This is a genomic window from Streptomyces sp. NPDC032161 (assembly GCF_040636995.1).
In the GTDB taxonomy this organism is placed as follows: domain Bacteria; phylum Actinomycetota; class Actinomycetes; order Streptomycetales; family Streptomycetaceae; genus Streptomyces.
Genome location: NZ_JBEZVN010000029.1, coordinates 1 through 57240 on the forward strand (window position 1 = coordinate 1; position 57240 = coordinate 57240).

Annotated in this window: 47 protein-coding genes and 2 pseudogenes; 23 read left to right on the forward strand and 26 right to left on the reverse strand. The window is 71.9% G+C overall.

The genetic code is table 11. From position 1 onward, the window contains the following. Nucleotides 1–94 precede the first annotated feature (94 nt). Nucleotides 95–478 (reverse strand): annotated as a pseudogene (locus AB0E67_RS29340) (adenosine deaminase); the annotation flags it as partial. Between the two features lie 175 nt (nucleotides 479–653). Between AB0E67_RS29340 and AB0E67_RS29345 the strand changes: the two are divergent. Beyond that, nucleotides 654–1490, forward strand: a complete 837-nt coding sequence (locus AB0E67_RS29345) for a nucleotidyltransferase domain-containing protein (protein WP_362032124.1) — start codon at nucleotides 654–656, stop codon at nucleotides 1488–1490. Between the two features lie 371 nt (nucleotides 1491–1861). After that, nucleotides 1862–2107 carry a hypothetical protein gene (locus AB0E67_RS29350; protein ID WP_362032126.1) on the forward strand — a complete coding sequence of 82 codons (246 nt, stop codon included), beginning with the start codon at nucleotides 1862–1864 and terminating at the stop codon, nucleotides 2105–2107. Between the two features lie 656 nt (nucleotides 2108–2763). Here the strand turns inward: AB0E67_RS29350 and AB0E67_RS29355 are convergent. From AB0E67_RS29355 to AB0E67_RS29365, 3 genes are all read right to left on the reverse strand, one after another. Next, nucleotides 2764–4365 (reverse strand): PTS transporter subunit EIIC, encoded by a 1602-nt coding sequence (locus AB0E67_RS29355; RefSeq protein ID WP_362032127.1) that lies wholly within the window; start codon nucleotides 4363–4365, stop codon nucleotides 2764–2766. 40 nt (nucleotides 4366–4405) lie between these two features. Beyond that, the gene (gene murQ / locus AB0E67_RS29360) at nucleotides 4406–5467 is read right to left on the reverse strand and encodes an N-acetylmuramic acid 6-phosphate etherase (RefSeq protein ID WP_362032129.1); all 1062 of its coding nucleotides are present in this window, start codon (nucleotides 5465–5467) and stop codon (nucleotides 4406–4408) included. A gap of 143 nt (nucleotides 5468–5610) precedes the next feature. Further along, nucleotides 5611–6528 (reverse strand): MurR/RpiR family transcriptional regulator, encoded by a 918-nt coding sequence (locus AB0E67_RS29365; protein WP_362032131.1) that lies wholly within the window; start codon nucleotides 6526–6528, stop codon nucleotides 5611–5613. Nucleotides 6529–6699: 171 nt separating this feature from the next. Here AB0E67_RS29365 and AB0E67_RS29370 point away from each other — a divergent pair, with 171 nt between their 5' ends. Continuing rightward, nucleotides 6700–7068 carry a hypothetical protein gene (locus tag AB0E67_RS29370; RefSeq protein WP_073789203.1) on the forward strand — a complete coding sequence of 123 codons (369 nt, stop codon included), beginning with the start codon at nucleotides 6700–6702 and terminating at the stop codon, nucleotides 7066–7068. After that, complete coding sequence (locus AB0E67_RS29375) at nucleotides 7065–7397, forward strand: DUF4031 domain-containing protein (RefSeq protein ID WP_362032133.1); 333 nt, start codon at nucleotides 7065–7067, stop codon at nucleotides 7395–7397. The genes AB0E67_RS29370 and AB0E67_RS29375 overlap by 4 nt, the downstream gene beginning before the upstream one ends. A gap of 66 nt (nucleotides 7398–7463) precedes the next feature. Here AB0E67_RS29375 and AB0E67_RS29380 read toward each other — a convergent pair whose 3' ends face one another. Both AB0E67_RS29380 and AB0E67_RS29385 read right to left on the reverse strand, forming a co-directional pair. Further along, nucleotides 7464–8756, reverse strand: coding sequence for a Cmx/CmrA family chloramphenicol efflux MFS transporter (locus tag AB0E67_RS29380; RefSeq protein ID WP_362032134.1), 1293 nt, complete (start codon nucleotides 8754–8756; stop codon nucleotides 7464–7466). A gap of 121 nt (nucleotides 8757–8877) precedes the next feature. Beyond that, entirely contained in the window at nucleotides 8878–9087 is a 210-nt protein-coding gene (locus AB0E67_RS29385; protein ID WP_362032136.1) for an Arc family DNA-binding protein, read from the reverse strand. Between the two features lie 90 nt (nucleotides 9088–9177). Here AB0E67_RS29385 and AB0E67_RS29390 point away from each other — a divergent pair, with 90 nt between their 5' ends. Then, entirely contained in the window at nucleotides 9178–10338 is a 1161-nt protein-coding gene (locus AB0E67_RS29390) for a transposase (protein WP_362032137.1), read from the forward strand. Between the two features lie 126 nt (nucleotides 10339–10464). Here the strand turns inward: AB0E67_RS29390 and AB0E67_RS29395 are convergent, their stop codons facing one another. Together AB0E67_RS29395 and AB0E67_RS29400 are read right to left on the reverse strand one after the other, a co-directional pair. Then, nucleotides 10465–11148 (reverse strand): hypothetical protein, encoded by a 684-nt coding sequence (locus tag AB0E67_RS29395; protein WP_362032139.1) that lies wholly within the window; start codon nucleotides 11146–11148, stop codon nucleotides 10465–10467. A 238-nt stretch (nucleotides 11149–11386) separates the two neighbouring features. Then, complete coding sequence (locus AB0E67_RS29400; RefSeq protein ID WP_362032141.1) at nucleotides 11387–13675, reverse strand: heavy metal translocating P-type ATPase; 2289 nt, start codon at nucleotides 13673–13675, stop codon at nucleotides 11387–11389. 253 nt (nucleotides 13676–13928) lie between these two features. Between AB0E67_RS29400 and AB0E67_RS29405 the strand changes: the two genes are divergently transcribed. Next, complete coding sequence (locus AB0E67_RS29405; RefSeq protein ID WP_362032143.1) at nucleotides 13929–14618, forward strand: copper homeostasis protein CutC; 690 nt, start codon at nucleotides 13929–13931, stop codon at nucleotides 14616–14618. A gap of 337 nt (nucleotides 14619–14955) precedes the next feature. Here the strand turns inward: AB0E67_RS29405 and AB0E67_RS29410 are convergent, their stop codons facing one another. Then, nucleotides 14956–17064 carry a UvrD-helicase domain-containing protein gene (locus tag AB0E67_RS29410; protein WP_362032145.1) on the reverse strand — a complete coding sequence of 703 codons (2109 nt, stop codon included), beginning with the start codon at nucleotides 17062–17064 and terminating at the stop codon, nucleotides 14956–14958. Nucleotides 17065–17581: 517 nt separating this feature from the next. On the opposite strand from AB0E67_RS29410, the gene AB0E67_RS29415 reads away from it, so the two are divergent. Then, nucleotides 17582–17773 (forward strand): hypothetical protein, encoded by a 192-nt coding sequence (locus tag AB0E67_RS29415; protein ID WP_362032147.1) that lies wholly within the window; start codon nucleotides 17582–17584, stop codon nucleotides 17771–17773. Between the two features lie 96 nt (nucleotides 17774–17869). On the opposite strand, the gene AB0E67_RS29420 is transcribed toward AB0E67_RS29415, so the two are convergent. Then, a complete protein-coding gene (locus tag AB0E67_RS29420; RefSeq protein ID WP_362032149.1) occupies nucleotides 17870–19513 on the reverse strand; it encodes a DNA repair helicase XPB in 1644 nt (547 codons plus the stop codon). Nucleotides 19514–19776: 263 nt separating this feature from the next. On the opposite strand from AB0E67_RS29420, the gene AB0E67_RS29425 reads away from it, so the two are divergent. Next, entirely contained in the window at nucleotides 19777–20298 is a 522-nt protein-coding gene (locus AB0E67_RS29425) for an ATP-binding protein (protein ID WP_362032151.1), read from the forward strand. On the opposite strand, the gene AB0E67_RS29430 is transcribed toward AB0E67_RS29425, so the two are convergent. After that, nucleotides 20211–22856 carry a helicase-associated domain-containing protein gene (locus AB0E67_RS29430; RefSeq protein ID WP_362032152.1) on the reverse strand — a complete coding sequence of 882 codons (2646 nt, stop codon included), beginning with the start codon at nucleotides 22854–22856 and terminating at the stop codon, nucleotides 20211–20213. The two genes, AB0E67_RS29425 and AB0E67_RS29430, sit on opposite strands and share 88 nt — an antisense overlap. A 134-nt stretch (nucleotides 22857–22990) precedes the next feature. On the opposite strand from AB0E67_RS29430, the gene AB0E67_RS29435 reads away from it, so the two are divergent. Then, entirely contained in the window at nucleotides 22991–24268 is a 1278-nt protein-coding gene (locus AB0E67_RS29435; protein ID WP_362032154.1) for a hypothetical protein, read from the forward strand. 214 nt (nucleotides 24269–24482) lie between these two features. Here AB0E67_RS29435 and AB0E67_RS29440 read toward each other — a convergent pair whose 3' ends face one another. From AB0E67_RS29440 to AB0E67_RS29455, 4 genes are all read right to left on the reverse strand, one after another. Next, entirely contained in the window at nucleotides 24483–25466 is a 984-nt protein-coding gene (locus AB0E67_RS29440; RefSeq protein ID WP_362032156.1) for an iron-siderophore ABC transporter substrate-binding protein, read from the reverse strand. Nucleotides 25467–25769: 303 nt separating this feature from the next. Continuing rightward, entirely contained in the window at nucleotides 25770–26726 is a 957-nt protein-coding gene (locus AB0E67_RS29445; RefSeq protein WP_362032158.1) for an ABC transporter ATP-binding protein, read from the reverse strand. Then, nucleotides 26723–27826: an iron chelate uptake ABC transporter family permease subunit gene (locus AB0E67_RS29450; RefSeq protein WP_362032160.1), complete on the reverse strand. Its 1104-nt coding sequence runs from the start codon at nucleotides 27824–27826 to the stop codon at nucleotides 26723–26725. The genes AB0E67_RS29445 and AB0E67_RS29450 overlap by 4 nt, the downstream gene beginning before the upstream one ends. Then, nucleotides 27823–28833: an iron ABC transporter permease gene (locus AB0E67_RS29455; protein ID WP_362032162.1), complete on the reverse strand. Its 1011-nt coding sequence runs from the start codon at nucleotides 28831–28833 to the stop codon at nucleotides 27823–27825. The genes AB0E67_RS29450 and AB0E67_RS29455 overlap by 4 nt, the downstream gene beginning before the upstream one ends. Before the next feature lie 198 nt (nucleotides 28834–29031). Between AB0E67_RS29455 and AB0E67_RS29460 the strand changes: the two genes are divergently transcribed. Further along, nucleotides 29032–29661 (forward strand): HAD family hydrolase, encoded by a 630-nt coding sequence (locus tag AB0E67_RS29460; protein WP_362032164.1) that lies wholly within the window; start codon nucleotides 29032–29034, stop codon nucleotides 29659–29661. Between the two features lie 71 nt (nucleotides 29662–29732). Here AB0E67_RS29460 and AB0E67_RS29465 read toward each other — a convergent pair whose 3' ends face one another. Continuing rightward, nucleotides 29733–30194, reverse strand: a complete 462-nt coding sequence (locus tag AB0E67_RS29465) for an ATP-binding protein (RefSeq protein ID WP_362032166.1) — start codon at nucleotides 30192–30194, stop codon at nucleotides 29733–29735. Between the two features lie 204 nt (nucleotides 30195–30398). On the opposite strand from AB0E67_RS29465, the gene AB0E67_RS29470 reads away from it, so the two are divergent. Beyond that, entirely contained in the window at nucleotides 30399–31244 is an 846-nt protein-coding gene (locus AB0E67_RS29470; RefSeq protein WP_362032236.1) for a helix-turn-helix transcriptional regulator, read from the forward strand. Nucleotides 31245–31255: 11 nt separating this feature from the next. Beyond that, a complete protein-coding gene (locus tag AB0E67_RS29475) occupies nucleotides 31256–31447 on the forward strand; it encodes a DUF397 domain-containing protein (protein WP_362032168.1) in 192 nt (63 codons plus the stop codon). Nucleotides 31448–31580: 133 nt separating this feature from the next. On the opposite strand, the pseudogene AB0E67_RS29480 reads toward AB0E67_RS29475, so the two are convergent. Then, nucleotides 31581–31934: pseudogene (locus tag AB0E67_RS29480) on the reverse strand (transposase); the annotation flags it as partial. Nucleotides 31935–32183: 249 nt separating this feature from the next. Between AB0E67_RS29480 and AB0E67_RS29485 the strand changes: the two are divergent. Next, on the forward strand, nucleotides 32184–33368 hold the full coding sequence (locus AB0E67_RS29485; protein WP_362032170.1) for an amidase domain-containing protein: 1185 nt from the start codon (nucleotides 32184–32186) through the stop codon (nucleotides 33366–33368). 40 nt (nucleotides 33369–33408) lie between these two features. Beyond that, entirely contained in the window at nucleotides 33409–33864 is a 456-nt protein-coding gene (locus AB0E67_RS29490; protein ID WP_360108630.1) for a hypothetical protein, read from the forward strand. Nucleotides 33865–34380: 516 nt separating this feature from the next. On the opposite strand, the gene AB0E67_RS29495 is transcribed toward AB0E67_RS29490, so the two are convergent. Continuing rightward, the gene (locus AB0E67_RS29495; RefSeq protein WP_362032172.1) at nucleotides 34381–34605 is read right to left on the reverse strand and encodes a hypothetical protein; all 225 of its coding nucleotides are present in this window, start codon (nucleotides 34603–34605) and stop codon (nucleotides 34381–34383) included. Nucleotides 34606–34815: 210 nt separating this feature from the next. Between AB0E67_RS29495 and AB0E67_RS29500 the strand changes: the two genes are divergently transcribed. Beyond that, nucleotides 34816–35199 (forward strand): cold-shock protein, encoded by a 384-nt coding sequence (locus tag AB0E67_RS29500; RefSeq protein ID WP_030749636.1) that lies wholly within the window; start codon nucleotides 34816–34818, stop codon nucleotides 35197–35199. Nucleotides 35200–35332: 133 nt separating this feature from the next. Here the strand turns inward: AB0E67_RS29500 and AB0E67_RS29505 are convergent, their stop codons facing one another. The 4 genes from AB0E67_RS29505 to AB0E67_RS29520 are packed head-to-tail and all read right to left on the reverse strand — an operon-like array spanning nucleotide 35333 to nucleotide 39055. Next, nucleotides 35333–36211: a 1,4-dihydroxy-6-naphthoate synthase gene (locus tag AB0E67_RS29505; protein ID WP_362032174.1), complete on the reverse strand. Its 879-nt coding sequence runs from the start codon at nucleotides 36209–36211 to the stop codon at nucleotides 35333–35335. After that, the gene (locus AB0E67_RS29510) at nucleotides 36192–37019 is read right to left on the reverse strand and encodes a futalosine hydrolase (protein WP_362032175.1); all 828 of its coding nucleotides are present in this window, start codon (nucleotides 37017–37019) and stop codon (nucleotides 36192–36194) included. Before AB0E67_RS29510 ends, AB0E67_RS29505 begins: the two co-directional genes overlap by 20 nt. A 38-nt stretch (nucleotides 37020–37057) precedes the next feature. Then, nucleotides 37058–37537, reverse strand: a complete 480-nt coding sequence (locus AB0E67_RS29515) for a DUF2771 domain-containing protein (RefSeq protein WP_073785637.1) — start codon at nucleotides 37535–37537, stop codon at nucleotides 37058–37060. A 27-nt stretch (nucleotides 37538–37564) separates the two neighbouring features. Beyond that, on the reverse strand, nucleotides 37565–39055 hold the full coding sequence (locus AB0E67_RS29520) for an MFS transporter (RefSeq protein WP_362032178.1): 1491 nt from the start codon (nucleotides 39053–39055) through the stop codon (nucleotides 37565–37567). Nucleotides 39056–39435: 380 nt separating this feature from the next. Here AB0E67_RS29520 and AB0E67_RS29525 point away from each other — a divergent pair, with 380 nt between their 5' ends. The 3 genes from AB0E67_RS29525 (at nucleotide 39436) to AB0E67_RS29535 (ending at nucleotide 45434) form a co-directional block, all read left to right on the forward strand. Continuing rightward, nucleotides 39436–40371 (forward strand): DUF3027 domain-containing protein, encoded by a 936-nt coding sequence (locus AB0E67_RS29525; protein WP_362032180.1) that lies wholly within the window; start codon nucleotides 39436–39438, stop codon nucleotides 40369–40371. Between the two features lie 588 nt (nucleotides 40372–40959). Further along, entirely contained in the window at nucleotides 40960–44205 is a 3246-nt protein-coding gene (locus tag AB0E67_RS29530) for a molecular chaperone Hsp90 (protein WP_362032239.1), read from the forward strand. 350 nt (nucleotides 44206–44555) lie between these two features. Then, nucleotides 44556–45434 carry a DUF5707 domain-containing protein gene (locus tag AB0E67_RS29535; RefSeq protein ID WP_362032182.1) on the forward strand — a complete coding sequence of 293 codons (879 nt, stop codon included), beginning with the start codon at nucleotides 44556–44558 and terminating at the stop codon, nucleotides 45432–45434. 122 nt (nucleotides 45435–45556) lie between these two features. Here the strand turns inward: AB0E67_RS29535 and AB0E67_RS29540 are convergent, their stop codons facing one another. Beyond that, a complete protein-coding gene (locus AB0E67_RS29540; protein ID WP_362032186.1) occupies nucleotides 45557–48037 on the reverse strand; it encodes an HAD-IC family P-type ATPase in 2481 nt (826 codons plus the stop codon). Nucleotides 48038–48290: 253 nt separating this feature from the next. Further along, on the reverse strand, nucleotides 48291–48632 hold the full coding sequence (locus AB0E67_RS29545) for a DUF2530 domain-containing protein (RefSeq protein ID WP_362032188.1): 342 nt from the start codon (nucleotides 48630–48632) through the stop codon (nucleotides 48291–48293). A 241-nt stretch (nucleotides 48633–48873) separates the two neighbouring features. On the opposite strand from AB0E67_RS29545, the gene AB0E67_RS29550 reads away from it, so the two are divergent. Further along, a complete protein-coding gene (locus AB0E67_RS29550) occupies nucleotides 48874–50328 on the forward strand; it encodes an NCS2 family permease (protein ID WP_362032191.1) in 1455 nt (484 codons plus the stop codon). 60 nt (nucleotides 50329–50388) lie between these two features. Here AB0E67_RS29550 and AB0E67_RS29555 read toward each other — a convergent pair whose 3' ends face one another. After that, complete coding sequence (locus AB0E67_RS29555; protein ID WP_362032193.1) at nucleotides 50389–50646, reverse strand: ribbon-helix-helix protein, CopG family; 258 nt, start codon at nucleotides 50644–50646, stop codon at nucleotides 50389–50391. A 144-nt stretch (nucleotides 50647–50790) separates the two neighbouring features. Here AB0E67_RS29555 and AB0E67_RS29560 point away from each other — a divergent pair, with 144 nt between their 5' ends. The 4 genes from AB0E67_RS29560 to thpR all read left to right on the forward strand — a co-directional run bounded on the left by AB0E67_RS29560 (nucleotide 50791) and on the right by thpR (nucleotide 54457). After that, nucleotides 50791–51231, forward strand: a complete 441-nt coding sequence (locus AB0E67_RS29560) for a MarR family transcriptional regulator (RefSeq protein ID WP_073785628.1) — start codon at nucleotides 50791–50793, stop codon at nucleotides 51229–51231. Nucleotides 51232–51319: 88 nt separating this feature from the next. After that, a complete protein-coding gene (locus tag AB0E67_RS29565; protein WP_362032196.1) occupies nucleotides 51320–52663 on the forward strand; it encodes an MFS transporter in 1344 nt (447 codons plus the stop codon). 82 nt (nucleotides 52664–52745) lie between these two features. Next, a complete protein-coding gene (locus AB0E67_RS29570) occupies nucleotides 52746–53630 on the forward strand; it encodes an IS5 family transposase (protein WP_362032198.1) in 885 nt (294 codons plus the stop codon). A gap of 251 nt (nucleotides 53631–53881) precedes the next feature. Next, nucleotides 53882–54457 (forward strand): RNA 2',3'-cyclic phosphodiesterase, encoded by a 576-nt coding sequence (gene thpR / locus AB0E67_RS29575; RefSeq protein WP_362032201.1) that lies wholly within the window; start codon nucleotides 53882–53884, stop codon nucleotides 54455–54457. A gap of 259 nt (nucleotides 54458–54716) precedes the next feature. Here thpR and AB0E67_RS29580 read toward each other — a convergent pair whose 3' ends face one another. Next, a complete protein-coding gene (locus AB0E67_RS29580) occupies nucleotides 54717–57002 on the reverse strand; it encodes an N-acetylmuramoyl-L-alanine amidase (RefSeq protein ID WP_362032202.1) in 2286 nt (761 codons plus the stop codon). Nucleotides 57003–57240 lie beyond the last annotated feature (238 nt).

Below are 57240 nucleotides of genomic sequence, written 5' to 3' on the forward strand. Positions count from 1 at the left end.
CGCACCGCAGTCATCTCGTCCGGAGTCACACTCACTCAACGCGATATCGAACCCGAAAGACACGCACCACGGCCAACCTGACCAAGCACTACTAGCCCCGGTCCCAGGTGGCCATCCCGAACTTGTCGAACGTGGCGAAGAAGCGGTCGTGCCCGGACTGGCCGGCCGGGAAGTCCTGCATCGACCAGGCCCGTATGATCTCCCGCCGGAACGCCGCGTCGGTGCGCGCGTCGGCGGCCGGCCGGGTACCAGGACCGCACGGCGGCGCCACGGCCGTCATCGTGGCGTCGATGCACAGGCCCTTCTCGCCCGCGAGCTTGATCAGGAACTCGGTCGTGGCCGCGCCCGATAAGTGATTGTGCAGATCACCTCCCTTGGGCAGCGCTTTGAAGAACGCGCTCAGCCGCTCCGGCCGGTTCCGCAGCGAGTCGAGGTGGGCGGAGGTCCGCTGCTCGGCCGGGGTCACCGCACGGGGTGAGAACTGGGCGACGGAACGCGGCGACGCGTTCCCGGCGGGGGCTCTGCGAAGATGGCGGCCATGGGCTGCAACTTCTCCTGAGCGGACGGCGGTATCCGCACCGATCCGCCCGGCGGATGCCGGGCTTCGTCAGCGTGCCTGCCCGGCGCGCGTGATTCAGGAGACACGACCAGTCATGTCCGTTCGTTCCGCATGCCCCGCCCTCGACGACCGCATCGCCCGGTTGCGGCGGATCGCCCACGCCGACGACCGTCTCGAAGGCGTCCTGCTCTACGGGTCCTGGACCCTGGGAGAGGCCGACGCCCACTCCGACATCGAGGCGTACCTCTACGTCCACGACGACCGGCTCCCCGATTTCGACGGTCCCGCCTTCCTCGGGCAGCTCGCTCCGCTCAAGCTGGCGTACACCAACATGTACGGAATCCTCGCCGTGGTCTTCGACGACCTGATGCGCGGTGAGTTCCACCTGACCGCCGCGGGTGCCGGGATCGAGGAAGTGCCCACGTGGCGGGGGATGGTGCACCTGCCCCGCCCCGAGGACGCCGTCCTGCTCGACCGGACCGGCCGCCTGACCCGGGCGGCACGGCAGCTGGCCGAGTTCCGCCCGCCCGAGCCGGCCGTCACCGCCCAGCAGCTCACCGACGAGTCGGTGAACTGGACACTCATGCTCGCCCACGTCCTGGCCCGTGGTGAGATCGCCCGAGCCCATGCCCTGCTGCACACCGTCGTGGCGCCGCAGCAGCTCCAGCTCTGCCGCCTGCTGCGTGGCAGCACCGCCCACTGGCTCACCCCGAGCCGGGCGCTGGAACACGACCTGCCCGCCGCCGACCGTGATCGTTACACGGCGACCACCTCCGCCGCCCGGGAGGCGGAGGTGTGCAGGGCGGCACGCGAAAGCTGGCGCTGGAGCCGGGAGCTGGCCGCCGAGGCGGCCGACCGCTGGGCCGTCCGTCTGCCGTACGGACTCCACGACGAGATCAGCGGCCTTCTGGACGGCCCGCGCCGAAGTTGACGGCCCGCGCCGAAGTTGACGGCCCGCGCCGAAGTTGACGGTTCACACCGAAGTCGGTGGCCCGGGCCGAAGTTGACGGTCCGGGCCCGAGCTCGACGGCCCGGGCGCCGGTCCTCAGCGGTTCACCCGGCGGCTCGGCCCAGGAGAGGGCGTGCAGCGGCTCGCCCAGTGGTTCATGCAGCGGTTCATCCATTGGATCATTCAGTGGTTCGTCCGGCTTCCGTGCCGGTCCGGCCTCGCGCCCTGGGCCCCGGCATGACAACTCCCTGTGACACACGTGCGGTTGTAGCTTCTGCGCCTCTTCCTGGTTCGTCGCGCGTTGGACACTCTGGGTATGCATTGTCATTACGCAGAGTGGAAAGGTATAGATCATGACGACGATGGAACGGCGCGAAGCGGCGGAGGGGAAAGTGCGGGCGGCGGAGGATGCGGTGGCACGGTTGAAAGAAGGTTTCTCGGGGGTGGGGATCACGCTGCCGTCGTTGCGGGTCGATCCGGTGTCGTGCGCCGGGAGTGATCCCACGCCGCTGGTGGAGCTCGGCCGGTGCAACCTCGACACGGCGCTGCGGCTGAGCGTGGTGCTGGAGGCAGAGGGGAGGGCCGGACATGACCGGTGAGGACGTCGAGCCGGGCGCCCAGGATTCGGGGGGTGCGCAGGAGACGCACGGTGCGCAGGTTTTGCCGGGGGCGTCGGTGTCACCGGGGGTGCCTGAGCCCGGGACGTTCGCGGTGGACGCGCGGGACGGACGGGTGGGGCGTGTGATGGGGAGCGTCGGGCCGTACGTACAACTTCGGGCGCCGGGCGGCGGGGCGGAGTGGGACTGCCCGCCACACCTCGTGCGGGCGGCGCCTCCGGGGCTGGTGCTGCGGGCGCGGGTGACGGAGGTCAACCGGGAGGGGCGGCTCCCGCGCTGAACGCGGGACACGCCGATGGCCCAGGCCGACACCGTGCGGCGACCGACCTGGGCCCTTGCGGGGATGCACGGTGGATGTGCGGGGTGCGGGCGGTCTGGCGGCCGGATCGGTCAGGGGGCCTGGTGCCCGGGAGGCCAGGTGGCCGGGCGCGGTCCTGTGGCTCCCCGAGCCCTTCGGCACGACGCTGCTCAGGGGTGATTTCCCTGTGTGACGGGACGGGACGGGACGGGGCCGGGCAGCGACCCGACGCGCGCCGGACAAAGACCGGAGGGCGATCGGACGAAGACCGCGGGGTGACCGGACGGTGGAGAGGGCGGCACCCGGAACGGGTGCCGCCCTCTCCGTGTCGTTCACCTGGTCACAGGCCCGCGGGTTCCTTTGCCTGGTCCGGCCCCGGACCAGGGGCCGGGGCCGGTGCCGTGCCCGTGGCGGTGCCGGGGGCACCGGAGGCCGTGGCACCCGCCGGTTCCTGCGAGACGTTGAACTCGGCCAGCAGTTCCTTGCCGAAGCCGAAGAAGTACGTGGCGAGGAAGCCGGCCAGGTAGCCGACCAGCAGCCCGCCGCCGTAGATCGCGACCGTGGTGCCCAGACCGCGGTTGCCGTCGAGGAGCGGGAACAGGGCCCAGCCGGAGGGGCCGATGGCCGTGGAGCCGACCTTGTCCCCGAGCTGGTTGAACAGGCCGATGAAGCCGCCGCCGAACGCGCCGCCCACGCACGCCGTGATGAACGGGCGGCCCAGCGGGAGGCTGACACCGTAGATCAGCGGCTCACCGACGCCGAGCAGACCGGCAGGGAGGGCGGACTTGATCGTGCGGCGGACCGAGCCGTTGCGGGGCAGCCGGAAGTAGACCGCCACGGCCGCACCGACCTGGCCGGCGCCCGCCATCGCGAGGATCGGGAGCAGGACCGTGTAGCCCTGCTGCTCGATCAGGGTGGTGTGGATCGGGATGAGCGCCTGGTGCAGGCCCAGCATCACCAGGGGCAGGAACAGGCCGCCGAGCACGAAGCCCGCGCCCGCGCCGCCGTTGGCGAGCAGCCAGTCGGCGAACGAACCGATCGCGGTGGAGACCTCGCCGGCCACGAACATCAGGCCGAAGATCGTCACCAGGCCGGAGACCAGGACCGTGAGTGTCGGGGTGACCAGGACGTCCAGCGCCTCGGGCACCCAGCGGCGGCACCACTTCTCCACGTACACCGCGAGCACCGCCGCGCCGAGCGCGCCCAGCACACCGCCCTGTCCGGGGGAGAGCTTCTGGCCGAACGCCTCGATGTTCGCGACGCCCGGGAAGACGATGATCGCCGCGACCGCGCCGCCCAGGACCGGCGTACCACCGAACTCCTTCGCCGCGTTGAACCCCACGAACACGGCGATCAGCGCCATGAACCCGGACGCCATCGCGGCGAGCGCGGGCGTGACCGAGGTCAGCCAGCCCAGGTTCACCAGCAGGCCGTTGAGACCCGCGATGATGCCGCAGCCGATGAGTGCCGGGATCAGCGGGACGAAGATGTTCGCGATCCGGCGCAGGAAGAGCTTGAACGGGGTGGCGTTCTTCGCCTTGCGCGCCGCCTTCATCGCCGCGCCCTGAGAGGCCAGTTCCTCCGCGGAGGCGGCCTCCGAAGCGGACGCGGAGGCGGGATCGGGTGCGGGGGCGGGCCCGGTGGTGGGGGCGGACGCGGGCGCCGGGGTGGCGGCCTCCTTGCCCTCCTCCACCAGCCGTTCGAATTCCGGTGTGACCCGGGCGACGGTGCCCGGGCCGAGGACGATCTGGTACGTGTCGTCCTCGACCACGCCCATGACGGCGGGTATCGCCTTCAGGGCCTCGTCGTCGACGAGCGAGCGGTCGTGCAGACCCAGCCGGAGCCGGGTCATGCAGTGGGCGATGGAGTCGACGTTCGCGGCGCCACCGACGAGCGGAAGGATCGCGGCGGCGGTGGCGCGGTTCTTGTCTTCTGGTGCCATGGTGCGGGGTGCCTTGCTGTGCGGGGGTGGTGCCGATGGTTCAGGTGGTGCTGGTGGTTCGGCTGGTTTCGGTTGTGCTGGTCGTGCTGGTCGTGCTGGTTGTGCCAGCGGTGCCGGCGGTTTCGGTGGTTCGTGGGGCGGCGGCGAGGGCGGCCCGGAGATGGCCGCCGGACGCGGCCAGCAGGCTCTCGGCCGTGGGGCCGTCGACCTGGCCGAGGATGGCGAGGATGGCGTTCTTCACCTCGCCGTCGGTCGCGGTGAGCGCGGCCTCGATCTCGGTGTCGGACGCGCCGGTGGCGAGGGAGACGATCCGGCGGGAGCGTGCGCGCAGCTTGTCGTTGGAGGCGCGGACGTCGACCATCAGGTTCCCGTACGTCTTGCCGAGCCGGATCATCGTGATCGTCGAGATCATGTTGAGGACGAGCTTCTGGGCCGTACCGGCCTTGAGCCGGGTGGAGCCGGTGATCAGTTCGGGGCCGACGACGACCTCGATGCCGTGCTCGGCCGCGGCGGCCAGCGCCGAGCCCGCGTTGCAGGACAGCCCGATGGTCAGCGCGCCCTTGGTGCGGGCGTGCTCGACGGCGCCGATCGCGTACGGCGTGCGGCCGGAGGCGGAGATGCCGACCACCGTGTCGTCGGCGGTGAGCCCCAGGGCCTCCAGATCGGCGGCGGCCAGCTCCTTGCTGTCCTCGGCGCCCTCGACGGCCTTGACCATGGCGGACGGGCCGCCCGCGATCAGGCCGACGACCTGGGACGGGTCGGTGTTGAAGGTGGGCGGGCACTCGCTGGCGTCCAGCACACCGAGCCGGCCCGCGGTGCCCGCGCCCGCGTAGATCAGCCGACCGCCCCGGGCCATGCGCTCCGCCGTGCCGTCGATCGCCGCGGCGATCTCGGGCAGCCGGGCGCCGACGGCGGCCGGGACCGACTGGTCCTCGCCGTTCATGATCCGGGCGATTTCGAGCGTGCCCAGCCGGTCGATCTCGGCCAGCTCAGGGCGGAACGCCTCGGTGGTGAGCGTGTCGAGCTGGGCGCGGAGTTCTCCGTACCCGGCGGGGGAGGTGGCTTCGGCGCCCGTACGGTCGGCGTCGGTCGTGGAGGTCATGGAGGAAGGCTCTGCTTTCTCTTTCTCGGTCTCGTACGGTTTCGCGGGTGCGGGTGCGGGTGCGGGTGCGGGTGCGGGTGCGGGGCCTGGGGCGGGTGGTCGCGGTACGGATGTGCTGCGAGGCGCCCGGGCCGGCCCGGGCGTCAGCGCGGGCGTGGGGTGTGGCGGTGGGCCAGTGCCTCGTAGGAGGCGGCGAGGGCGGGGGCGGCCGTTTCGTAGGTGCGCTGCGCGACTCCCACGAACAGGCAGTCGACGACGAGCAGTTGACTCGTGCGGCTCGACATCGCGGCGGGTCTCAGCTCGGTCTCGCGGGCGGTGGACGTGGTCAGCACGTGATCGGCGTACTGCGTCACGGGGCCGTCGGGGCGGCCGGTGATCGCGATCGTCGTCGCGCCGTGGTCGAAGGCGACCCGCAGCGGCTCGATGACATCGACGGTGGAACCGGAGTGCGTGATCGCTATGGCGACATCGCCGGAACGCAGCTGCACGGCGTTGGTCACCGCAAGGTGCGGGTCCGTGTGGGAGTGCGCGATCAGGCCGATACGGGCCAGCTTCTGCGCCAGGTCCTGGCCGACGAGGGAGGAGGCGCCCACGCCGTAGATGTCGATGCGGCGCGCGGCGGAGGCGGCGGCCACGGCGGCACCGAGCTGGACCGTGTCGAGCCCGGCGGCCGTGTCGGCGAGGGTCTGCTGCTCGTCGTAGGCCAGCTTCGCGACCACGTCGGCGATGGGGTCGTCGACCGCTATGTCGGCGGTGACGGACGGCGCCCGGCCCGACTGCTGGTGCGCCGCGAGGCCGGCGAGGGCGAGGCGCAGATCGCGGTAGCCGGGGTAGCCGAGGAGGCGGGCCGTACGGACCACCGTCGCCTCGCTGGTGCCGGTGAGCTCGGCGAGACCGGTGACCGTCAGGGCGGCGCAACCGGCGGGATCACCCGCGACGGCTTCGGCGACACGCTGCATGGAGCGGGTCATCGACGGCGCGAGCGTACGCACCTTGGCCGCGAGGGCCGCAGGGGCGGGCGGGGAGTCGGCGCTGAAACTTTCCTTCAGGTCGTTGGTCACATTTGAAAGATATTTTCAACCCGAGGGTCCGTCAACCCCCTCTTCGGCGGTCCCGTGCCCGGGAGTCGCTTTTCGGCCCCTGCCCGGAAGCTGGTTTCCGGGCAGGGGACCGCCGAAGAGGGGAGTCCGCTCGCGAGCCGACGGCCTCGCGGGTCGGGTGACAATGGGCGTATGGAGATGAATCCCTTGGAACAGGCGTTGCATACGGCCCGCGCACTGGTGATGGCCGATCTCGCCGCGGGCGGCGTCGCCGAGGCCGGGATCGTCTCGCTGGTCGAGGACGCGGTGACGCATCGCCGCTGGTGGGTCGAGCAGTGGCCCGAGGGCGTCGCGTTCGTCGTCGGTCTGGTCGCTCAGGACGTGCAGGACGCGCTGCTCGAACGGTACGGGCGCTGGCCGCTCTGCCCGGTCTGCGACGCGGGCGACCCGCATGCCCTGGACGTCGAGCCGGAGCTGGGCCCGGACCCGCACTGGGTGTGCACGAAGGCGGCCGTCGCCGTGGCGCCGGTCGGTTCGCTGGGCGGGATAGCGCGCCGGTGACGGTCTACATCGACCCGCCGCAGTGGCCGGGGCACGGGCGGCTCTGGTCGCACCTGGTCAGTGACGTGTCCTTCGAGGAACTGCACGCCTTCGCGGAGTCCATCGGCTGCCCGGGGGGCGCGTTCGACCGGGACCACTACGACGTACCGGAGTCGCGTTACGAGGACGCGGTGCGTGCCGGGGCGAAGGAGATCGACTCGAAGGAACTCGTCCGGCGGCTCACGGCCGCCGGGCTGAGACGGCCCAAGGGGCGTCCGGCCCCGATCCCGGCCCTGGTCCCGGCTCCGGTCCCGGTCCCGGCTCCGGTTCCGGTCCCCCGGGCCCACTGAGTGGGACGGGCCCACTGACGGGGACGTAGCCGCCGGACCGTGCCCGTCCCAGGGCATCCAGGGCGCTCAGGCCCCGGTGGTGCCCGTCTCCGCGCCCACCTCCGAGGCCGAGGCCGAGACCGAAGGCGAAGCCGTGGACGTGGTCGAAGCCGTGGACGTCGTCGATGCCGACGCCTTCGCGGCGGGTGAGCCGGTCACCCGCAGGGACCTGCCCCCACGACCGTGCAGCCTCAGCGAGAACACCACGGCCACCAGCGCCAGCACGGTCATGGCCGCTCCCGCCCACGCGGTCGCCGCGAAACCGAGGTCGGCGTCGATCACGGCACCGCCCAGCCAGGGGCCGCCCGTGTTGCCCAGGTTGAACGCGGCGGTCGTGGTCGCGCCGGCCAGCGTCGGCGCGGCGCCCGCGACGTTGAACATCCGGGCGTTGAGCGCCGGGGCCGTGTAGAACGCGGACACGCCCAGCAGGAACGAGAGCCCGATCGCGGCCACCTGGTACGACGCGAGCAGCGCCAGCGCGACCAGGAACACCGTCGAGGCCGCGATGCCGCTCATCAGCACCCCGAAGAGATGCGCGTCCGCGACCCGGCCGCCGATCGCCGTACCGACCAGCGCACCGATCCCGAACAGCGCGAGCACCGTCGGCACCCACCCGGAGTCCAGCCCGGCCACATCCGTGAGCAGCGGGGCCAGGTAGCTGAACGCGCAGAAGACACCGCCTGCGGCAAGGGCCGTGATCACGATCGACAGCCACACCTGACGGTCCCGGTAGATGACCAACTCCTCCCTGAGCCGCGGCTTGCGCTCCGGCAGCGGAATGCGGGGGATCAGCGTCACCACGCCGACCAGCGCCACGGCGGACGCCGCGCCCACGGCCCAGAACGCCGAACGCCAGCCGAGGTTCTCGCCGAGCAGGGCCCCCAGGGGCACGCCCAGCACGTTGGCGATCGACAGGCCGCCGATCATCACGGCCATCGCGCGGGCCCGCGCGTTCATCGGCACCATCGCGATGGCGACCGCCGCACCCACCGCCCAGAATCCGGCGCAGGCGAAGGCGCTCACGATCCGCGACGCGAACAGCACCTCGTACGTCGGCGCCAGTGCGCCCACGACCTGTCCGAGGCCGAAGACGGAGATGAGGGAGATGAGTGTGGTGCGGCGCGGCAGTCGCAGGGTGGCCACGGCGAGCAGCGGGGCGCCGATCACCATGCCGATCGCGAAGGCGGATATGAGCAGTCCGGCACGGGGGATGGACACGTTCATGTCGTCGGCGATCGGCGGCAGCAGACCGGAGAGCATGAACTCGCTGGTGCCCAGGGCGAAGACGGAGAGACCGAGGATGTAGACGGCCAGGGGCATACGGGAAGGACGAGCGGCGGAGTCGAGCATGACTGCTGACAACCGCCCTCGCCGTCGAGTCATTCCCTCCGACGGCGCTTTTACGCAGGTGTCACCTGAAAACCGGAGGATGCCCCGGCCTTCAGGCCGGGGAGGAATCCGGCTTCCCGCGCAGCGGGGCATGGGCGGCCGGATCGCCGTCAGGGCGATCCGGCGTCTCGGGAGCAATGGCGGCGAGGCCGACCTCGATCAGGTGCAGGATCTCGGAGTTGAGGGACCGCCGGTCCGCGGTGGCCTGGGCGGTCAGCTGCGCGTGAAGGTCGTCGGGGATTCTGAGATTCAACTTGACCATGGCCCTATTATAGGGCCATCATGGGGCCTGTGGCGACACTGAAAGACTGCCGAGGATGCCGGGTACGCCCGGTACACCTACCGGCTCCGCGTGTCGTCGACCGCCGTGCGCCTGCTCGAAGCCGAATGGGGCCGGTGCAGGTGGATCTGGAACGAGTGCGTCGCCAAGTCCAAACAAGTGCACCAGTACAGCAAGGCCACCGGCGAGGAGCAGACCTGCGGCTCGGCGCAGCTCGACAAGATGCTGACCGGGGCCCGCAAGAAATCACCGTGGCTGGCCGAGGGCTCCTCGGTGCCGCAGCAGCAGATCATCCGGCACTTCGGCAAGTCCCGGGCAAAGGCGCTGAAGGACATCAAGGACCGGCTGCCGGTGCGGCAGCGTGCCGGGATGCCCAAGTGGAAGAAGAAGCGTGAAGCTGATCCGTCGCTGAACTACACCAAGCGCGGCTTCCGTCTGAAGGACGGCCGCTTGCACCTGGCCGGCGGGATCGTGCTGACCGTGGTGTGGTCGCGAGACCTGCCCGCCAACCCTTCGAGTGTGCGCGTGTACCGCGAGAGCCTCGGCCACTGGTATGCGTCCTTTGTCGTACCCGCGCGGGCCGAACCGCTGCCGGAGGCCGGCCGCGCGATCGGTGTCGACTGGGGCGTGAAGGAGACCGCCACCACCACTTCGGACGACCATGACCTTCCGCATGCCGAGCACGGGAAGAAGGCGCAGCAGCGTCTGGCGCACTATCAGCGGTTGCTGGCCCGCCGTCAGCCGAAACGCGGCCAGGCCGGATCGAGGGGGCACAGGGCGGCGAAGCGGCAGGTCGCGAAGCTCCACAAGAAGGTTGCCCGTCAGCGTCAGGACACGGCCCGCAAGTGGGCGAAGAAGGTTGTCCGCGACCACGACGTGATTGCCGTGGAGGACTTCAAGCCGAAGTTCCTCGCGAAGTCGACGATGGCACGCAAGGCTGCGGATGCTGCCATCGGCGCCACGAAGGCGGCCCTGGTGGAGATGGGCCGCAAGCACGGGTGGGATGTCCGTCTCGTGAACCCCAAACACACCACGATGGACTGCGCGCAGTGCGGTGCGAGAGCCAAGCAGGCACTTCCGCTGTCGGAACGAACGTACACCTGCACCGCGTGCGGAGCCGAGTCCCCGAGGGACAAGAACTCCGCACGCGTGATGCTGGTCCGGGCTGGTCTCAACCCGGCTGATGCTGAGGGTGCAAGCCCGCCCGGGGCGCTGCTCCGGGCGGCAGCCTGAGTCAGGAATCCCCTCCCTCCGGGGAGGGGAGGATGGCAAACACCCGCCATGTACGGTGCGGTGCGTGCGCCGGCCGTGCCCCGGCCCGTCATCCGGTGCTCCTGCCCGTCGTCGGGCGAACGTGCCTCAGCGGTCGAGCAACTCCAGCTCGGTCAGCAGGTTCTGCCGCGCGCGGGGCTCCCAGTGCTCCGTCCCGTACGGCGTGCGGAACAGGCAGGGCAGGCTGAGCAGTTGACGCAGTACGGTCGTCCGCCCCTCCCGGAACGCGTCGTCGGGCACGAAGTCGTACTCCTCGCGCACCTGTGCCGCGTAGGCGGCGTACTCCTTCGGGGGCGCCGCCAGGATCGCGAGGTCGGCGTCGCACAGCACTTCGCCGTCGGCGTCGCCGTCCGCCGGATCGTGGGTGACGGTGAGCCGGACGAGCCGGGCCACCTCCGCGGTGACGTCGTCGGGTACGCCCGCCTCGGGCAGGGCGCGTTCGGCGAGGGCGGCGCTGCGTTCCTCGTTCTCGGACCGGTCGGGCCGGTACACCGCGTCGTGGAACCAGGCGGCCAGACGCACGGCGTCCGCGTCGGCCGCGTACGCGGCGAGCGTGTCGACGTGGTCGAGCACCGCGATCAGGTGCGCGGTGGTGTGGTAACGCCGCTGAGGCTCGGCCCATCGGGACAGCAGATTGTCCGCGTACGGCCCCGGATCGGGTCCGGGAGCCCCGCGCCGGGCGGCGACGAGCGTCTCCCGCCAGCGGTCGCGGAGCCGGGCCTCGGCGTCGTCCTCCTCGTGGGCGCTGTGTCCGCGTGAACTCTCGGTCATGGCCCGACCCTAAGGGCTGTCCCGCAATCCCTGGCGGGCGCACGGCGCTGATTGCCGCCACTGCTGCCGTCGCCGCCGCCGTCACCACCGACGGCCTCCGCCGATGACCATCGCTGCCGCCGCCGCTGCCGTGTGGCTGTTGCCGTTGTCGTCGGCCGGGATTCGCGGACACGCGCGACGGGGCCCGCCGGGCCTGGAAGCGGCCGGGCGGGCCCCGTCGGGGCGGGAGGGGAAGGGCCTACGACGCGGCCCGGAACCCCCGCAGCCGCAGCGAGTTGCCGACCACGAAGACCGAAGAGAACGCCATCGCAGCGCCCGCGATCATCGGGTTGAGCAGTCCGGCCGCGGCGAGCGGCAGGGCGGCCACGTTGTAGGCGAAGGCCCAGAACAGGTTGGTTCGGATGGTGCCCAGCGTCCGGCGGGCGAGCCGGATGGCGTCCGCCGCGGCCCGCAGGTCCCCGCGCACCAGGGTCAGGTCACCGGCCTCGATCGCGGCGTCCGTTCCCGTACCCATCGCCAGGCCCAGGTCGGCCTGGGCGAGCGCCGCCGCGTCGTTCACGCCGTCGCCGACCATGGCGACGGAGCGCCCCTGGGACTGGAGTTCCTTGACGACGTCGACCTTGTCCTCGGGCATGACCTCCGCGTACACCGTGTCGATCCCGACCTCGGCCGCGACGGCCTCGGCCACCGCCCGGTTGTCGCCCGTCAGCAGGATCGGGGTCAGGCCGAGGGCCCGCAGCCGCTCGATGGCCTCCGCGCTGGTGTCCTTCACCGCGTCGGCGACCTCCAGGACCGCACGCGCCTCGCCGTCCCAGGCGACCGCGATGGCCGTCCGGCCCGCCGCCTCCGCCTCGGCCTTCTGCCGGGCCAGCTCGACCGGCAGGTGGATCTCCCACTCCGCGAGCAGTTGTTCGCGGCCGACGAGGACGGCGTGGCCGTCGACGATGCCCTGGACGCCGAGTCCGGGGACGTTGGTGAAGTCCTCGGGGGTGGGGAGGGGGGTGCCGGTGCGTTCGGTGGCGCCGGTGGCGACGGCCTGGGCGATGGGGTGTTCGGAGGAGTGTTCCAGGGCGCCGGCGAGGCGCAGGACTTCGGTCTCGGTGGTGTCCGTGGTGGTGTGGACGTCGAGGAGGGTCATGCGGCCGGTGGTGACGGTGCCGGTCTTGTCCAGGACGATGGTGTCGACGCGGCGGGTGGTCTCCAGGACTTCGGGGCCCTTGATCAGGATGCCGAGCTGGGCGCCGCGGCCGGTGCCGACCATGAGGGCGGTCGGGGTGGCCAGGCCCAGGGCGCACGGGCAGGCAATGATCAGTACGGCCACGGCGGCCGTGAACGCCGCGGTCAGCCCCGCCCCGTTGCCGAGCCAGAAACCGAGCGTGCCGAGCGCGAGCGCGATGACGACCGGGACGAAGACGGCCGAGATCCGGTCCGCGAGGCGCTGTGCCGCCGCCTTGCCGTTCTGCGCGTCCTCGACGAGCCTGGCCATCCGGGCCAGCTGCGTGTCGGCGCCGATCCGGGTCGCCTCGACGACCAGCCGGCCGCCCGCGTTGAGCGTGGCCCCCGTGACCGAGTCGCCGACCCCGACCTCCACCGGCACCGACTCACCCGTGAGCATCGACGCGTCCACGGCCGAGGCGCCCTCCACGACGATGCCGTCGGTGGCGATCTTCTCGCCGGGACGGACCAGGAAGCGGTCGCCGACCTGGAGTTCGGCCGTCGGCACGGTCACCTCACGGCCGCCGCGCAGCACGGTGACCTCCTTGGCGCCCAGTTCGAGGAGCGCCTTGAGGGCCGCGCCCGCCTTCCGCTTGGAGCGGGCCTCGAAGTAGCGCCCGGCGAGGATGAAGGCGGTGACCCCGGCGGCGGCCTCCAGGTAGATGTTCCCGGCGCCGTCGCTGCGGCCGATCGTCAGCTCGAAGGGGTGGGTCATGCCGGTCATCCCGGCCGTACCGAAGAACAGCGCCCACACCGACCACAGGAACGCGGCCGAGGTGCCGACCGAGATCAGCGTGTCCATCGTCGCCGCCCCGTGCCGGGCGTTGGTCCAGGCGGCCCGGTGGAACGGCCAGGCGGCGTACGTGACGACCGGAGCCGTCAGCGTCAGCGCGAGCCACTGCCAGTAGTCGAACTGGAGCGCCGGAACCATCGACAGGGCGATCACCGGCACGGCGAGGGCGACGGCGGTGACCAGCCGCTGCCGCAGCGGCCGCAGCTCGTCGTCCTCCGCACCCTCGGCGGGGGAGTCCTCGGTGCGTACCGGGGGAGCGGGTTCGTGTGCCGTGTAACCGGTCTTCTCGACGGTGGCGATCAGGTCCTGTACGGAGATGTCCTCGCCCCGGTAGCTGACCTTGGCCTTCTCGGTGGCGTAGTTGACCGTGGCCTCGACCCCGTCCATCCGGTTGAGCTTCTTCTCGATGCGGGCCGCGCAGGAGGCGCAGGTCATCCCGCCGATCGCGAGCTCGACCTCTGCGGTGGCGCCGGCGGCCGTGCCGGAACCGGTGGCGGTGGTGGCGGTATGCGCGGACACGATGTCCTCCCTGGCGGAGACCTCATACCCCTGGGGGGTATGCCTACTCCTTCAGGTATACCCCCCTCCCCTATTAAACGCAAGACGGAAATGCCCGGGCCGCCCGGGAGTGCGTGCGTCCGGAGGCAGGATGCGTCCGAGCTCACGGCCCTTCGGCTCGCATTCGGGCTGTGTCCGTGGGTGATCTCCCCGTAGGCTGGCCATTGGACTAGACCTGTTGACCTATTGCCGCTTCCTGGAGGATTGGGTTCCGATGAGCAACCGTGCAGTCCTGGAGGTGATCGCTCTCGACGCGGAGGACGCGGTCGCCGCCCAGGCGGGTGGTGCGGACCGGCTTGAGCTGGTCACCGACATGGCGGCGGACGGCCTGACCCCGTCCTGTGCGACCTTCGTGGAGATCCGGGCGGCGGTGGACATCCCGCTGCGGGTGATGATCAGGCTGGCGGACGGCTTCGCCGCCGGTGATCCCGACGTCCTCGTGGCCAGGGCACGTGAGCTGCGCGAGGCGGGCGCCGAGGAGTTCGTCCTCGGCTTCCTCGACGCCGAGGGCGGCCCGGACCTGGTCGCCGTCGAGCGGCTCGTCGCCGAACTGGAGGGCTGCCGCTGGACGTTCCACCGGGCGATCGACCGCGCCGCCGACCGGGACGCGCTGCGCAAGCAGCTGGCGGACCTGCCCGGCCTGGACACCTACCTCACGGCGGGCTCCCCGAAGGGCGTCGACGACGGCATCCCGACCCTGGTCGCCGAGGCGGCGCGCAAGGACGAACCCGGCTACGAGCCGCGGATCCTGGTGGGCGGCGGACTCCGCCTGGACCATCTGCCGGAGCTGCTGGCGGCGGGCATCGACGCGGTGCACATCGGTGGAGCGGCCCGCCCGCAGGGCTGGTCGGGCCCGGTGGACGCGGCGGCGGTACGGGAGTGGCGGACGGTCCTCGACGCGTGACGGTCCTCGACGCGTGAGGGTCCCCGAGGCGTGAGGGTCCTCGACGCGTGAGCGGGGAGGGGCACCGCCGGCCGGGTGCCCCGATGGGCGGATGCCTTCGACGGGGTACGGGCCACGGGCCGTCCCGCCCGCACCCGGTCCGGTACCGGCCCCGTCCCGGACCCGGGCTCCGTCCGGTCCGGCACCGGCTTCTGTCCCCGTGCCGCCAGGTCTGTATCTGGTCCGGTACCGGCCCCTGCCCCCGTGCCCGGGTCCGTATCCGGACCGGCACCGGCCCCCGTCCCGCACCCAGCCCCGTATCCGGTCCCGTGCCGTACCGGCCTCCGTACCCCGGCCGTTACGCCAACTCGGCCGGCAGCGCCGTCGCGTGCACGACCGTCAGTCCGGACACCGCGCGGGTCAGCGCCACGTACAGCCGCCGCAGCCCCGTGCGCGTGTCCGGTTCGCCGTCCACCACCGCCGCGGGCTCGTCCAGCACGACGTAGTCGTACTCCAGACCCTTCGCCAGCGACGCCGGAACGAGGGTCAGCCGGGCCTCGGCCGACGTCTCCTCACCGGGCGAGAGATACGCGTGGCCCGCGGCCGTCAGCGCCTCGGCCAGCGCCGGAACGCGTGCGTCGGCCGCGATCAGCCCGATCGAGCCCTCCCGGGTCAGCGACTCCTCGCAGGCCGCCAGCACCGCCGCGTCCAGCTCCGCCGGACCGGCCACCGCCCGTACCTCCAGCGAACCCGGCGACTCCCGCACCGACTCCACCTCCGCGAGCCCCGGCGAGATCACCGGCAGCAGCCGGGACGCGTACGCGATCACCTCGCGCGGCACACGGAAGCCTGCCGTCAGCTCCTCCACCACCGCGTCCGGCTTGCCCAGATGGCGCAGGGCCTGCGTCCAGCTCTCCGTGGACCACGGCGTCGTGCCCTGCGCCAGGTCGCCGAGGACCGTCGCCGAACCCGTCGAACAGCGGCGGCCCACCGCCCGGTACTGCATCGGGGACAGGTCCTGCGCCTCGTCGAGCACCACATGGCCCAGCGAGTGCGTCCGCGTCACCAGGTCACGCGCCTCGTCGATCAGGACCGCGTCCGCGGTTGACCACTTCGCCAACCGCACGCTCCGGGCGGGCTTCACCCACAGGATCGCCTTCCGCTCGTCCTCGGTGAGCAGCCCGTCCGCGTGCGCGGCCAGGAACTCCGCGTCCGAGAGCAGCCGCAGCACCAGCTTGGCCGGGTCGACGGCCGGCCAGATCGCCTTCACGGCCGCCTTCACCGCCGGGTTGCGGGCCACCGCGTTCTGCACCCGGTCGTCGGGCGCCTCGCCCGCCTCCTCCATCCGGACGAGCACGGCGTGCGCGATGCGCTGGGGGAGCGCCTCGTGGGCGGCCCCGTACCGCATGTCCCGGGCCAGCAGTTCGGCGACGATCTCCTCCAGTTCGTACGCGGGCACCCGCCAGCGGCGCGAACCGCGCACCACCACGACCGGCTCGGTCGGCATCGTCACGTGCGAACGGATGGCCCGCCGCAGCACTTCGGCCATCCTGGCGTCGCCCTTGACGACGGCGGCCTCCGCCGCGTCCGTACCGCGTACCTCGATGCCCGCGGCGCCCGGCGCGCCCGCCACCGCGCCCGCCGCGCCCGCGGTCACCAGGTCGTCGACGGTCGCCTGCTTCACCTCCAGCTCGCCCAGGGCCGGGAGCACCTGCTCGATGTAGTGGAGGAACGACCGGTTCGGCCCGATGACCAGCGTCCCGGTCCGGGCCAGCCGCTCGCGGTGCGCGTAGAGCAGGTATGCGACCCGGTGCAGGCCGACGGCGGTCTTGCCGGTCCCCGGACCTCCCTGGACGCACACCGTCCCGCCCAGGCCGCTGCGGACGATCTCGTCCTGCTCGGGCTGGATCGTCGCGACGATGTCCCGCATTGGACCGACACGGGGCCGCTCGATCTCCGCCTGGAGGAGCCTGCTGGTCCGCTCGGCCTCCGCCGGATCGGTGAGGTCCTCGTCCTCGTACGCGGTCAGTTCACCGCCGGTGTACCCGAAGCGGCGGCGTCGGCCGACGTCCTGCGGATCCTTCTTCGACGCCCGGTAGAACGGCTGCGAGACGGGTGCGCGCCAGTCGATGACCATCGGGTCGCCGTCGGCGTCGTGGACGTGACGGCGACCGATGTAGAACCGCTCTCCCCCGGCCCCCTCGGCCTGATCGGCGCCCACCTCGTGCAGGTAGTCCAGACGCCCGAAGAAGAGCGGGGTGTGGGCGAGATCGGCGAGGGACTTGATGCGCTCGTCGATCTGGGACTGGAGAACGGCCGCGTTGACCCAGTTCGCGGTGACATCGCGGATGTCGAGGGCCTGGACGTCCTCGCGCATGGCGCGCAACGCGGAGCGGGACGCGGCGAGATGGGCGCGCTCCCGGACCAGCGGATCGGTGGTGACGCTTTCGTGTTCGTGCGCGGGCACGGTGTTGCCTCCGGCTGTTCAACGCAGGACGGCGGACCGCGGATCACCCCTCGCGCGGTACGGGTCCGGCACGGCTCGGCACGGCACGGCCGGGCCGGGGTGGGGCGATGCGGTCCGCTCGGGGATCGATCACGGGGTACGTACACGGTGGTGCGCGCGTACGTACGGATGTCGGCCGGTTTCCGTCCGGTCGGCGGCGCTCCCCCGGCTGCCGGCGCGGGCCGGTACCACGGTGCGGGAGGCGGGCAGACCGGCGATTGTATCGGCCGTTCCGGTCGGGGGCGAACGGTTTTCGCCAGGGCCGCCGACGGGACCATTCCGGGGTCCCCGCGTCGCCCCGGGCCGTCTCCCGGTACCCGGGCCGTCTCCGGGACGGCGGGCCGCGTCCCGTAGGGGACGGGGGCGCGCGGGTCCGTCGTGGAGACGACCGCGTACGACCCCAGGGCTACGCGTTCCGCCCGCCGGTTCCGCCCGCGGGCCGATGTCCGCGGGCATCGGGCGCAGGACCATGGAACACATGAGCACCGTTACCTTGAACCCCCGCAGGACCGGCCCCGCGCACGGCACGGCGGCGGCCACCGGTCACCCGCACACCCACCGCTTCGGCGACGCCCTGCGCGCCGTCAAGGTCTACGCCCGCGCCGCTTTCGGAGTGGTCGTCATGGGCGAGTACGCCGAGGAGGCGGGCATCCGCACCCGCACCCGCTGAGCGGCGCGCCGAGCCACCACCCGGTCGCCTCCCCGCAGCGAGGAGAGGACCAGCCGCTCCCGTAACGAGGAGGACCCGCCGCTCCCCGGACGGGAATCAGCCGCCGCTCAGCAGCTCGTCGGCGTCGACGATCCGGTACGCGTACCCCTGTTCGGCCAGAAAACGCTGGCGGTGCGCCGCGAAGTCCTGGTCGATCGTGTCGCGGGCCACCACCGAGTAGAACCGGGCCTCGTGCCCGTCCGCCTTCGGCCGCAGCACCCGGCCGAGCCGCTGCGCCTCCTCCTGCCGCGAGCCGAACGTCCCCGACACCTGGATGGCGACCGTCGCCTCCGGGAGGTCGATCGAGAAGTTCGCGACCTTCGACACCACCAGGACGCTGATCTCGCCCTCGCGGAACGCGTCGAACAGCTTCTCCCGCTGGGCGTTGGTCGTCTCGCCCTTGATCACCGGCGCGTCCAGGTGTTCGCCCAGCTCGTCGAGCTGGTCGATGTACTGCCCGATGACCAGGGTCTGCTCGCCCTTGTGCTTGCGCACCAGCGCCTCGGCCACCCTGCGCTTCGTCTCGGTCGTCGCGCAGAACCGGTACTTCTCCTCGGCCTCCGCGGTCGCGTAGGCGAGCCGTTCCGAGTCCGTCAGATCGACCCGTACCTCGACGCAGTCGGCGGGCGCGATGTAACCCTGCGCCTCGATCTCCTTCCACGGGGCGTCGAACCGCTTCGGCCCGATCAGCGAGAACACGTCCGACTCGCGGCCGTCCTCGCGCACGAGGGTCGCGGTGAGCCCGAGGCGCCGCCGGGCCTGGAGGTCGGCGGTGAACTTGAAGACGGGCGCGGGCAGCAGATGCACCTCGTCGTAGACCACCAGGCCCCAGTCGCGGGAGTCGAACAGCTCCAGGTGCGGGTAGACGCCCTTGCGGCGGGTCGTCAGTACCTGGTACGTGGCGATGGTGACCGGCCGGATCTCCTTGCGCGTACCGCTGTACTCGCCGATCTCGTCCTCGGTCAGCGAGGTCCGCTTCACCAGCTCGTGCTTCCACTGCCGGGCCGAGACGGTGTTCGTCACCAGGATCAGCGTGGTCGCCTTGGCCCGCGCCATCGCACCGGCCCCGACCAGCGTCTTCCCCGCGCCGCAGGGCAGCACCACGACACCGGAGCCGCCGTGCCAGAACCCCTCGACGGCCTGCTCCTGGTAGGGCCGCAGCGCCCAGCCGTCCTGGTCGAGCTCGATGGCGTGCGCCTCGCCGTCGACGTAACCGGCCAGGTCCTCGGCGGGCCAGCCCAGCTTCAGCAGCGTCTGCTTGATCTGCCCGCGCTCCGACGGGTGCACGGCCACCGTGTCCGGGTCGATCCGCGCCCCCACCAGCGGCCGGACCTTCTTCGACCGCAGCACTTCCTCCAGCACCGGGCGGTCCGTGGAGGTCAGCACGAGTCCGTGCACCGGGTGCTTGGAGAGCGTGAGGCGGCCGTACCTGGCCATCGTCTCGGCGATGTCGACAAGCAGCGCGTGCGGAACCGGGTAGCGCGAGTACTGCACGAGCGCGTCGACGACCTGCTCGGCGTCGTGCCCGGCGGCGCGCGCGTTCCACAGCCCGAGCGGAGTCAGCCGGTAGGTGTGGATGTGCTCGGGCGCCCGCTCCAGCTCGGCGAACGGCGCGATGGCGCGACGGCAGGCATCGGCCATGTCGTGGTCGACTTCGAGGAGCAGTGTCTTGTCGCTCTGGACGATGAGGGGTCCGGTCACGCGCGTCGGCCCTTTCTGCTGCGGGGAGCGGCCGGGAACGGCCAAACGTCCAGTCTGCCGCATGTGCGGGCCGGGTGCGTGGGTCGTGCGCCACAAGGCCCGGGCCGGACGCGGGCACCGGGAGCGCCGGGGGCACGTGGAGGCGGACGACCGCTCGTCGCCACCGATCGCCATCCGGAGCGCGCCGAGGTGAGACTGTCAGGCTCGACCACACGGTGAAGCTGTGCCTCGCCGACGGTGCGGGGCATACTGCGGAATCCGCGATGGCTCTCCTCCGCTTCGCGGACCTCGGTGTGTCCGGACTCGAGATCAAGGAGCAGGACGCTGCGGCGCGGGAGGAGCACGAGCGGATCACCCGGGCGCTCAGGGACGTGCTGGGGGACAAGGTCCGGATCCAGCACGATCACGGCAAGCGCGTGCGTGTCGAGCACCGCACGGCAGATGGCGTTTTCCCTCTCGACCTCGCATACGAATCGAGTGGGACGCGGACGTGGATCGGCCTCATCGGCCCGGTGATCACCACGTTGTCGGAGGGGGGTGTTCTCTGCGTGGACGAGTTGGACGCGCGTCTGCACCCGTATCTCGTGGATGCTCTGGTCGGCGTGTTCCAGTCGCCCGAGACCAATCGGGCCGGAGCCCAGCTGGTGTTCAGTACACACGAGGCAGCTCTGCTCGGCCGGAATGTCCGGACCGGTGTTCACGGCGTCGCATCGTCGGCCAGTTCGGCCACGCCCGTGATGCGGTGCAGCGGGTACGTGCGGACGCCGTCCGCCGTGTGGTCGTAGGCCGTCACGTAGCCGCCCTCGACCTTCACCGGGGCGATGACGTGCTGGCTCGCGGCGCCCTCGGCGTTGACGTAGCCGATCCAGAGCGCCGAGCCGGTCAGCGCGGCGGCCTGGACGGTGGCGAGGGTCTCGGCGGCGGACGTGCGGGGCAGCGAGCCGGGCGGTGCGGGCGGGGCGTCGGAGTCCTGGTCCCGTTCCTTGCGGGGCGCGGTCGCGGCGGCGTCCCCGGCGCGGATCGCCCGGATCGCGGCGCCGAGCAGGGTGGGGTCGGGGACCGGGGGTCCCTCGGGCACGGGGGCGGGGGCTGTGCGGGGCGGGGTGCGGTGGGCGCCCGCGCGAGTGATCAGGACATCACCCTCGGCCGACTCGGCGGCCGGAGCGTAGCCCATGTCGCGCAGCCCTTCGAGCAGGGACGCCGGGTCGACCGGGGCGGCCAGGACCGTCGGGGCGAGGCGGCGCAGGCGCAGGGCGGACGCGCGCTTGTCGGCGAGGATCTCGTTCAGCACGGTCTCGTCGTCGCAGCGCACGTACGAGGAGGCGGCGCCGATCCGCAGATGGCCGTGGCGGCGGGCCACGTCGTCGATGAGGTAGCTGAGCGGCTGCGGCACCGGCGTGCGGCTGTGCGTGGCGAGGAACGCGTGCAGGTCGGCGGCCGACCGCCCGGCGTCCAGGGCGCGACGTACGGACCCGGGCGTGAACCGGTAGACGGTGGCGCCGCCCTTCGACTCGATCTCCGCCAGCACGGAGAGCGTGTCGGCCAGCGGGCGTTCCAGCGGGCCGGGCGCGACGGCCGTCAGGTCGGCCTGGAGCAGGACGTGGTCCAGCGGCTCGGGGATCAGCGGGGCGAGCAGCGCGGCGGCCTCGGCGGGGCCGGACGCGAGCAGGGCCCGGGTCTGCGAGGCGAGCGCGCCGCGGCCGGTAATGCCGAGGAGTTCGGACTCGTTCAGCGTCCACAGGGCGATCCGGGTCCGCAGGTCCCCCGTGTCCCCGTCGGAGCCGGAACCGGTGGGGGAGGAGGAACCGGTGGCGGCAGGGGAAGGGGACGCGGCGGCACCGCGCAGGGGGCGTTCCCAGCGGAGCCGGGCGAGGACGGTGCCCGGGTCGGGGGCGGTGCCCGGTTCCAGGGCGGCGAGGAGTGCGAGGACCCGGTGGCGCACCTCGGGCGCGGCCGAGCGGTCGAGCCCGGGGCCAAGTGCGGACAGGGCCCGGCCCTTGGCGTCCTGACCGCCGACCAGGCCGGAGGTCCGGGTGGCGGCGAGCCAGGCGGTGGCGAGGTGCGCCCAGCGTTCCTGGGCGGGGAGTTCGGCCCAGTCGTCGTACGCGGGCGTCGGAGCGTACCGTTCCTCGGCCTCCCCGTCGGAGGCCACCAGCCCTGCCGCGTAGGCGAGTTCGATCCAGAACGCGGCGACCGGTTCGGGGACGTCGAGGGCGGCGGCGGTCCGTTTCAGGTCGCGTACGCCGATCCCGCCGGCCCGCAGCGTCGTGGGGCCGCCGCCGTTCCAGCCCTTCAGCAGTTCCTCGACGGTCGACACCGCCAGGAACGCCTGTCCGGCCGCGGCACTGTCCACGGCCCGGGGATCGCGGTGCGCGACCGCTTCGACGGCGGGCGGCCGCGGCTCCGGTGCGCGGTGGGCGCGTCCGGCCCGCAGGTGCAGGGCGGCCTCGCGGGGCAGCACCACGGTGCGGGCCGACACGGGCAGTAGCAGGCCGCGGTCGCGCAGCCACCGCACGGGCGGGGCGGGATTCGGGGTGACCTCCCCGTACGGCGGCCCCCACACCAGCCGGTCCAGGACGGACAGGGCCTCGGCCGGGGCGGTGTCCAGGAGTTCGGCCATGGCGGCCCGGTCCGTGAAGAGACCGGTCAGGGCCGCCACGGCGGAGACCGGGTCATGGGTCGCGGTCAGCCCGGCGGCGGCCAGGATCTCCTGGAGACGGCCGGGCGACATGCCTGCGGTGGCCTCCGCGACGGTCGGGCCCAGGCCGGTCGGGGAGGGGTGCCGCGGGGACGGGGCGAGGAGTTCACGCGCGGTGCGGACCAGGCGCAGCCGGTCGTCCTCGCCCCACACGAGGGCCTGTTCGCGCAGGGTGCCCAGGGCGGCGGGCAGCGCGTCCGTGATCGCCTCGGTGAGCGCCTCGGCGGTGGTGCGGGTGTGCGCGGCGTCGTGCCGTTCGCCGTGACCGTCGCCGTGCGGCCGTCCGCCGTCCTGCTGCTTGTCGCCGCCGTTCCGGCCTTCGGTGTCCCGGGCGCCGGTGCCCGGGTCTTCGGTGTCCTGCCCGTCGCTGTGGCCGTCGCCGGTGAGCAGGCCGAGCAGCGTCTCGTACGAAGCGGGGTCGGGGGCCACGGCGAGCGCCTCGGCGGTCTGGAGCGCGAACCGGTCGAGGCGTTCCAGCGCCCGTACGACGGAGGCGCGGGTACCGGCCCTCGTCGCGAGCTGGGTGATGTCGTTGGGCACGGGGGTGAGGAGATCGGGGCGGGCACGCAGCAGCCCCGCCAGCGACTCGTCGTCCCGGGCGCGGAGGGCCTCGGCGAGCGTCCGTGGTGGTGTGGTCGTCCCCATCCGTCCCACCGTAGTCGTAGTCCGTGGCGGGGAGCCTCCATCCGGCGTCGCCCCGCGTTCCGTAGCGGTCGCTCCCGGCGGGTCGGGGCGCTACCGTCGGCGGTGCAGGGCGGCGGCAGGAGGGGAACCAGCGCGTGGGGATCGAGAGCGACCAGCTCGTCTACGACTATCTGAGCCGGGTCGGCGACCTGGCACAGCAGCAACAACTGCCCTCGGGCACGCGGATGAGGCTCGTGTCGACGCTCCGGGGCGAGATCGACCGGCAGCGCCGTGAGCAGCCGGCGGACACGCCGGCGGCCGTCCGGCGCATCATCGGCAGGCTCGGCACGCCGGATGAACTGGTCGCCGCGGCCGCCGAGCCGGGCGACGGACCGGTGGAGCCGCCCCCCGAGCGGCCGGAACGTGCTGTCCCCGCTCCCCGTGAGACGCGCAGGGGGTTGCTGAGGAAGGACGTCTTCGGCAGGGGGGCGGCACGGGCGGCTTCCGGTACCGGTACGGGGACGGAGCCGGGGGCCGGCACGGGTGCTGAGGTGTCGGCCGCCGGGCCGCAGAGCCCGGACGACCGACGGCGCGGTCGGGGAAGCCGGGAGGGGCGGGAGAGCCGGGACGGCCAGGACAGCTGGGAAGGCCGGGACGGCCGGGACGGCCGGGAGCGCGAGGGCGGTGGTCCGGAGGAACCGGAAGCCCCGGAGGGCCCGGCGAACCACGAGGCCCCGCCGCCGATGGCCGGACGGGTCCCCTCGCCGCCGCACATGGCGGGGACGGACGAACTGGGTCCGTCCGGCGGCGAACCCGACTGGTGGCTGGTCGAGCCGGGACCCTTCGGCGCCGGGGTCGACGTGCCCGGGTTCACCGGGGGTGTCGAGATCCCGGCCATGATGCGCCCGCCGTCGGCCGGGGACACCGTCCCACGCCCCCGTACGGCCAGGGACGAGCACGCGGACGGGGTGGACGAGGAGGAGTCCTCCGACGAGGGTGCCGACCCCGACGAGGCGGCGCCGCCGCGCCGTCGGCTCCTCGGACTGCTCCGCCGCGCCCCGCGCGAGGCGGAGGAGGGCGCGGCGCGGAGGGGCGGGTTCTCCCACCCGCTGCTGCTGGTCGCCGCCGCGCTGCTGATCGCGGGCGCGGTGCTGGGCTCCTGGCTGGCCCTGGCGGGCGGCTGGCTGCTCGCGTACAGCTCGCGCACGCTGTCCCGCGCCGAGGCCAAATGGGCGGCGATGGGCCTGCCGGGCGTGGTCGTGGCGGGCGGGATCGTCTGGCTCTGGGGCCGCATGGAGGGCCGCTGGGGAGAGCCGATCGCGCAGGACGGCCTGGCGGAGGCGATGGGCGGGATGTGGCCGGTGACGGTCCGGACGGCCGCGGTGGCCTCGGCGGCGTTCCTGGTCTGGCGGGCGCGTCGACGGGCCGGGTGAGGCCGACGGGCCGGGCCGACCACGTGGGGCCACTCCCGTGTCGTTCACGCGGGCTCCGTGGGGCCCATGCAGACCGCATGGGCCCCACGGACCACACAGCCCGACAGGTCACGCGGGCCGGGTTCGCCCGCCATTTTGTTGACGTGTCACCGTGTCACCGCGTCAGCGTGGCACCGCGTCACCGCGTCAGCGTGGCAGCGCGCCAGCCCGCCGGTCACTTCGTCATGTCCGTCCGCAGCTCGTCGAGGATCCTGTCCGCGGCCGTGTAGCCGATGCCCGCGATCCACAGGCGGTCGTCGACCTCGAAGACCTTTCCGGCCTTCGACGCCTTCAGCCCCTTCCACAGGCCGCCGTCCATCGTCTTCTTCGTCCCCGCCTTCTCCGGGCTGCCGTACGTGGACGTGAAGATGACGTCCGCGTCCGCGAGGTCGATCTTCTCGGGGGACACGTCGTACGAGAAGCCGTCCTTGGCCTTGTCGGTGATGGCCGGGCGGCCGAGGCCGAGGTCGCCGAGGATCGAGCCGATGTAGTTCTGCTTGCCGTAGATGCGGATGTCGGCGCCCTCGACGAACCGGACGAAGTTGACCTCGGTCGCGGCGGCCTTCTCCTTGCCGCCGAGCGCCTTCGTGATCTCCGCGACTTGGGCGTCGTACGCGGCGACGACCTTCTTCGCCTCGTTCTCCTTGCCGAGGGCCTGCGCGTGCAGCTGGAAGTTCTGCTTCCAGGCGGAGCCGGTGGATTCCGTCATCACGGTGGGGGCGATCGCGCTGAGCTGCTCGTAACGGTCGCCGTCACGGACCTTGCTGGTCAGGATCAGGTCGGGCTTCAGCGAGGCGACGGTCTCCAGGTTGGGGTTGGCGATCTCGCCGACCACCTCGATGCCCTTGGTCTTCTCGGCGGGCAGGTAGGCGGGGAAGCCGTCCTCCGTCGCCGAGTGCGTCGCGCCGACCGGCCGCACGCCGAGGCTGAGCGCGGAGTCCAGCTCACCGGTGTCGAGGACCACGACGCGCCGGGGGTCCACGGGGACCTTCACGTCGCCCATGGCCGTCTTGACGGTGTGGGTCTTGGCGGAGGCGGCGTCACCACCGGAATCGGAGGAGCCGCCGGAGTCCGAGAAACCGCAGGCGGAGAGCGCGAGCGCGCCGGTCAGGGCGAGCGCGCCGAGGGAGAGGCCCCGGCGCCAGGCGAGGGTGGTCATGGTCGGCCTTTCATCGAGGGTGTCGAGTGCGGGGTGCTCGCCGGTACGGGCCGGGCGCGAGCGCTGTTACGGGCACGGGCACAGGCACAGGCACGGGTGCGGGCGTGTGCAGCGATCCGCGCGGACGGACATGGCTCGTACGGACACGACTCCTACGGACGGGACGCGTACGGACCACGGCTCGTACGGACCAGACACGTACGGAGACACATACGGAGACACATACGGACACGACTCCTACGGACACGGCTCGTGCGGGACGGCCCGTACCGGGCACGGTCGGCAGGGTCGCGGTCCGCGCGGTCACGGCGTCGCAGCGGGCTGCCAGGGCGCACCCGGCACCACGAGCGGCGAACCGGTCACCGGACACGGGACGATCACCGCGTCCAGCCCGAAGACCTCGTGCACGAGGTCCGCGGTGACCACGTCCTTCGGGTGGCCCTCGGCGACGATCCGCCCCGCCTTCATCGCGACCAGGTGGTCCGCGTACCGGGCGGCCTGGTTGAGGTCGTGGAGCACGGTGACGACGGTCCGGCCCCGGGTGCCGTCCGCCGCGGGGGCGGTGAGCCGCCGCACCAGGTCCAGGACCTCCACCTGGTGCGCGATGTCGAGGTACGTGGTCGGCTCGTCGAGCAGCAGCAGGTCGGTCTCCTGGGCCAGCGCCATCGCGATCCACACCCGCTGGCGCTGACCGCCCGACAGCTCGTCCACCGACCGGTCGCCCAGCGCGCTGACGTCGGTGCGCTCCATCGCCTCCGTCACCGCCCGCTCGTCCTCCTCCGACCACTGCTGCCACCAGTGCTGATGGGGCTGTCGGCCGCGGGCGACGAGATCGGAGACGGTGATCGCCTCGGGGGCCACCGGGGTCTGCGGCAGCAGCCCGATCGACTGGGCGATCCGCCGCGTGGGGATCCTCGACAGTTCGGTGCCGTCGAGGAACACCGATCCGCCGCTCGGCCGCAGCAGCCGGCCGAGCGCCCGCAGGGTGGTCGACTTGCCGCAGGCGTTCGGGCCGACGATCACGGTGACGCGGCCGTCGGGGACGGCCAGGTCGAGATCGCGTACGACGGTGCGGTCCTCGTACGCGAGGGTCAGCCCGCGTGCGGTGAGCCGGCTGGTGGCCTCGGTCGGCCCCGCCCCACCGGAGACGGTGGCCCCCGCCCCGCCGGAGACGGTCGCCGCGTCCCCGGAAGGAACGGCCGCCGCGTCACCGGGAGCGTCGGGCGCGTTCGACGCGTCGGGCGTACGGGTCGAGCTCATGCGGTACCTCCACTACGGCCGCGACCGCCGCCGTGACCGCGGATGATCAGCCAGATCAGATACGGGGCGCCGACCGCCGCCGTCAGAACGCCCACCGGCAGCTCGGTGGGGGAGAAGAGCCTGCGGGCCAGCAGATCCGCGGCCACCACGATCAGCGCGCCCAGCAGCGCCGAGCACAGCAGCGGGATCTGCGCGGTACGGGTCAGCCGGCGGGCGATCTGCGGGGCGAGCAGCGCCACGAAGTCGACCGGTCCGGCCGTCCCGGTCGCCACGGACGCCAGGACCACGCCGAGGGCGACGAGCCCCAGCCGTACCCGGCCGAGCCGTACCCCGAGAGCGGTCGCGGTGTCGTCGTCCAGCGAGACGGTGCGCTGCGCCCGCGCCGCCCACAGCACCGCGGGCAGCAGGATCAGCAGCGTCCAGCCGATCGGCGCGGCCTCGGCCCAGCCGCGGCCGTTGAGCGACCCGGTCATCCAGATCTTCGCCTGCTGGGCGACCAGGTAGTCGCCCTTCGTCATGAACAGGGTGGTGACCGAGCGCAGTGCGATGGCGAAGCCGATGCCGATGAGCACGAAACGGGTGGCGTGCAGGCCGCCGCGCCAGGCGAACAGGTACACCAGGGCCGCCGCGGCCACTCCGCCGATGACGGACAGGTACGGCAGCACGGTGTACGAGGTGATGCCGAACGTCATCGCGCCGACGGTGAGCGCGCTCGCCCCCTGGCTGATGCCGATGATGTCGGGGCTGGCCAGTGGGTTGCGGGCGACGGTCTGGATCAGCGCCCCGGCGATCCCGAACGCGGCCCCGACCAGCAGCCCCACCACCATGCGCGGCAGCCGCAGCGTGCCGACGACCAGTTCGTCCGGGGACGGCCGGCCCAGGATCACGTTCATGACCTCGCCGGGCGCCACGAAGCTCTCGCCGACGCACAGGTACGCGACGCAGACGGCGGCCAGCAGGACGAGCAGACCGGTGGCGACGGCGAGGGCCCGCCGGTGCAGCAGGAACCGGCCGCGTGCCCCGATCCGCACCACGTGGTACCCGGTGGGTGTCGTCCGGCGACCGTTGGGCCGCACCTCGACCGACGACCGCGCGCTCATGCGGGCACCGCCTTCCGGCGGACCAGGATGACCAGGAACGGGACGCCGATCAGTGCCGTCATCACCCCGGCCGGGACCTCGCTCGGCGGGAACAGGACACGGCCGATGACATCGGAGACGAGCAGCATCACGGGTCCGATCAGTGCCGCCGTCGGCAGCACCCAGCGGTGGTCGGCGCCGACGATCGCGCGGGCGATGTGCGGGACGGCGAGGCCGATGAACGCGATCGGGCCGGCCGCCGCCACCCCGACACCGGTCAGCACGGTGGCGCCGACACCGCCGACGATCCGTACCGTCGCGACCTTCTGCCCGAGCCCCTTCGCGACGTCCTCACCGAGCGCCAGCGCGTCGAGGCCGCGCGCGACGGACAGCACGAGTACGGCCCCGACCAGCAGGAACGGCCAGACCTGACCGACCACCACGGACTCGCGCCCGGCGAGCGAACCGACCTGCCAGAACCGGAACTCGTCCAGCGCGGACGCCTTGGTCGTGAGCACCCCCGTCGTCACCGAGAGCAGCAGCGCGTTGATCGCGGCGCCGCCCAGGGCGAGCTTCACGGGGGTGGCGCCCCCGCGCCCGCTGGAGGCGATCGCATACACGGCGACCGACGCGATCGCCGCCCCCGAGAAGGCGAACCACACGTATCCGGTCAGGGTGTGGACCCCGGCGTACGCGATGGCCAGCACCACGCCCACCGAAGCGCCCTGACTGATGCCGAGGACGCCGGGGTCGGCGATGGGGTTACGGGTGATGCCCTGGAGGACCGTGCCGGCCAGGGCCAGCGCGGCGCCGACCATCAGTCCGATCAGGGTGCGCGGCACCCGCATGTTCCGGACGACTTCGGCGGCGTTGGAGTCCCCGCCGTGCAGCAGGGCGTCGAACACCTCGGACGGGGGTATGGTGCGGGCTCCCACGGCCAGGCTGAGGAGCACCGCCACCAGCAGCGCCGCGACGGCCGCCGCCGTCACGAGTGCGCGTCTGGAGCGGCGTGGTGCGGCGGCTGACATCGGACCCAATCGGACGGCGGGCGGAGCGGCGAAGCAAAGTTAGGCTTGGCTAAGTCTAAGCACCGCCGTTTCCGGGCCCGACGGCCGTACCGGCGAACCCGGGGACCGTCCCGGCGAACCCGGGGCCGTCCCGGAGACTCCGGGGCCGGGACCGGAGCGGGCGCCGAGCCCGCTACCGCTCCCGCCACAATGGGCCGCATGCCTTCGCACCCGCTGACGGTCGGTTTCGACCTCGACATGACGCTCATCGACTCCCGTCCCGGCATCAAGGCCACCTACCTGGCGCTCTCCGCCGAGACGGGCACACGGATCGATGCCGACCTGGTGGTGAGCAGGCTCGGCCCGCCGGTCGACGACGAGCTGAGGAACTGGTTCCCGGCCGACGCGGTCGCGGCGACCGCCGACCGGTACCGGGAGATCTACCCCGCCCACGCCATCACCCCGACCCCCGCCCTGCCGGGCGCCCGCGAGTCGCTCGCGGCCATCCGGGAGCGGGGCGGCCGGGCGATAGTCGTCACCGCCAAGTACCGCCCCAGCGCGCAACTCCATCTGACCCACCTCGGGATCGAGCCCGACGCGCTGATCGGCGGCCTGTGGGCGGAGGCCAAGGCGGAGGCGCTGCGCGTGCACGGCGCGTCCGTGTACGTGGGCGACCACACCGGCGACGTACGGGGTGCCCGCACGGCCGGGGCCCTGTCGGTGGCGGTCACCACGGGCCCCTGCGACGCCGCGGAACTCCGGGCGGCGGGGGCGGACGTCGTCCTGTCCTCATTGACGGAGTTCCCGTCCTGGCTGGACGGGTACGCGGCGGCGGTCCAGGGCACGTAGGCCCTCCAGTGGGTGTGGGACGAGGGGCGCGGGACGGGTCACCGAGTGCCGTGCGACGGAGCGTCGTCCGTTCACTGAACCCCGCACGACGGAGCGTCGTCCGTCTTCGCCGCGCATTCCACCCAGAGCAGCTTCCCGCCCTGCCCCGGCAGCCCGGTCGTCATGGGGTAGGCGCCCCAGCTCTCCGCGTAGACGGTGACGAGATACAGCCCCCGTCCGCGCTCGGCGAGTTCCTCCGGGGACTCGGCGCTCCATCGGAAGGGTGCGGGGACGTGCGGGTTGGTGTCCCACACGCTCAGCCGGACACGGTTGCGCCCGGCGTCGCGCAGGCGCAGGGAACACTCCCCCGAGGAGTGCACGTACGCGTTGGTGACCAGTTCGCTGGCCAACAGTTCTGCGATCTCGGTGAGTTCAGACATGCCGTGCACGCGCAGGGTGGTGCGGAGAGCGGAGCGGGCCACGCCGGGGGCGCGGGGATCTCGCGGGAGTTGGAGGGTGTACGTCCAGGGCGGGGATACCGTGGCACTGACCATGGAAGTCTCCGTTCACGGAGGGAGGTTGGGGAGTGTGCTTCGGGTTGTCCGGTGACGGGGCCGCTCCGTCGAGCGGGGTACTTCCGGGCGGGTGGCCTGGCACCCAAGGTAGCGACAAGCGGCTAACGTATTAACCAGTTCTTGGCGAATTCATAAACTGACACCCTTGTGGGTGACCAGCCGCTCAAGGAGGCGAGTAAACCCGTGAGAACCAATCCAACGGGTCGTCAACTCCGGTTCGGCGGTGAGCTGCGCAAACTCCGTGAGCGTGCAGGACTCACCGCGACCCAGGCCGGTCAACTCCTGGGTGTGAAGCAGAACCAGATCAGCAACATGGAGGCTGGACGCATCGGTGTGAGCCTGGCGCGTCTACGTGCTCTGGCAGGCCAGTACGGCTGCGCCGACAAGGACATGGTCGCCGCGCTGGGAAGCATGACCTCCGACCGCACACGCGGGTGGTGGGAGGAGTACCGAGAGATTCTGCCCGCGCCGCTCCTCGACCTGGCGGAGATCGAGCACCACGCCCGCCGGCTGCGGACAGCCGTCACCGTTCACATTCCCGGCCTCTTCCAGACTGCGGAATACGCGCGCGAAGTCTTCCGACAGGATGTGCCCGAACTGTCGCCTCCCGACATCGAGCACCGCATCTCGTTCCGTATCAAACGACAGGCCGTGCTCTTCAGGGAATCACCGACGCCGCACCAGGCTGTTGTCCATGAGGCCGCACTGCGCATGCAGTTCGGCGGTCCGGCGGTGACCCGCAAGCAGCTTCAGCATCTTCTCGACATGAGCGAACGTGAGCACATCACTCTCCAGGTGATCCCGTTCTCTGCGGGAACCTTTGCCGGGTCGGGCCAGTCGATCTACTACTTCCTCGGACCGGTCCCGCAGCTCGACACCGTCAACCTGGACCAGTCCCACGGTCCCGTTTTCCTCGACGCCGAGGCCCAGTTGGAGAAGTACCGCGTACTGCTCGGCCGCATGGAAACCACGGCGCTGGACCGCGACAAGTCCAGGAGCTTCATCCACAACATCGCCCGCGACCTGTGAAGGAACCCGCAATGCCCGCTCCCGCTTGGCAGAAGTCGTCCTACTGCGCACAGGGCAACTCCTGCGTACACGTAGCCGCACCCACCCCCGGCACGGTCAGCCTCACCGAAAGCAGCGACCCCACCGGAGCGATACTCCACACCACCCCGGCCGCCTGGGCCGCCTTCGTGCGCACCCTCAAGGAGAGCAACCGCCAGGACTGACTTCCGCATCCGGCCGCATGCCGCGCGTACCCAGCTCAACTGCCGTTGTAGTACTGGTTCTGCGGTGCCAGGTGCGTAGGACGCAGAACTCGTTGCCCTCTCGGGGTCTGCCATGACCACCCAGTTTCGTTCTGAGCAGCGGCAGCACCTCAGCGATCTTCGGGGACTTGTGGCACCACGGCGGCAGGATTGCCGAGATGAAACGCTTCCGCTCGCCGGTCGCCTGGTCCACGCGCTTGTCGTTCACCTGCGGGGCCTTGACCCCGACGACGCCGGCAGCCGTGGTGACTTTCCGGGGCTGGTGGTAGCCGTTGCGGACCACCAACCGCCGACCGTTGTCGTCCCGTTCGTGGGCCAACTCGCCTATGTGGGAGTTGACTTCGGTTTCGAGAGCGGCAGCCAGCATCCGCCTCGCGCCTTCGCGGACGATCTCGTCCAGCGGGGAGCAATCTCGCGTGGTGCCGTCCTCGTTGACTACGGTGAGCACGGGCGTGCCTTCCCGACCGACGCTGCAACGTCGGTCTTGCTCGGTGACCTATCGATCAATCACCCGGGAAAGTGCGCCCTCCCGGGCCGATCCACAGGTTCTGAGCATTCCTCTCACGAAAACCGTGCTGGAGTACTAGGAATCAGATATTCCCCAGCAGAAGAGAGCCACGAGGGAACGCGCCGACTGGATCCGATCTCCTCACTCACGACTTGACAGCGATTAGTCAGTTTGTGATCAGGAGGTCTTATGCGCCCTGAACAACTCAGGCTCGCCTTTGCTGCTGCTGGCACGGTGGCGGTACTAGCGTTTACCGAGGTGCCTGCGAGCGCCGTCACCACCCCTGACGCGTCTCTGCCGGAAGCAACTCAGGAGTCGCTCGCACAGATCGCCGAAGACTATCTCCAGCAGCGAGCCGACATGCTCACCACCAGATCGCCCACGCTCCGCGCCGCCGTGGCACACATCAAGGCCACGCGCACCATGGCTGCCCAGACGCAGGATGACTTGGCCGCGCTGGCCGCGAAGGGCGAGCGGTACGAGACGGTCGACGGTGGCTACACCAAGGCTCAAGTCGAGGTGAGCGTCACCGACGCCACTGTCAACGGCACTCGGGCCACGCTCCAGTTGACGGAGAGCACCCGCCTCTTTCTCCCCTTCACCCAGGAAGAGATCGACGACGGAGCCCCGGAGTATGAGGAGCTGTCGCTGCCTCACACGGTCGAATTCACGAAGGCCGAGGACGGCACCTGGCTTCTGGCTTCGGACAACGCCCACACCGAAGGGGGCCCCACTCCGACCACGCAGGTCTCCGACGTCGATGCGGAGCCGGAGACGACGGATGAGGGGGGACCCGCAGACGAGAACGAGGGCAGTAAGGGCGGTGGATCCAGTATCACGCCGTCGGGTGGCGCTGAAACCGGTTCCGGCACCATCAAGCCCGACGCGTCAGTTCTGTACAGCTACAGCAAGATGATCGCGTACGCGGACAAGCACTGGAAGAACCACAACCCCGCGTTCCGTACGTACAGCGGCAACGACTGCACCAATTTCCTGTCACAGATCGTGCACGCCGGCGGCTGGAAACCTGCCGGCGGTTCCCTGATCCAGCGAACCAGCAACAAGTACTGGTTCTACGGTCCTGCCAGCGCCATAACGTCCTACACCTGGGGCGGGGCCGAAAACTGGTACTGGTTCGCGACGAAGCACTCCAAGCGCACGAAGTCGCTCGGCAACATGTGGGACCTGCTTGCGTCGGACGTTCTCCAGGCCGACTGGAATCGCAACAACGTCATCGACCACTCGATGTTCGTCACCAAGAGATACAACGGAATCCCCTACCTCACGTATCACACCTCCGACACCCACAACAAAAGCCTGAAGAAGCTCCTCTCCGACCACCCCAAGACCTGGTGGTACGCCCACCGGACATGACACGCTGCCGTTCCCCACAGGAAGAAGTAAGGAGTCCTGCGTGAACCGTCGCCACATCGCCGCCGTCGCGCTCGCGTTACTGGCCCTGTCCGGCTGTTCGTCGGGCAATGGCAAGGCCGCACCTGCCGCTTCGTCGGGTGACGGCGCGCGGCAGGCCGTCGACGACTACGTCACCGCTCTGAACACGCGCGACGCCACCGGCCTCATCCGGATCGGTGGCGTGAAGGACGAAAGCTGGTCGCGGAGCGAAGCCGACAAGATCCTCGCCGACAAGGGCGGACGGGGGTGGAAGATCAGCCGGCTGGAGATCGGCCACGACATGGGCCCGGACGTGGGCAGCGCCCGGCTCGCAGCCAAGGACAAGGCGGGCCGGTCCATGAACGACACTATTACGGTGACCCGGGACAAGGGAGTGTGGCACTTGACCATTTTCACTGGTCAGCCCGTAGAACCCGGTAAGTCACCAGCTGAGACCAGCGAGCTTTCCGCCTCCTGAAGCGACGAACCCAGGTGAGGTACGCGCATCGGACCGCACTGCGCAGTGCGGTCCGATGCGTTTTGCGGGGCGCGCCGCCGCCAGCCCCACCAACGACAGAACGGACTCCATCCCGCTCGGCCTGATGTCCCACCCCGTCACGCCACCCCCCGCATCCCCCGGCTGATGCGTTTCGTCAACTGCGTCCAGCAACAGTCATGGTATCGACAAAAGGATCTTCATCTTTATTAAGGTGCTCGTAGCACCTGCAACGCATTTCAAGCCAAACGCGTGTTGCGGTGAGCGTGCGGAGTGGTCGCCGGGGGTGTCGTGACGACCGAGAAGTGTCGCTGGATGAGCAGCCAGAACCGCCCGTTTTGTTTCTTGCCGCTGCCGTGCGAGACGTCGGGCAGTCGAGTGGGACGGGCTCATGATATTTGCGGTAGGGAAGCGGTCTGTGGGTGTCGGGCCTCGGGGGGAAGATCAAGCTCGTCCGGAGCCGGGCCGGCCGAAACGACCCGCCGGAGGCCCCCGGCCCTATCGCTCGCGCGAGCCCGCGCGCGCCGAGCGGACCACGCCCGCCGCGGCGATCAGGAAGCCGACGCCCATCAGCATGCAGAGCGACCACGCGATGGGCGGCAGTGGAGTGGTGCCGAGGAACAGCGGGGCCACCGTGACCAGAGTGGCCAGCGCGCCGACGAAGAAGACGATGGCGCCGATACGGACCAGCCGGTCACCCGCGCCAGGAGGTGTAGTACTCACCCCGCCAGGGTAGTTCCCGACGGCGACAGGACCGCCCCGCGGGTTGCGGCGAGCGGCACAGGCATCGTTTCCGGACAGCGGTCCGAATGGTCAGGCTTGACTAGGGTGCCCCACCTGGGGAGGCTGCTGCCAGCAGGGGAGCACCACCACTGGATAGCCTGACCTGCTGAGGCTTTGTTCCGGCATACGGGTTGAGATGGGGTGCGTGCTTTGCCGACTGGCAAGGTCAAGTGGTTCAACAGCGAGAAGGGCTTCGGCTTCCTCTCCCGCGACGACGGCGGCGACGTCTTCGTACACTCCTCCGTGCTTCCCGACGGTGTCGACGCGCTCAAGCCCGGCCAGCGTGTCGAGTTCGGTGTCGTCGCAGGTCAGCGCGGAGATCAGGCGCTGTCGGTGACGGTTCTGGACCCGACCCCGTCCGTCGCGGCCGCGCAGCGCCGCAAGCCGGACGAGCTCGCGTCCATCGTGCAGGACCTGACCACCCTGCTGGAGAACATCACACCGATGCTGGAACGGGGCCGCTACCCGGACAAGGCGGCCGGCAAGAAGATCGCCGGTCTGCTGCGCGCGGTCGCCGACCAGCTCGACGTCTGACGCCACGGATCCGCCCCCGGGCCGGTCACCGACGAACGACGGCCTCCCCGACACGTCGTCGGCCGTCGGCGGGTGGTCGACGGCCGGTGGCGGATGAACGACTGCGTGCCCGGCCCGGGGACCGGCGGCCGTCTCAGACGAACGACAGCGCGTCCGGGCCGAGGGGCGGTACCAGCCCCTCGGCCGCCGCGCGGGTCAGCAGCCCGCGGACCGCCGCGTAGCCGTCCTCGCCGAGGTCGGCCGTGAACTCGTTGACGTAGAGCCCGATGTGCTGGTCCGCCACGGCCGGGTCCATCTCCTGGGCGTGCTCCAGCACGTAGGGCCGGGACATCTCCGGGTCGTCCCACGCCATCCGTACCGAGGTGCGCGCCGACTCGGCGAGCAGCTTCAGCGTGTCCGCGCCCAGCGACCGCTTCGCGATGATCGCGCCGAGCGGGATCGGCAGCCCGGTGGTCTCCTCCCAGTGCCGGCCCATGTCGGCGAGGTTGTGCAGACCGTAGTTCCGGTACGTGAAACGGGCCTCGTGGATGACGAGACCGGCGTCCACCTTCCCGTCGCGCACGGCGGGCATGATCTCGTGGAAGGGCATGACGACGATCTCGCCGACGCCGCCCGGCACGACGTCCGCCGCCCAGAGCCGGAACAGCAGGTACGCGGTGGAGCGCTCGCTCGGCACCGCGACCGTCCGCCCCGTCAGGTCCGTGCCCGGCTCCCTCGTGAGGACGAGAGGCCCGCAGCCCCTCCCCAGCGCCCCGCCGCACGGCAGCAGCGCGTACTCGTCGAGGACCCACGGCAGCACCGCGTACGAGACCTTGAGGACGTCGCCCTCACCGCGCTCGGCCATGCCGTTGGTGATGTCGATGTCGGCGAAGGCGACATCGAGGGCGGGCGCGCCGGGGACCCTTCCGTGCGCCCAGGCGTCGAAGACGAAGGTGTCGTTCGGGCACGGCGAGAAGGCGATGCTCAGCGGGGAACGAGGAGCACGGAGCGGCTCAGGCGTGGTGTCGGTCATGGCGGGTCCAACCTTCCAGTACGGGCAGAAGCTTCCCGAACGCCCCGGTGAGCGCGGTCAGCGCGTCCCCGATGCGCCAGGCGTCGCGGTCGCGCGGGCCGACGGCGTTCGACACCGCCCGGAGCTCCAGGACCGGTACGCCGGCCCGGTCGGCGGCCTCCGCGACGCCGAAGCCCTCCATGGCCTCCGCGGCGGCCCGCGGGTGCGCGGCGAGCAGGGCGGCGGCGCGCTCCGCGCTGCCGGTCACGGTGGAGACGGTGAGGATCTCGCCGGGGAGCGCGCCGGTCGCGGCGGTCACGTCCCGGACCAGCGAGCGGGGCGGTACGTGCCGGTCGCGGCCGAAGCCCAGGCCCGTGACGGGGACGAAGCCCTCCGGCGTCTCCGCGCCCAGATCCGCGGCGACGATCCCGCTCGCGACGACGAGCGAGCCGACCGGGGCGGCGGGCACGAATCCGCCGCCGATCCCGGCCGAGACCACGAGGTCGTACGGAGCGGGCGCGAGGCCGTGCGGCGCGGAGACGGGTTCGTACGGCGCGGGGCCGGGGGTCGGTCCGGGGGCGTCCCCGGGCGTGGCGGAGGCATGTCCCGAGGCGAGGCCGAAGGCCGTGGCGGCGGCCGCCGCGGCCGGTCCCGCGCCGCCCGCGAGCACATCGATGTCGACGCCGGGGCCACCGGGGCCGCCGGAGCCGTGCACGCGGCGGAGTTCGGCGCCGGGCACCCGGCGCACGGTCACGCGTGTCCCGTCCCCGAACGCGCGCGTGACCGCGTCCCGTTCTGCCGGGACGGCGGTCACGACGAGCACACGCACGAGGAGGGGCCCTCCGGGGCCGGGGGTCGGCAGAGGTGTCAGGACGTCTTCTTCAGCTCGAAGTGCCAGATGCCCGTGAGGTTCTTGCCCTGCGTCTCCACGATGCTGACCTGCGTGCTGTTCGTGGTCTCGCCGGTCTGGCTGGAGAAGAAGGCGCTGCCCGGGATGGACCGGTAGGTCTTCTTGTACGGCTCCTGCTCGGCCTGCTGACCGTTGATGAACAGGGTCCAGCCGTGCTCGGCGATCTCCGGGTCGACGCCGAAGCGGACCTTGTCGTCCATCGCGACCTCGACGGTCTTCTCCGCCTTCTTGTTGAGGCAGCTCTTGATCTCGGACGTCTTGAGGGGCTTGCCGTCGTTGTAGCAGGCCGCCTCGGAGCTCACCGAGTTGCCGCCGACCGTTACGGTCGCGAGCGGCGTCGGCTTGTCGCAGGCGGAGAGGACAAGGAGTCCCGCGGACACGGCACCAAGAGCGACGCCGATTCGACGGCCCTTACCGGAGAAGAACGCAACGGTCATGAGCCGAAGGCTATCGGTCGCCCCGTCTCACGCCACGCGGGGGTGCGGCGAGCCGCGTCTGGCGGCGCCCAGCAGCCCCCGTACGGACGTGGCGGCACCGAGGGCGAGAACGCCCGCGGCGACCGACACGCCCAGTACGCCGTTGAGGGGGAGGGCGATGCCGATGCCGCCGCCGACCACCCACGCCATCTGGAGCGCCGTCTCGGAGCGGGCGAACGCGGACGTCCGCACCTCCTCGGGCACGTCCCGCTGGATCATCGCGTCCAGCGAGAGTTTCGACAGGGCCTGGGTGAAGCCGGCCGTCGCGCTCAGCACGGTGACCGTGACGGTGCCGAAGAAGAGCGCGGTGAGCGCGGCGACCCCCAGGGCCAGGGCCAGGACCGAGGCGACGATCACCTCGGGGCTGCGGGCCCGGACCCAGGACCCGACCGCCGTGCCGAGCGCGTTGCCCAGCCCGGCCGCCACGCCGACGATGCCGAGCGAGACGGCGGCGTTCTGACCGGCGAGCGGCTGTTCGCGCAGCAGGAACGCCAGGAAGAAGATGAGGAGGCCGGAGAGCATGCGATGGGCGGCGTTGGCCTGGAGCCCGTTCAGCACGGCAGGTCCCACGGACCGCAGCCCGGGCCGCCGCTCGCCGTTGCGCTCCCGGCCCAGGAGTCCTCGCCCGCGAGCACACCGCCCGTTCCTCCCCGGGTCCGTCGCCCGGTCCGTCCCGCACCCCTCCTCCCGGCCTTCGTGTCCGTGCCGCTCCGCCCGGGGGCGCGGGGGCAGCAAGCCGTACGGCGGCACCAGCCGGGCCCTGCGCTCGCCCTTCGCGGAATCGACCTCGTGCGGCAGCGTGAAGGCGAGGACCGTCCCGCCGAGGAAGACCAGGCACGCCCCGTACAGCGGCCAGGCCGGACCGACGAACTGCAGCCCGGCCCCGATCGGCGCGGCCACACTCGTCGCCAGCAGTCCGGCGAGCGTGACCCGGGCGTTCGCCTTCACCAGGGAGATGCGGGGCGGCAGCAGCCGCGGCACCACCGCGCTGCGGACCACCCCGTACGCCCTCGAGCAGACCAGCACGCCCAGCGCGGCCGGATACAGCTCCAGGCCGCCGGTGGCGACCGCGCCCGACATGGTGAGCGCCAGCACCGCGCGGGTCAGCATCGCCGCCGCCATCGCGGCCCGGCGGCCGTGGGGCAGCCGGTCCAGCAGCGGACCGATCACGGGTGCGAGCAGCGCGAAGGGCGCCATCGTGACGGCGAGGTACAGCGCGACCCGGCCGCGGGCCTCGTCCGTCGGCACGGCGAAGAACACCGTCGAGGCGAGCGCCACCGTGATCATCACGTCGCCCGCGCCGTTCACGGCGTGCAGCTCGATCAGCTTGCCGAGACCGGACTCCCCCGCGCCGTGCGCATGCGTCGCCCTCCGGATACCCCGGGCGGCACCGGCGAAAGGGGAGCGAAGGGCGCGGCCGACCGCCCGCCCCGTCCTGCGGAACGGGCCGGAATCCTGGTGCGACCGGGCGGAAGTCACCCCGTCATAGTGCCCCGCCGGGGGTGTCCGCGAACCGGGACCGGCCCGGGGCACGGACGCACTCCGCCCTGTCGGGCCAGTGTGCGACCCCGGACGTACGTCCGGCCCGTCCCCTGCCGCGCACCCCCGGTTCGGGACGGGCAGGTGGGCGGGGGACGACGAAGGGGGTAGCGTGCGTAGCGCGCCACCGGCTGTTGCTCTCGGCCGCGCGCCTATCGGCGATCCCGCAGAATGGATGGCAGAAGGTGCGCCCGAGGCAGGCACGACGGGCGCGGACGTCGACGCGGCCCCCAGGTCCGCTCCGCCCGCACCCGCCACGGCCGAAATCGATGGATGTGCAGGCGCGCCCGTGAGACTGGCGTAGGAGAGAAGCGAGACCAGTGAGTGCTGTGACGACGCGAAGGCGTACGGCCCGTACCCCTGCCCCCGACCGTCTGTGCGTCGAGGCGGTGGACCTGGCCCGCGCGGCGGCCGAGGAAGCGGCCGCGCCGGGGGTCGTCGGAGAGCACGTGGGCGTGGTCTCCGAGGGAGACCGGGTCGTCACGCACTTCTTCGAGTGCAAGGAGCCCGGCTACCGGGGCTGGCGCTGGGCGGTGACCGTCGCCCGGGCGTCCCGTGCGAAGAAGGTCACCCTTGACGAGACGGTTCTGCTGCCCGGCGGCGACGCGCTCCTCGCCCCGGAGTGGGTGCCGTGGAGCGAGCGCCTGCGCCCCGGCGACATGGGGCCCGGCGACCTGCTGCCCACCGAGGCGGACGACATCCGCCTGGAGCCCGGCTACACCGGCGAGGACGAGCCGCCGCCGAACGCCGCGGTCTCCGAGGTGTCCGAGGAGATGGCCGATCTCGTCGACACGGAGGACGCGGAGCTGACGACCCGCCCCGCGACGACGAACCGCGGTGCGATCGCGGCGGTCGCGGACGAGCTCGGGATGCGCCGGGCGCGGGTGCTGTCGCGGTACGGACTGCGCTCGGCGGCCGACCGGTGGGACGAGGGCTTCGGCGCGCGGACGCCGATGGCCCAGGCCGCCCCGGCGAGCTGCGTCACCTGCGCGTTCCTGGTGCCGTTGGCGGGCTCGCTGCGACAGGCGTTCGGGGTGTGCGCCAACGAGTTCGGCCCGGCGGACGGACACGTGGTGTCCCTGTCGTACGGATGCGGCGGGCACTCCGAGGCGGCGGTCATGCCGAAGCCGCCCAAGCCGGCGCCGCACGCCCTGGACACGATGCAGGTGGACGAGTACCCGCTGCGCCCGGCCCGGGACTCCGGTTCGGTCCCGGCGGAGCCGGACACCCCCACGGAGGACCTCGGCCACTCCTGACGGCGCCCACGTGCCTGACGGCACCGAGACGCCCGACGTCATAGAGGCGCCAGGGTCCCCGACGGCTGAGCCCCTGTCCGCCCTGCCCCGGTCGCACCCGCGAGGGAGTTCGCACAGCTGTTCCTGCGAAAGGTATCGCACGGGCGTCCCCGGTCCCTCGCCGGACGGGCGTGCCCGGCGTGCCCGATTCCGGGCGGGTCCCTGCCCGGGTCTGTTCGTGTCCCGTCCGGTCGCGTTCGTGTCGTGGTGCCCGTACCCGGTCGCGTTCCTGCCCGTGGTGTCTGTTCTGCTCGTTTCCGGGCCCGACGGGCCCGTCGCCGGTCGTGTCCGCCCGCGGCGCGCTCGTTCCCGGTCGTGGCGGGCCGCGGTGCGGCCCCTTCGCGCGGGCGCCGTTCGCGATGCCCTGTCGCGATGCCCCGTCCGGCGCGAGGAGCCGGTACCTTCGGGCGCACACTGGCGGCACGGGATGCTCGGTGGCACCGTGACGCCCAACCCGAACAACCGGAACGACCCGAACAACCGGAACGGCCGGAACAACCGGTGGAGACCGGAAGACCGGAAAGAACAGAGCGGAGTCGGAGCGTGAGCATGAATGGGACCGAGGGAGCCGACCCGTTCGGTACCGCGCGGCTGCGACGCGGCGTGCTCGACGCGTGGGGCGCCGGCCCCGCCCGGTTCCGCGAGGACGCCAACGCCGAGGAGGAACTCGCGCTCGGCGGCTACCGCGACCGGCTCGTCGTCGAACTGGCGCAGAACGCCGCCGACGCCGCCGCCCGCGCGGACGTCCCCGGACGGCTCCGCCTCACCCTGCACGCCGCGACCCCGGACGCCCCCGCCGTGCTCGCCGCCGCCAACACCGGCGCCCCGCTCGACGCCACCGGCGTGGAATCCCTCTCCACGCTGCGCGCCTCCGCCAAGCGCGAGGGCCACGAGGGCGCCGTCGGCAGGTTCGGCGTCGGGTTCGCCGCCGTGCTCGCGGTGAGCGACGAGCCGGCCGTGATCGGCCGGCACGGCGGCGTCCGCTGGTCCCTCGCCGAGGCCCGCGACCTGGCCGCCCGCGCCGCCACCGCCAGCCCCGGCCTCGGCGACGAACTGCGCCGCCGCGACGGTCACGTACCCCTGCTGCGGCTCCCGCTGCCCGCCGAGGGCACCCCGCCCGACGGCTACGACACCGTCGTCGTCCTCCCGCTGCGCGACGGCGGCGCCGAGGACCTCGTCGCCAGGCTGCTCGCCGCCGTGGACGACGCGCTGCTGCTCACCCTGCGCGGCCTCGACGAGATCGTGATCGAGACCCCGGACGCCGTACGGACGCTGCGCCGCACCCGGCAGGGCCCGTACACCCACATCGAGGACTCCGCGCACGGCACGCACCGCTGGCGCACCGTCACCCACCACGGCCCGGTCGAACCGGCCCTGCTCGCCGACCGGCCCCGCGAGGAACGGCTGCGCCCGCACTGGTCGGTCACCTGGGCCGTCCCGGTCGACGCGGAGGGCGCCCCGGTACGCCCCCGCACCGCCCCCGTCGTCCACGCGCCGACCCCCACCGACGAACCCCTCGGCGTTCCCGCGCTGCTCATCGCGTCGCTGCCGCTCGACAGCACCCGCCGCCACCCCGCGCCCGGCCCGCTCACCGACTTCCTGGTGGAGCGCGCCGCCGACGCGTACGCCGAACTGCTCGCGGGCTGGCGGCCGGTGTCCGTCGACACCATCGACCTCGTGCCCGGAGCGCTCGGAAAGGGCGAACTGGACGGCGCCCTGCGCGGTGCCATCCTCGGGCGGCTGCCGCGCGTCGCCTTCCTGGAGCCCGCCGCCCCGCGCGACACCGCCGTCGAGGCGGACCGGACGGAGCCGACGGACCGGTGGGACGACGCCTGGGACACCGAGCGCGACGACATCCGGGAGCCGTCCGGCACCGCGCTGCGCCCCATCGAGGCCGAGGTCCTGGAAGGGGTCGGCGCCGAGACCGTACGCGTACTCGCCGAGGTCCTGCCGTGCCTGCTGCCCGCCGGACTGGAACGCCGCAGCGAACTGCGCACCCTCGGCATCGCCCGCGTCCCGCTGACCGAGGCGATCGACCGGCTCGCCGGTCTGGAGCGCGATCCCGGCTGGTGGCGGCGGCTCTACGACAGCCTCTCCGGCATCGACCCCGATCGCCTCTCCGGTCTGCCCGTCCCGCTGGCGGGAGCGCGGGAGGCGGCCGGCGCGCCGACGGAGCAGGATGCCGGGACCCCGGCCGCGCCCCGGACCACCATCGGCCCCCGCCAGGTCCTCCTCCCGCTCCCCGACGCGCTCACCGGCCCGGTCCTGGACCGGCTCGCCCGGCTCGGGCTGAAGGTCGCCCATCCGGACGCCGCCCACCCGCTGCTGGAGAAGCTCGGCGCCCTGCCCGCCACCCCGCGCGCCGTACTGACGACCCCGCAGGTGCGGGCCGCCGTCGCCGGATCGCTGGACGCGGGCGAGATCTGGGACGAGGACGCGCCCGGCGCGGACGAACTCGCCGAGACCGTCCTGGCCCTCGTGCGCGACGCCGAACTGGCCCCCGGCGACGAACCCTGGCTCGGCGCGCTCGCCCTGCCCGACGAGGACGGCGAGCTCGCGCCCGCCGGTGAACTCGTGCTGCCCGGCAGCCCGTTCGCCGCGGTCATGCGGGAGGGCGAACTCGCCCTCTGCGACGAGGAACTGGCCGAGCGCTGGGGCGAACAGCCGCTCACCGCCTGCGGGGTGCTCGCCGGATTCACCCTCGTGCGGGCCACCGACGTCGTCCTCGATCCGGACGAACTGGAGCCCCGCGAAGGCGACTTCGCCGAACCCGACGACCCCGGGCTGCTCGACGCCGTGGACGTGTGGTGCGAGGACGTCCTCGACCAGATGCCCGACACACCGGTGCCGCCGGTCGCCACCGAGCTCGTCGCCGTCCGCGACCTGGACCTCGTCGACGACGACGCCTGGCCGCAGGCGCTCGCGATGCTCGCCCGGCCGCCGCTGCGGGACGCGCTGACCCAGCCGGTGCGGGTGCTGCTGCCCGACGGCACCACGCGGTCCGTCCGCCCGTACACCGCCTGGTGGCTGCGCGATCACCCGGTGCTCGACGGCCGCCGCCCGGCCGGTCTGCGCGCGGCCTCCGGCGACCCCCGGCTGGCCGGGCTGTACGACTCCGCCGACGCGACCGGCTTCGACGACGCGCAGGTGCTGCGTGCCCTCGGGGTGCGGACGTCCGTGGCCGCGCTCCTCGACGAGCCGGGCGGCGCCGCCGAACTCCTCGGCCGGCTCGCGGACGAGGATCGCGAGGTCGACCCCGTGCAACTGCACGCGCTGTACACGGCGCTGGCCGACCTCGACCCCGAACAGGTCACGCTGCCCGACGAGTTGCGGGCCGTCGTCGACGGCGAGGCCCGGGTCGTCGACGCGGCGGACGCGGTGATCGCCGACGCCCCCGACCTGCTGCCGTTGGCCGCCCGGCTGCCACTGCTCCCGGTCGCCCCGGCGCGCGCGGCCGAACTGGCCGAACTGCTCCAGGTGCGGCGGCTCGGCGACAGCGTCGAGGCCGAGGTGACCACGGACGGCGAGGAGCACCGCGTACCGGAGGCGGTACGGGTCCTGCTCGGCCCCGGCACCCCGGACACGTACGTCGAGCACGCCGAGCTGCGTGCGGGCGGCGTCGAACTGGACTGGCGCCGCACCCCCGACGGCACCGTGCACGCCGCCACGCTGGAGGGCGTCGCGGCCGGGCTGGCCTGGGCGGCGGGTCAGTGGCCGCGCCGCTTCGAGGTCGCGGCACTGCTGGAGGACCCGTCCCGGACCGAGGAACTGGCCCGCGACCGCTGGTTCGACTGACCCGGGCCGCCGCGCGGCGGGCGCGGCGGCCGGATCAGGCGTACGGGCGGAGCACCGCGCGTACCGGCGGACCACGCCGTGCAGGATGATTCCGGGTACGGCCCGATCACGCGCACGGACGAAGCGTGCGTACGGGCCGATTCCCCGTCCGGACCCATTCCGTCGTTCATGGGCCGCGTGGACGACGGAATCCGGCGCGCAAACCTGCTTCGCAGAGAATTTCCCGTTCGTCGTACAACCCTTCACATCTTTCACAGGTCTGCTCTGTCGAGTCATCAGGCTCATGACGAACGAGCCCTGCCCGGGACGCACCACGTGCCCGCGGGGCCCTTTCTCCACTGGGGAAACACATGCGTATTCGTGCCACCGTGGCCGCCGTCTCCGGCGCCTTGGCCCTGTCCGCTCTGGCCGTCCCGGCCGCCCACGCGGATGACACCGCGAACGTGCCGAACATCCCGACGTCGGCTGCCGAGATCTTCGGCATCGCCCCGCAGGGCGCGGCGAAGGCCGCCCGCACGGCGGCGGCCACGTCGGACCCCGTCATCTCCAAGGTCGTCGTCAACGGCGGCAAGGACATCGTCCTGGGCACCACCGCCTCCAAGACGGTCTCCGTCTCGGTCACCGCCTCGCACCCCTCCGGCATCTCCGACGTCTTCGTCGCCCTGTGGCACGGCAAGGACCTGTACTCCGAGGACTCCGTCGACGGGGCGGTCGTGCCGAACGAGGACACGGCCAAGTGCACCAAGGTCAACACCACGACCTCGACGTGCAAGCTGACCTTCACCTTCGAGCCGGGCTGGGAGCTGTACAAGAACTCCCTGGCCGGTACCTGGAAGGTCGCCGCGGCCGTGCTCGCCGGTGACGAGACCAGCGCCACCGACAACCAGGCCTACGGCAAGGTGCGCGTGCAGCGGGCCTCGAAGCTGACGGTCAACGCCTCGCCCGAGCCGGTCAAGAAGGGCAGGACCATCACGGTCACCGGCAAGCTCTCGCGGGCCAACTGGGAGACCTTCAAGTACCAGGGCTACACCGGCCAGCCGGTGAAGCTCCAGTTCCGCAAGAAGAACAGCAAGACCTACACCACGATCAAGACCATCAAGACGAACAGCACCGGCAACCTGAAGACCACGGTCAAGGCGTCGGTCGACGGCTACTGGCGCTACAGCTTCGCCGGCACGTCCACCACCCCGGCCTTCACGGCCGCGGGCGACTTCGTCGACGTGCGCTAGTCCCCCCGCCCGGAGTCGGTTCCGGGCCTGTTCCGCTTCAGCACCACGGGCCGTGCCCGGAGACGGTTTCCGTCTCCGGGCACGGCCCGTACGCGTTCCCGCGGGAGTGCGGGAACGCGGCGCTACGCCGGGAAGCGGCGGCCGACCAGCCGCCAGGTGAACTCCAGGGCGGTCGCGGCCAGCACCGCGATGCCCACCGCCGTCCACGGCATCATCGTCCCCACCAGCTTCAGCGCGAAGAACTCCTGGAGCCACGGCACCACCAGCACGATCAGGAACGCCAGCCCCATCGCCGCCACCAGGCAGATCCGCCACCAGGTGTACGGGCGGGCGATGATCGCCAGGACCCACATCGAGACCAGGAACAGCGTGAGCGTCGCCGCGCTCGTCTCCGCCTCCAGCGAGCCCGCGCCGGTGTAGTGGTGCCGGGCGAGCAGGTACGTCGTGAAGGTCGCGATCGCCGCGATGACGCCCGACGGGATCGCGTACCGCATGACCCGGCGCACGAAGTGCGGATGGGCGCGTTCCTTGTTGGGGGCCAGGGCCAGGAAGAACGCCGGTACGCCGATGGTGAGCGTCGACAGCAGGGTCAGGTGGCGCGGCAGGAACGGGTAGTCGACCTGGGAGCAGACCACCAGGACCGCCAGCAGCACCGAGTAGACGGTCTTGGTCAGGAACAGGGTGGCGACCCGGGTGATGTTGCCGATCACCCGCCGGCCCTCGGCGACCACGGACGGCAGCGTCGCGAAGCTGTTGTTCAGCAGCACGATCTGGGCGACGGCCCGGGTCGCCTCGGAGCCCGATCCCATGGACACGCCGATGTCGGCGTCCTTCAGGGCCAGCACGTCGTTGACGCCGTCACCGGTCATCGCGACGGTGTGGCCGCGGGACTGGAGGGCCGCGACCATGTCCCGCTTCTGCTGCGGGGTGACCCGGCCGAAGACCGCGTTCTGCTCCATGGCCGTGGCCATGTCGTCGGGGTCGGTGGGCATCCGGCGCGCGTCCAGGGTGTTCTCGGCGCCCGGCAGGCCCAGCTTCCCGGCGACCGCGCCCACGGAGACGGCGTTGTCGCCGGAGATGACCTTCGCGGCGACGTTCTGGTCGGCGAAGTAGGCCAGCGTCTCCTCGGCGTCCGGGCGCAGCCGCTGCTCCAGTACGACCAGCGCGCTCGGTACGGCGCCGACGGCGGCGTCCGGGCCCTGGAGCTCGCCCCGTGTCCGGGCGAGCAGCAGCACGCGCAGCCCCTGCTGGTTGAGCTGCTCGATCTCGTCCAGCGCCGGGTCCCGCTCGGGCAGCAGCACGTCGGGGGCGCCGAGCAGCCAGGCGGAGGCCCGGCCGCCGCCCTCGTCGAACGCGGCGCCGCTGTACTTGCGGGCCGAGGAGAACGGCAGCGTCTGCGTGCACCGCCACTCCTCGCCGTCCGGGTAGGCGTCGACGATGGCCTGGAGGCTGGCGTTGGGCCGCGGGTCGGAGGCGCCGAAGGCCCCCAGCACGCGGCGGATGTACGCGTCCTGCGCGTCACCCAGCGTGCGCACCTCGGTGACGTCCATGCCGCCCTCGGTGAGGGTGCCGGTCTTGTCCAGGCAGACGACGTCGACGCGGGCCAGGCCCTCGATGGCGGGGAGCTCCTGGACCAGGCACTGCTTGCGGCCGAGCCGTACGACACCGATCGCGAAGGCGACCGAGGTGAGCAGCACCAGCCCTTCCGGGATCATCGGGACGATGCCGCCGACGGTCCGGGCGATCGAGTCCTTGAGGTTGTTGTCCTGCGCGACCAGCTGGCTGACGACCAGCCCGATCGCGGTCGGCACCATCATCCAGGTGACGTACTTGAGGATGGTGGAGATGCCGGTGCGCAGCTCGGACTGGACGAGGGTGAAGCGGGACGCCTCCTCCGCGAGCTGCGCGGCGTACGCCTCGCGTCCGACCTTGGTCGCGGCGAACGAGCCGCCGCCCGCGACGACGAAGCTCCCGGACATCACGGTGTCGCCGGGGCGCTTGAGCACCGGGTCGGCCTCGCCGGTCAGCAGCGACTCGTCGATCTCCAGCCCGTCGGCCTCGACGACCGTGCCGTCCACCACGACCTTGTCGCCGGGGCTCAGCTCCACGAGATCGCCGAGAACGATCTCGGAGGTGGAGATCTCGGCCGAGACCCCGTCGCGCCGGACGGTGGGTTTGGCCTCGCCGATGACCGCGAGGCTGTCCAGGGTCTTCTTGGCCCGCCACTCCTGGATGATGCCGATGCCGGTGTTGGCGATGATCACGAAGCCGAAGAGGCTGTCCTGGATCGGCGCCACGAACAGCATGATCAGCCAGAGCACGCCGATGATCAGGTTGAACCGGGTGAAGACGTTGGCGCGGACGATCTCCTGGACGGACCGGGACGAGCGCACGGGTACGTCGTTGACCTCGCCGCGGGCGATTCGCTCGGCCACCTCGGCCGCCGTCAGCCCGCGGGTGTTCACGGCCGGGGCCGGCGGTTCCACCGGGTGGACCGGGTCGAGCTCCGCCCCGGCGTCGATCATGGCCGAGCCGAGGCGGCCGTCGGATCCGGGAGCCTCGGGGAGCTGCTCGCCGGAGGAATGGGGTACCCGCTGCGTCATGGTTCCGACGGTACGGGTGGGAGGCCCGATTCTCCCACTGGGGGTCTGAAGATCAGACCGGGGGAGGAGGGGGGATGGTCCCGTGGTGGTACGGAATCCCCTGGTACGGGTGGGGGTTCCCGGTGCGGCCGGGACGGGTGCGGGCCCGCCTGTCGGGGGTGGGGCGCTGGTGCTGATGAGGGCCCTGGTGCGGGCGGGGTCTGCTCGCAGGGCCCGGCAGACCAGGAGCGCGGCCGGGGTTCCGGCCGCCGGATCACACCGTCGCGCTGCTCGTGCCCTTGGGGCCCGGAGCCGCTCCGCTCGCGTCCCCGGCGGTCCCGTCGGCTCCGGCCGCCCCGTCCGAAGCCGCCCGTGCCGCCGCCCGCTTGATCGCCGCGTCGCGCTTGCGCACGTACCAGATGCCGATCACGCCGAGCCCCGCACCGGCCAGGCAGGTCCACAGCCACCACAGGTGTCCGTGGTCGTCGAACCAGCCGTAGAAGGGGAGCTGGACCAGGAAGAGGACGAACCAGAGGATCGTGCCGCCGGTGATGGTGGCGACGACGGGCCCCTCCAGGGGCTCGGGCGCCTCGTGCTTCGGTGTCCACTTCGCCATGACCTCAGTGTATGGGGAGTGCGCGGGGCCGCCCCGGGCCCGTGCCGGCCCTGCGGGAACGGTGCGCGCGAGGGTGCCTCCAGGGCGGTGCGGCCCAGGGCCGCCAAGGGTCTACGCGCGGAGATAGCGATCTTCGCCCTATGTATTCATACTGAATCTGCTTACGGCTGACTCGAATTATTCGTGTGAACGTCCAAAGCTGACCACTTTTACTCCCCTCTACGTACGACTGAGGTCATTCATGCCCCCCTCGGCCACCGCTCCGGTCGACTCCGCGCAGCCATCGGCTCCTCAGCCGTCCGGCCGCCTGGACCGCTACTTCAAGATCTCCGAGCGGGGGTCGTCGGTCGCCCGTGAAATCCGTGGCGGTCTCGCCACGTTCTTCGCCATGGCGTACATCATCGTGCTGAACCCGATCATTCTGGGCGGCGCGGAGGACATCAACCACGATGTTCTGAATCATGGGCAGCTGGTCACCGCGACCGTGATCACGGCGGCGTTCTCCACGCTCCTCATGGGTGTCATCGGCAATGTGCCGATCGCGCTGGCCGCCGGTCTCGGCGTCAACACCGTCGTCGCGCTCCAGATCGCCCCCAGGATGACCTGGCCCGAGGCGATGGGCATGGTGGTCCTCGCGGGCATCGTGGTGATGCTGTTGGTGGCGACGGGGCTGCGGGAACGCGTGATGCACGCCGTGCCCGGTTCGCTCCGCAAGGGCATCGCGATCGGCATCGGCCTCTTCATCCTGCTGATCGGTCTGGTCGACTCGGGCTTCGTCTCCCGCATCAAGGACGAGGCGGAGACCACCGTCCCGCTCCAGCTCGGTCTCGACGGCCACCTCAACGGCTGGCCCGTCCTCGTCTTCGCCGTCGGCACCCTGCTCACCATGGCGCTGCTCGTCCGCAAGGTGCCGGGCGCCATCCTGATCTCCATCGTCGTGATGACGGTCGTCGCGCTGATCATCAACGCGGTCGCGGGCCTGCCGGGCGAGGCGTGGGGGCTGACCGTCCCGGAGTGGCCGGGCAACCCGGTCGCCACCCCGGACTTCGGGCTGCTGGGTCAGGTCGACCTGTTCGGGGGCTTCCACGAGGTCGGCCTCCTCACCGGCACCCTGTTCGTCTTCACCGTGCTGCTGTCCTGCTTCTTCGACGCGATGGGCACGATCCTCGGCGTCGGCGACGAGGCGAAGCTGACCGACGAGAACGGCAACTTCCCCGGCATCAACAAGGTCCTGTTCGTCGACGGCATCGCGGTCGCCGCGGGCGGCGCGAGCTCCTCGTCCGCCTCGACCTGCTTCGTGGAGTCCACGGCCGGCGTCGGCGAGGGCGCCCGTACCGGCCTGGCCAGCGTCGTGACGGGTCTGCTGTTCACGGTGGCGCTGTTCCTGACGCCGCTGGCGACCATGGTCCCGGCGCAGGCGGCCACCCCGGCGCTGCTGGCGGTCGGCTTCCTGATCATCTCGAACTCGGTGCGGGACATCGACTGGAGCGACTACACGCTCGCCATCCCGGCCTTCCTGGCCATGATGATGATGCCGTTCACGTACTCGATCACCAACGGCATCGGCATCGGCTTCATCGCCTTCACCGTGCTCCGCGTGGCGGCGGGGCGCTGGCGCGAGGTTCCGGCGGCCATGTACGTGGTCTCGGCGGTCTTCGTCTTCTACTACGCGATGCCGGCCCTCGGCCTCACCTGAGCCGAGGGGGTCCGGAAGGGCCCGCGCGGGGCACGAGGTGCCCGCCACGAGGCCCCGGGGTCATACGGCCCCGGGGCCTCGCGTGGTTCTCTCCGCCCCGACGCCCGGGATCCCCGCCGTCCCCGCGGCCCCTGCCGCCTCCGATCCGTAGAACTTCTCCGTCTCGTCGACGGCCGCCTTGAAGCGCTGGTCGAAGTCATCACGAATGAGCGTCCGGACGACATAGTCCTGGACGCTCATTCCGCTTCTGGCGGCGTGCTGCCGGAGCCGGTCGAGCAGCTCACCGTCTATCCGCAGGCTGAGCACAGTCGATCCCATGGCAAGCAGGGTTACGGTCCCGCGGGCCGTTTCGCGTCACTTTCTGGATCCGACTCACTCGTTCGGGTGAGCGATTGGGTGATTCGGACGCATGCGCGTCACACGAATGGTCTTTAGGGTAGGTAATGAGTTACGCTAATAAACATGCCTGACCTGATCCACGACGGCGACAGTGCGGCCGCCGTGAGCTCCCTTCGCTCCGCCGTGATGCTGCTCGGCCGGCGCCTCAAGCACCAGCGCGTCGACGAGTCGCTGAGCCCCACCGAGATGTCGGTGCTCGGCACGTTGGCCCGCTGCGGTTCGGCCACCCCCGGTGAGCTGGCCCGCAAGGAGCATGTACAGCCCCCGTCGATGACCCGCATCGTCGCGCTGCTGGAGGCCAAGGGACTGGTCAGACTGGAACCGCACCCCGATGACCGTCGCCAGAAGATGGTCAGCCAGACCGAGCAGGCGGAGGCCATGCTCGAGGAGAGCCGCGCCAAGCGGAACGCCTGGCTGACCACTCTTGCCGAGGGCCTGGACGAGGACGAGTGGGAGACGCTGCGCAAGGCGGCGCCCGTGCTGGAGAAGCTCGCCCACCTGTAGCGGGCGGCCGGCCGTGCCGGACTCACGGCCGGGCCCCGCCGCATCCCGTCAGTCAGCGAATCGCATACGCCCGAGGAGGCGAACCCCTTTGAGTACGGGATCCGGAGCAGACTCCGCCCCCGCACCGACTTCCACCCACGAGAGCAAGCGCGGCGGGACCTTCTCGTCGCTGAGGATCCGCAACTACCGCCTGTTCGCCACGGGTGCCGTGATCTCCAACACCGGTACCTGGATGTCCCGCATCACGCAGGACTGGCTCGTCCTGAGCCTCACCGGATCCGCCGCCGCCGTCGGCATCACCACGGCCCTCCAGTTCCTCCCCATGCTCCTCTTCGGCCTGTACGGCGGAGTCATCGCCGACCGCGTGCCGAAGCGCAAGCTCCTCCTCGCCAGCCAGGCGGCGCTCGGCCTGTGCGGGATCGCCCTCGCGGCGCTCACGCTCTCCGGGGTCGTCCAGGTGTGGCACGTCTACCTCATCGCGTTCCTGCTCGGCATGGTGACGGTCGTCGACAACCCGGCCCGTCAGTCGTTCGTCTCCGAGATGGTCGGCCCCGACCAGTTGCGCAACGCGGTCAGCCTGAACTCGGCGAACTTCCAGTCCGCCCGCCTCATCGGCCCCGCCGTCGCCGGTGCCCTGATCACCACCGTCGGCAGCGGCTGGGCCTTCCTGCTCAACGGCCTGTCCTTCGCCGCCCCGCTCGTCGGCCTGCTGATGATGCGCCCGCACGAGCTGCACAAGCCCACCGTCGTGCCCCGCGCCAAGGGGCAGCTGCGCGAGGGCCTGCGGTATGTCTCGGGCCGCCCCGAGCTGATCTGGCCGATCGTCCTGATCGGCTTCGTCGGCACGTTCGGGTTCAACTTCCCGATCTGGCTCACCGCCTTCGCGGACGAGATCTTCCACGGCGGCGCCGGGATGTACTCGTTCTTCAACATCCTCATGGCGGCCGGCTCCCTCGTCGGCGCCCTGCTCGCCGCCCGCCGCGGCTCCTCCCGGCTGCGGATGCTGGTGGCCGCGGGCACCGCGTTCGGTCTGCTGGAGATCGTCGCTTCCCTGTCGCCGTCCGTCTGGCTCTTCGCGCTCCTGCTGGTCCCGATCGGCATGATCGGCCTGACGACCAACATCAGCGCGAACACGAGCGTGCAGATGGCCGCCGACCCGGAGATGCGCGGCCGGGTCATGAGCCTGTACATGATGGTCTTCGCCGGTGGTACGCCGGTGGGCGCCCCGATCGTCGGCTGGATCAGCGACGTCTACGGGGTCCGCACGGGGATGGCCGTCGGCGGCGCGCTCTCGCTGGTGGCGGCGCTCGGTGTCGGCTTCATGCTGACCCGTGTCGGGGGCCTGCGCATCCGGGTCGACCTGCGTCCCGGCCGCCCGCACCTGCGGTTCGTCCCCCGCGAGTCCCGCGAGGAACTGGCCGCGGCGGCCTGAGAAAGTGTTGGGTAATTGATCGGCTGCGGGTGGTGACGCACGGGCGGTGATCTTCGCGGTCGGGGGCGCGAAGATCACCGTCATGTGTGTCTGTTCGTGCAAGCCGTCTTACGACTGGTCGCTGACGGATGCTCAGTGGGCGGTGAGCGAGCCGCTGTTGCCGCGGCGGGATCCGCGTCGGGGTGGGCGGCCGTTGGAGTTCCCGCGTCGGCTGGTCGTGGACACCGTGCTGTATGTGCTGGTCAGTGGTTGTGCCTGGCGGCTGGTGCCGCACGATCTGGCCCCGTGGGACGTGGCCTACCGCTGGTTTCGGGCCTGGACGGCCGATGACACCTGGAACCGTGTCCATGACGCGCTGCGCGAGCGGGTCCGGGTGGCGGACGGGCGGGACCCGCAGCCGTCGGCAGCCGTGCCGGACTCGCAGTCGGCCCGCGGCCACCAGGGCGGGCAGGCGATCGGCTACGACGCGGGCAAGCGCGTACGGGGCCGCAAACGGCACCTGCTCGTGGACACCTGCGGGCTCGTGCCGCGCGCGGTCGTGCACTCGGCCTCCGTCCAGGACCGGGCCGGCGCGAAACTGGTCCTCACCGGCATCCGGGAGCTGTTCCCGCAGGTCGGGCTGGTCCGGGTCGACGGCGGCTACGTCAAGGTCGTCGATGCCGGACTCGTCGGCCGGGCGGCCGGGCAGGAGAACCTGGAGATCGTCGCGGTGCCGCGCAACGCCGATGTGAAAGGCTTCCAGGTGCTGCCCCGCAGGTGTGTGGTCGAGCGGACATTCTCCTGGCTGGGACGGTGCAGACGGTTGGCACGGGACTACGAGCGCAAGACCGCGCACGCCGAAGCGATGATCGAGGTCGCCATGATCAGGCTCATGGCCGCCCGGCTCGCCGGCGAGGAGATCGCACCACACGGCCCCATCGAGACCGAAGCAGCCCGCCGCCTCACCGACGACCTCAACAACGAGTGATCACCCGATTACCCAACACTTTCTGAGCCCCGGCCGCCCGCGACGCGCGTGGGTACGGCCTTCGTACGTGGTACGGCCCCGCCCGGTGGAGACCGGCTGGGCCGCCGTGCGTGAGGGGTGCGCCGGTCGCGGGGAAGCCGTCCGTTCCGGGAACCGGGTCGACGGTCGTACCGCTCGGGTCGACGGCAGGTACGAAGACCAGGACGATGTACGAAGACCAGGACGCGCCGGTACGGTGCGACACTCGGGCCATGAGCAGCCTCAGACTCTTCGTCGCCGTTCTGCCGCCCGACTCCGCCCTCCGGGAACTGCGCCGTGCCGTCGCCCCGCTGCACGCGCTCCCCGGTGCCGACCGCCTGCGCTGGACCGGCACCGACGGCTGGCACTTCACGCTCGCCTTCCTCGGGAACGTGAACGAGGAGCTGCTGCCCGAGCTCCACGCCCGCCTGGCCCGCGCCGCCCACCGCACAGACCCCTTCACGCTGCGCGTCCACGGCGCCGGGCGGTTCGGCGGGCGGGCGCTGTGGGTGGGCGCCGCGGGCGCGATCGACACCCTGCGGCTCCTCGCCGAACGCGCGGACGCCGCCGCGCGCCGTTCCGGTGTCCCGATGGACGAGCACCGCCGCTACAGCGCGCATCTGACCCTGGCCCGGAGCCGGGGCACCTACGCCGATCTGCGCCCGTTCGTCGAGGCCCTGGCGGGCTTCGAGGGCACCCCGTGGGAGGTCGGCGAGGTCGCCCTCGTCCGCAGCAACCTGCCGGGCGGCGGAGCGCCGGGCGAGCGGCCCCGGTACGAGGTGCACGCATCCTGGCCGCTGGGCCGCTGAGCGCGGCGGTTACGCTCGGAGTGTGGATCCGAAGACCAGAAACCGCGTGATGGCGGCCGTGCTCGTACTGATGTTCGTCGTTGTCGCCGTGGCGTCCGCCGTCGGCCAGTGACGTCCGCGGCCGTCCGGTGGGCGGCATGGCGCCGCCCCCGGCCCGGCGGTGCGGGACGGGGGCGGCCGTCCGCCCTCACCGGGCGAACGCGTCCGAGCGATTCGGCCGACTCCGACTGATTCGGCTGCCGACCGGCTCGGATACCGGTCACTTCAGGTAGACGAGCCCGTCGGTGGTGATCGTCGGGCGGCCCGACGTGCCCACGACGACGATCTTGACGGTGTGCTTGGCGCTGCCGGACCAGGTCTTCGTCCACAGCGCGTCGCGGTACTTGGTGCTGCTGGACTTCAGGTCCACCGTGGACGTCTTCACGCCGTCCACGTAGACGTACACCTGGCCGGAGGTGGCCGCCCTGGAGACGACCAGGGCGGCCGAGCGGCCGGTGAACGTCCAGCTCAGGGACGCGCCCTTGGACGAGCTGGAGTACGACTTGCCGCCGAGGTAGCTGGTCGAGGACTTCGTCGTCCACGTCCCGGTCTTCTGCCCCGAGCTCTCCTGGAGGATGACCGGGGTGCCGGAGACCGACGCGGTGGCGGTGTTGCCCGCCCAGTCGTACGCGGTCATGGGCCAGGCGGTGGCGGTGCCGGACTTGGCGGTGTGCGAGGCGCTGGTCGTCGTCGGCCCGTAGGTCCTGGCGACCGGGGCGGTGAGCCGGACCTCCTTGAGCGCGGCGGTGTCCGTGGCCTTCCACTTCAGGGTGAGCGGAACGGCGGCGGTGTTCACCGTGCCGGTGCGCAGCGCCAGGTTCGGCTTGGCGGCGAAGGAGGGCGCGCTCTGGTCGGCGACCACGGTGACCGCGGCGGACGTGGTGACCTTGCGGGACTGGTGGGTGGCGCGGACCTGGACCTTGTGGGTGCCGACGGCGAGCGTCGCCTTGGCGGAGGTGGCGGTGCCCGCGGCGGTGGCCACGGACTTGCCGTCGACCAGCAGCTCGTACTTGGAGACGAACACGCTCGGGGTCGACGCCGACCAGCCGACGGTGACGGCGGACTTGGTGTAGTACGTCGTGCCCGAGAGCCCGGCGCCGGTCACGGACTTGACGGTCAGCCCGGTGACGGGGCCCGCGGCGAGGGAGCGGATCGCGGGCAGCTGCCCGTACAGCTTGGTGCCGGGGCACTGGGTGTTGAAGCCGTCGCGGTGACCGGAGACGGTGTTGAACGTGTACGCCTTGCCGGAGGTGAACTTGGTGCCCGCGAAGTTGCCGCCGGTCGCCCCCGCCGTGAGCGTGGTGGTGCCCGCCGGGTCGACCTTGTACTGGCCGAGCTTCCACGCGGCGACCCGGGCCACGGCGGTGGTGGCCGCGGTGGGCGCGGCGGCATCCGTGTAGGTGCCGATGACGGCGATGCCGGCCGTGTCGCGGTTGAAGCCGTAGGTGTGCGCGCCGAAGACCGGCCGGTCGACGCCGCCCTTGCGGCCCTCGAAGACCGTTCCGCACTTGTCGACCACGAAGTTGTAGCCGAGGTCCTTCCAGCCGTTGGCCTTGACGTGGTAGGCGTACAGGCCGCGCACGATGGCCGCGGAGTCGGCGCACGAGTAGTTGTTCGTCTCGGCGGTGTGGTGGACGAAGACGGCCTTGACGCCGTTCAGGTACTCGGGTGCCTCCGGGCTCAACGACTCGTCGGCGCCCCAGCCGGCGCGCGAGACGATCGGCGGCTTCGGCACGGTCGACGGCGGGGCGGGCGGCAGCGTCGGCGCCGGGGGCGTACTCGCGGAGGGCGAGGGGCTGGTGCTCGCCGTCGGCGTGGGCGTCCGACCGGCCGGTTCGGAGGCGCCGGGCGTGGGATCCGTGGTCGGGGTCGCCTCACCGGACGGCTCCGTGCCGGTGTCGGGCGCGGTGGGCTCGGGCGTGACGGGGTCCGACGGTTCGGCGGTCGGGGTGGCCGCGGGGTCCTCCGCCCCGGGCAAGTCGGCGGCGAAGGCGGCGGGCTCCGCGTTCAGCGTGCCCCGGCCCGGGTCCACGGTGTCCAGCCGCAGTCCGGCGGGCAGCTTCGAGGAGACCTTGCCGCCCGCGTTGATCCGTGCCTCGACACCGTTGGACGGGCCGACCCAGCGAGGTTCGGTGCCCCCGCGCACGCCGGCCCGGCCGGTCTCCGCGCGTCCGGTCACGTCGGTGCCGAGCGGCAGCCAGGACGACCAGGTTCCGTCGGCGGCGGACCGGGTCCGCACCTCCACGGTGCCGGTGACCTTCGCGGCCGGGTCGGTCCAGGTGATGCCCAGCATGCTGAAGGGGGCGGTTTCCCGCTTGCCGAGGGTGGCTGACGTGCCGTCGTCGGTGACCTTCAGCGCGGTCGCGTGCACATCCGGCCCGGCCGGGCCGGACTTGGCGTCGGTGTCCGCCGGGGAGTCGCCCGTGACCCCCTCGAAGACCAGGACTCCTGCCACGGCGGTGGTGGCCAGGGCGGCCGTGAGCCAGATTCTCTTCTTCGATCTCAAGTCGTACCCCACGGGATGGTGTTGGACATGAGCGCGTCAACGTGTCCGGCGACAGCACTGGTTCATGACGAGACCAGTGGGGGGTACGAGTGCTGTCGCGTGCTGTCGCGCGCGTGCTGCGAGGACACAGCTTGCCATGCCGCTCCGGCGACCGGACCGCTGCCCCCGCCCGTGACGCCCCGGGATGCGATGAATTCCGCGTTTGTTCACCGCCCGGCGAACCGGTACGGAGCGGTCG

What these genes read in the sequence shown, in the direction of transcription:
- thpR (WP_362032201.1), top strand. Translation starts at nt 53,882, where the DNA reads ATGAGCAGCCTCAGACTCTTCGTCGCCGTTCTGCCGCCCGACTCCGCC.
- AB0E67_RS29440 (WP_362032156.1), bottom strand. Translation starts at nt 25,466, where the DNA reads ATGACCACCCTCGCCTGGCGCCGGGGCCTCTCCCTCGGCGCGCTCGCC.
- AB0E67_RS29355 (WP_362032127.1), bottom strand. Translation starts at nt 4,365, where the DNA reads ATGGCACCAGAAGACAAGAACCGCGCCACCGCCGCCGCGATCCTTCCG.
- AB0E67_RS29350 (WP_362032126.1), top strand. Translation starts at nt 1,862, where the DNA reads ATGACGACGATGGAACGGCGCGAAGCGGCGGAGGGGAAAGTGCGGGCG.
- AB0E67_RS29530 (WP_362032239.1), top strand. Translation starts at nt 40,960, where the DNA reads ATGAATGGGACCGAGGGAGCCGACCCGTTCGGTACCGCGCGGCTGCGA.
- AB0E67_RS29465 (WP_362032166.1), bottom strand. Translation starts at nt 30,194, where the DNA reads ATGGTCAGTGCCACGGTATCCCCGCCCTGGACGTACACCCTCCAACTC.
- AB0E67_RS29475 (WP_362032168.1), top strand. Translation starts at nt 31,256, where the DNA reads ATGCCCGCTCCCGCTTGGCAGAAGTCGTCCTACTGCGCACAGGGCAAC.
- AB0E67_RS29570 (WP_362032198.1), top strand. Translation starts at nt 52,746, where the DNA reads ATGTGTGTCTGTTCGTGCAAGCCGTCTTACGACTGGTCGCTGACGGAT.
- AB0E67_RS29460 (WP_362032164.1), top strand. Translation starts at nt 29,032, where the DNA reads ATGCCTTCGCACCCGCTGACGGTCGGTTTCGACCTCGACATGACGCTC.
- AB0E67_RS29505 (WP_362032174.1), bottom strand. Translation starts at nt 36,211, where the DNA reads ATGACCGACACCACGCCTGAGCCGCTCCGTGCTCCTCGTTCCCCGCTG.
- AB0E67_RS29550 (WP_362032191.1), top strand. Translation starts at nt 48,874, where the DNA reads ATGCCCCCCTCGGCCACCGCTCCGGTCGACTCCGCGCAGCCATCGGCT.
- AB0E67_RS29425 (WP_362032151.1), top strand. Translation starts at nt 19,777, where the DNA reads ATGGCTCTCCTCCGCTTCGCGGACCTCGGTGTGTCCGGACTCGAGATC.
- AB0E67_RS29385 (WP_362032136.1), bottom strand. Translation starts at nt 9,087, where the DNA reads ATGGTCAAGTTGAATCTCAGAATCCCCGACGACCTTCACGCGCAGCTG.
- AB0E67_RS29540 (WP_362032186.1), bottom strand. Translation starts at nt 48,037, where the DNA reads ATGACGCAGCGGGTACCCCATTCCTCCGGCGAGCAGCTCCCCGAGGCT.
- AB0E67_RS29560 (WP_073785628.1), top strand. Translation starts at nt 50,791, where the DNA reads ATGCCTGACCTGATCCACGACGGCGACAGTGCGGCCGCCGTGAGCTCC.
- AB0E67_RS29545 (WP_362032188.1), bottom strand. Translation starts at nt 48,632, where the DNA reads ATGGCGAAGTGGACACCGAAGCACGAGGCGCCCGAGCCCCTGGAGGGG.
- AB0E67_RS29450 (WP_362032160.1), bottom strand. Translation starts at nt 27,826, where the DNA reads ATGAGCGCGCGGTCGTCGGTCGAGGTGCGGCCCAACGGTCGCCGGACG.
- murQ (WP_362032129.1), bottom strand. Translation starts at nt 5,467, where the DNA reads ATGACCTCCACGACCGACGCCGACCGTACGGGCGCCGAAGCCACCTCC.
- AB0E67_RS29415 (WP_362032147.1), top strand. Translation starts at nt 17,582, where the DNA reads ATGAGCACCGTTACCTTGAACCCCCGCAGGACCGGCCCCGCGCACGGC.
- AB0E67_RS29445 (WP_362032158.1), bottom strand. Translation starts at nt 26,726, where the DNA reads ATGAGCTCGACCCGTACGCCCGACGCGTCGAACGCGCCCGACGCTCCC.
- AB0E67_RS29485 (WP_362032170.1), top strand. Translation starts at nt 32,184, where the DNA reads ATGCGCCCTGAACAACTCAGGCTCGCCTTTGCTGCTGCTGGCACGGTG.
- AB0E67_RS29345 (WP_362032124.1), top strand. Translation starts at nt 654, where the DNA reads ATGTCCGTTCGTTCCGCATGCCCCGCCCTCGACGACCGCATCGCCCGG.
- AB0E67_RS29555 (WP_362032193.1), bottom strand. Translation starts at nt 50,646, where the DNA reads ATGGGATCGACTGTGCTCAGCCTGCGGATAGACGGTGAGCTGCTCGAC.
- AB0E67_RS29395 (WP_362032139.1), bottom strand. Translation starts at nt 11,148, where the DNA reads ATGACCGAGAGTTCACGCGGACACAGCGCCCACGAGGAGGACGACGCC.
- AB0E67_RS29430 (WP_362032152.1), bottom strand. Translation starts at nt 22,856, where the DNA reads ATGGGGACGACCACACCACCACGGACGCTCGCCGAGGCCCTCCGCGCC.
- AB0E67_RS29455 (WP_362032162.1), bottom strand. Translation starts at nt 28,833, where the DNA reads ATGTCAGCCGCCGCACCACGCCGCTCCAGACGCGCACTCGTGACGGCG.
- AB0E67_RS29515 (WP_073785637.1), bottom strand. Translation starts at nt 37,537, where the DNA reads ATGACCGTTGCGTTCTTCTCCGGTAAGGGCCGTCGAATCGGCGTCGCT.
- AB0E67_RS29405 (WP_362032143.1), top strand. Translation starts at nt 13,929, where the DNA reads ATGAGCAACCGTGCAGTCCTGGAGGTGATCGCTCTCGACGCGGAGGAC.
- AB0E67_RS29370 (WP_073789203.1), top strand. Translation starts at nt 6,700, where the DNA reads ATGGAGATGAATCCCTTGGAACAGGCGTTGCATACGGCCCGCGCACTG.
- AB0E67_RS29535 (WP_362032182.1), top strand. Translation starts at nt 44,556, where the DNA reads ATGCGTATTCGTGCCACCGTGGCCGCCGTCTCCGGCGCCTTGGCCCTG.
- AB0E67_RS29380 (WP_362032134.1), bottom strand. Translation starts at nt 8,756, where the DNA reads ATGCCCCTGGCCGTCTACATCCTCGGTCTCTCCGTCTTCGCCCTGGGC.